General features: G+C 59.5%; 35 protein-coding genes and 1 tRNA gene (2 of these 36 running past the window's edge). 14 read left to right on the top strand and 22 right to left on the bottom strand.

The window, feature by feature from the left end; genetic code table 11:
• Window positions 1-399: the beginning of a substrate-binding domain-containing protein gene (locus SH292x_RS15390; protein WP_442481898.1), read on the bottom strand. Its footprint begins 849 nt before the window's first position; 399 of the gene's 1,248 nt are visible here — the first part of the coding sequence; it begins with the start codon at window positions 397-399; its stop codon lies beyond the left edge, outside the window.
• A 171-nt stretch (window positions 400-570) separates the two neighbouring features.
• Here SH292x_RS15390 and SH292x_RS15385 point away from each other — a divergent pair, with 171 nt between their 5' ends.
• Window positions 571-1,650, top strand: a complete 1,080-nt coding sequence (locus SH292x_RS15385; RefSeq protein WP_442481897.1) for an anhydro-N-acetylmuramic acid kinase — start codon at window positions 571-573, stop codon at window positions 1,648-1,650.
• A gap of 18 nt (window positions 1,651-1,668) precedes the next feature.
• Here SH292x_RS15385 and SH292x_RS15380 read toward each other — a convergent pair whose 3' ends face one another.
• Entirely contained in the window at window positions 1,669-2,643 is a 975-nt protein-coding gene (locus tag SH292x_RS15380; RefSeq protein ID WP_442481896.1) for an N-acetylglucosamine kinase, read from the bottom strand.
• Window positions 2,644-2,674: 31 nt separating this feature from the next.
• The gene (gene murQ, locus SH292x_RS15375) at window positions 2,675-3,604 is read right to left on the bottom strand and encodes an N-acetylmuramic acid 6-phosphate etherase (protein ID WP_442481895.1); all 930 of its coding nucleotides are present in this window, start codon (window positions 3,602-3,604) and stop codon (window positions 2,675-2,677) included.
• A 283-nt stretch (window positions 3,605-3,887) separates the two neighbouring features.
• Here murQ and SH292x_RS15370 point away from each other — a divergent pair, with 283 nt between their 5' ends.
• The 7 genes from SH292x_RS15370 to SH292x_RS15340 all read left to right on the top strand — a co-directional run bounded on the left by SH292x_RS15370 (window position 3,888) and on the right by SH292x_RS15340 (window position 18,002).
• The gene (locus SH292x_RS15370; RefSeq protein WP_442481894.1) at window positions 3,888-5,366 is read left to right on the top strand and encodes a sodium:solute symporter family transporter; all 1,479 of its coding nucleotides are present in this window, start codon (window positions 3,888-3,890) and stop codon (window positions 5,364-5,366) included.
• Between the two features lie 30 nt (window positions 5,367-5,396).
• A complete protein-coding gene (locus SH292x_RS15365) occupies window positions 5,397-7,691 on the top strand; it encodes an exo-beta-N-acetylmuramidase NamZ domain-containing protein (protein WP_442481893.1) in 2,295 nt (764 codons plus the stop codon).
• A 33-nt stretch (window positions 7,692-7,724) separates the two neighbouring features.
• Window positions 7,725-9,428, top strand: a complete 1,704-nt coding sequence (gene ggt / locus SH292x_RS15360; protein WP_442481892.1) for a gamma-glutamyltransferase — start codon at window positions 7,725-7,727, stop codon at window positions 9,426-9,428.
• A gap of 73 nt (window positions 9,429-9,501) precedes the next feature.
• Window positions 9,502-12,948, top strand: coding sequence for a golvesin C-terminal-like domain-containing protein (locus tag SH292x_RS15355; RefSeq protein ID WP_442481891.1), 3,447 nt, complete (start codon window positions 9,502-9,504; stop codon window positions 12,946-12,948).
• Between the two features lie 187 nt (window positions 12,949-13,135).
• On the top strand, window positions 13,136-16,414 hold the full coding sequence (locus SH292x_RS15350; RefSeq protein ID WP_442481890.1) for a beta strand repeat-containing protein: 3,279 nt from the start codon (window positions 13,136-13,138) through the stop codon (window positions 16,412-16,414).
• A 252-nt stretch (window positions 16,415-16,666) separates the two neighbouring features.
• Entirely contained in the window at window positions 16,667-17,764 is a 1,098-nt protein-coding gene (locus tag SH292x_RS15345; RefSeq protein ID WP_442481889.1) for a DUF1559 family PulG-like putative transporter, read from the top strand.
• A gap of 154 nt (window positions 17,765-17,918) precedes the next feature.
• Window positions 17,919-18,002 (top strand) — tRNA-Leu (locus SH292x_RS15340).
• On the opposite strand, the gene SH292x_RS15335 is transcribed toward SH292x_RS15340, so the two are convergent.
• The 12 genes from SH292x_RS15335 to SH292x_RS15280 all read right to left on the bottom strand — a co-directional run bounded on the left by SH292x_RS15335 (window position 17,984) and on the right by SH292x_RS15280 (window position 28,676).
• On the bottom strand, window positions 17,984-19,177 hold the full coding sequence (locus tag SH292x_RS15335) for a tyrosine-type recombinase/integrase (protein WP_442481888.1): 1,194 nt from the start codon (window positions 19,175-19,177) through the stop codon (window positions 17,984-17,986). The genes SH292x_RS15340 and SH292x_RS15335 overlap by 19 nt on opposite strands.
• Window positions 19,178-19,321: 144 nt before the next feature.
• Window positions 19,322-19,759: a hypothetical protein gene (locus SH292x_RS15330; protein ID WP_442481887.1), complete on the bottom strand. Its 438-nt coding sequence runs from the start codon at window positions 19,757-19,759 to the stop codon at window positions 19,322-19,324.
• Window positions 19,760-19,842: 83 nt separating this feature from the next.
• On the bottom strand, window positions 19,843-20,796 hold the full coding sequence (locus tag SH292x_RS15325; protein WP_442481886.1) for a phage major capsid family protein: 954 nt from the start codon (window positions 20,794-20,796) through the stop codon (window positions 19,843-19,845).
• Between the two features lie 115 nt (window positions 20,797-20,911).
• Window positions 20,912-21,148 carry a hypothetical protein gene (locus tag SH292x_RS15320; protein WP_442481885.1) on the bottom strand — a complete coding sequence of 79 codons (237 nt, stop codon included), beginning with the start codon at window positions 21,146-21,148 and terminating at the stop codon, window positions 20,912-20,914.
• A 37-nt stretch (window positions 21,149-21,185) separates the two neighbouring features.
• On the bottom strand, window positions 21,186-21,473 hold the full coding sequence (locus tag SH292x_RS15315) for a hypothetical protein (protein WP_442481884.1): 288 nt from the start codon (window positions 21,471-21,473) through the stop codon (window positions 21,186-21,188).
• Window positions 21,474-21,690: 217 nt separating this feature from the next.
• Window positions 21,691-21,885 carry a hypothetical protein gene (locus SH292x_RS15310; RefSeq protein WP_442481883.1) on the bottom strand — a complete coding sequence of 65 codons (195 nt, stop codon included), beginning with the start codon at window positions 21,883-21,885 and terminating at the stop codon, window positions 21,691-21,693.
• Window positions 21,886-22,000: 115 nt separating this feature from the next.
• Window positions 22,001-23,227 carry an AAA family ATPase gene (locus tag SH292x_RS15305; RefSeq protein ID WP_442481882.1) on the bottom strand — a complete coding sequence of 409 codons (1,227 nt, stop codon included), beginning with the start codon at window positions 23,225-23,227 and terminating at the stop codon, window positions 22,001-22,003.
• Window positions 23,215-23,568 carry a hypothetical protein gene (locus SH292x_RS15300; RefSeq protein WP_442481881.1) on the bottom strand — a complete coding sequence of 118 codons (354 nt, stop codon included), beginning with the start codon at window positions 23,566-23,568 and terminating at the stop codon, window positions 23,215-23,217. The genes SH292x_RS15305 and SH292x_RS15300 overlap by 13 nt, the downstream gene beginning before the upstream one ends.
• 79 nt (window positions 23,569-23,647) lie before the next feature.
• A complete protein-coding gene (locus SH292x_RS15295; protein WP_442481880.1) occupies window positions 23,648-23,881 on the bottom strand; it encodes a hypothetical protein in 234 nt (77 codons plus the stop codon).
• A gap of 185 nt (window positions 23,882-24,066) precedes the next feature.
• Window positions 24,067-24,561, bottom strand: coding sequence for a hypothetical protein (locus tag SH292x_RS15290; RefSeq protein WP_442481879.1), 495 nt, complete (start codon window positions 24,559-24,561; stop codon window positions 24,067-24,069).
• 796 nt (window positions 24,562-25,357) lie between these two features.
• On the bottom strand, window positions 25,358-28,099 hold the full coding sequence (locus SH292x_RS15285; RefSeq protein WP_442481878.1) for a hypothetical protein: 2,742 nt from the start codon (window positions 28,097-28,099) through the stop codon (window positions 25,358-25,360).
• A 31-nt stretch (window positions 28,100-28,130) separates the two neighbouring features.
• On the bottom strand, window positions 28,131-28,676 hold the full coding sequence (locus SH292x_RS15280) for a sigma-70 family RNA polymerase sigma factor (protein ID WP_442481877.1): 546 nt from the start codon (window positions 28,674-28,676) through the stop codon (window positions 28,131-28,133).
• Window positions 28,677-29,399: 723 nt separating this feature from the next.
• Here SH292x_RS15280 and SH292x_RS15275 point away from each other — a divergent pair.
• The 5 genes from SH292x_RS15275 to SH292x_RS15255 all read left to right on the top strand — a co-directional run bounded on the left by SH292x_RS15275 (window position 29,400) and on the right by SH292x_RS15255 (window position 39,586).
• Entirely contained in the window at window positions 29,400-32,105 is a 2,706-nt protein-coding gene (locus SH292x_RS15275; protein WP_442481876.1) for a PEP-CTERM sorting domain-containing protein, read from the top strand.
• Window positions 32,106-32,264: 159 nt separating this feature from the next.
• Complete coding sequence (locus tag SH292x_RS15270; RefSeq protein WP_442481875.1) at window positions 32,265-33,287, top strand: DUF1559 family PulG-like putative transporter; 1,023 nt, start codon at window positions 32,265-32,267, stop codon at window positions 33,285-33,287.
• A 79-nt stretch (window positions 33,288-33,366) separates the two neighbouring features.
• Window positions 33,367-36,939: a PQQ-dependent sugar dehydrogenase gene (locus SH292x_RS15265; RefSeq protein WP_442481874.1), complete on the top strand. Its 3,573-nt coding sequence runs from the start codon at window positions 33,367-33,369 to the stop codon at window positions 36,937-36,939.
• A 71-nt stretch (window positions 36,940-37,010) separates the two neighbouring features.
• Complete coding sequence (locus tag SH292x_RS15260) at window positions 37,011-38,630, top strand: dockerin type I repeat-containing protein (RefSeq protein ID WP_442481873.1); 1,620 nt, start codon at window positions 37,011-37,013, stop codon at window positions 38,628-38,630.
• Window positions 38,631-38,869: 239 nt separating this feature from the next.
• Window positions 38,870-39,586 carry a PEP-CTERM sorting domain-containing protein gene (locus SH292x_RS15255; protein ID WP_442481872.1) on the top strand — a complete coding sequence of 239 codons (717 nt, stop codon included), beginning with the start codon at window positions 38,870-38,872 and terminating at the stop codon, window positions 39,584-39,586.
• A 122-nt stretch (window positions 39,587-39,708) separates the two neighbouring features.
• Here SH292x_RS15255 and SH292x_RS15250 read toward each other — a convergent pair whose 3' ends face one another.
• Genes SH292x_RS15250 through SH292x_RS15240 form a run of 3 tightly spaced genes read right to left on the bottom strand, consistent with a single transcriptional unit; the run spans window position 39,709 to window position 42,101 of the window.
• Entirely contained in the window at window positions 39,709-40,362 is a 654-nt protein-coding gene (locus SH292x_RS15250) for a DUF4956 domain-containing protein (protein WP_442481871.1), read from the bottom strand.
• Window positions 40,363-41,145: a polyphosphate polymerase domain-containing protein gene (locus tag SH292x_RS15245; protein WP_442481870.1), complete on the bottom strand. Its 783-nt coding sequence runs from the start codon at window positions 41,143-41,145 to the stop codon at window positions 40,363-40,365. It lies immediately after the preceding gene.
• Window positions 41,145-42,101: a DUF1559 family PulG-like putative transporter gene (locus SH292x_RS15240; protein ID WP_442481869.1), complete on the bottom strand. Its 957-nt coding sequence runs from the start codon at window positions 42,099-42,101 to the stop codon at window positions 41,145-41,147. The genes SH292x_RS15245 and SH292x_RS15240 overlap by 1 nt, the downstream gene beginning before the upstream one ends.
• Window positions 42,102-42,795: 694 nt before the next feature.
• Between SH292x_RS15240 and SH292x_RS15235 the strand changes: the two genes are divergently transcribed.
• Window positions 42,796-44,517 carry an ABC transporter ATP-binding protein gene (locus tag SH292x_RS15235; RefSeq protein ID WP_442481868.1) on the top strand — a complete coding sequence of 574 codons (1,722 nt, stop codon included), beginning with the start codon at window positions 42,796-42,798 and terminating at the stop codon, window positions 44,515-44,517.
• On the opposite strand, the gene SH292x_RS15230 is transcribed toward SH292x_RS15235, so the two are convergent.
• From SH292x_RS15230 to SH292x_RS15215, 4 genes are all read right to left on the bottom strand, one after another.
• Window positions 44,465-47,728: a beta strand repeat-containing protein gene (locus SH292x_RS15230; protein WP_442481867.1), complete on the bottom strand. Its 3,264-nt coding sequence runs from the start codon at window positions 47,726-47,728 to the stop codon at window positions 44,465-44,467. The two genes, SH292x_RS15235 and SH292x_RS15230, sit on opposite strands and share 53 nt — an antisense overlap.
• Window positions 47,729-47,901: 173 nt before the next feature.
• Window positions 47,902-52,140, bottom strand: a complete 4,239-nt coding sequence (locus SH292x_RS15225; protein WP_442481866.1) for a beta strand repeat-containing protein — start codon at window positions 52,138-52,140, stop codon at window positions 47,902-47,904.
• Window positions 52,141-52,242: 102 nt separating this feature from the next.
• Window positions 52,243-56,565, bottom strand: coding sequence for a beta strand repeat-containing protein (locus tag SH292x_RS15220; protein ID WP_442481865.1), 4,323 nt, complete (start codon window positions 56,563-56,565; stop codon window positions 52,243-52,245).
• Window positions 56,566-56,944: 379 nt separating this feature from the next.
• Window positions 56,945-57,671, bottom strand: the 3' portion of a protein-coding gene (locus SH292x_RS15215; RefSeq protein ID WP_442481864.1) for a peroxiredoxin-like family protein. It continues 8 nt past the right edge of the window; the window shows 727 of its 735 coding nt (coding positions 9-735); its start codon lies beyond the right edge, outside the window; its stop codon occupies window positions 56,945-56,947.

Here is a 57,671-nt window from a genome sequence, read left to right as displayed (position 1 = left end):
TGCACGGGCGTGTTCGTCGGTGTTGACCTTCGCGACGTTCGGAAGGTCGTCGAGCACGTCGTCGACATCGACCACCGGCAACTTCGTGGCGGCCAGTTGGTCGTACTGCAGGCGACTGGTGATGCGGGCAATCACGCCATCGCCACGCCAGCCATCAGGTAGTGCCGAGCGATGTTCGTGGTCACGCGGGTCGATGAGTAAATGCCAAGCGGCGCGTTTTTCTGCGAAGCTCGCAATACCGCGGATCACTCGCCGTCCCCATGTCGATTCGGTCTCGATGAGGATGGCGATCCGATGAACCTTGATCGCTTTCTCTTTGACTTCCAATGCTGCACCCGATGAAGTAGCGATTTCTGTTGCGGCTTTTGCAGTCCGCAGAATCACTCGAGCAATACCCAAGAGGGAGATTGCTACCTACAAAGCCTGTGCATTTCATGGTACCCTGAACTGCCCGAGTCGGCTGCGCGAAAGCGATAAGATTTCTACTTTACTCGCGGCTTGCGGCGAGCCGAATAGTTACTACGGGGACCCAGGCCAACCTGTCAGGCGTACGCGAGGATTGGAGCTGCTGTGGCACAAAAGAAGCTTTACAAGTCGATTGGCCTGATGAGCGGCACCTCGGCAGATGGCGTGGATGCCGCGCTAGTGGTCACCGATGGCGAAGTAAATATCGAGTTCCACGGCGGGCTGACGCTGCCTTACGACGAGTCTCTGCGCGGGCTGCTGCTGGAAGCTTCGCAGCACAACCTGCCCACGACCGAGTTGCTGCGGCTTGAGAAACAGATGACGCTGCATCACGGCGAGGCAGTCAACGCCCTGGTCGAGCACCTGGGCAAGCCGGCCGAAGGAGCCGACGTAATTGGCTTTCACGGCCACACCGTGCGGCACCTGCCGAACGAAGACATCACGCTGCAAATCGGTAACCCTTGGCTGCTGAACGAGGCAACCGGCATTCCGGTGGTGTTCGACTTCCGGCGACGCGATATGGCGCTGGGTGGGCAGGGGGCACCACTGGTGTCGATGTTCCATCAAGCCGTGTTTGCAAAAGAGGGTCGTCCGACGCTGGTACTGAACCTTGGTGGTGTGGCGAACATTACCTGGCTGGGTGATAAGGACGAGATCATCGCCGGCGACACCGGCCCAGGTTGTGGTTTGCTGGACGAATGGGTCCAGGAAATGGCCAACATGAATCACGATGTCGATGGCCAACTGGCGAGTAAAGGACAGGTTCATCAGGACTTGGTCGACGAAGCCCTCGATCGCGAGTTCTTCCGTCGCTCGCTGCCCAAGTCGGCGGATCGCTTCGACTTCGATCACGTCGACGTGTCGGGGCTGAGCGTAGAAGACGGCGCGGCGACGCTGTGCGCGGTGACCGTGCAGGCCGTAGTGCGGGCCGTGGCCATGATGCCGAAATCGCCCGTTACGGTTTGGGTTACCGGTGGCGGCGTGCATCACCCGGTGATCATGTCGCAACTGGCTGCCCACTTCCCGTCGGTGAAGTCCGTGGACGAACTCGGTTTCAATCCCGATACGCTCGAGGCCGAGTGCTTCGCCTGGCTGGCGGTTCGGCACCTCCGCAAGTTGCCGCTGTCGATGCCCCAGACCACTGGCTGTCGCGAAGCCGCGACGGGGGGTGCGTACTTCGGTTAGATTTACGAGCTGATTTTGCTAAGAGACGAATTGAATCGGTGCGTGAAACACTTGGTCGGCGAGTAACAGCCTCGCGGCGACAAGTGGACTATCGACGAACTGAACTCCCGTAAAACTGCCGGTGCCGAGTAGTTTCTCGCGAACGCGGTCACGCAACGGACTGCTGGGACGGAACATGCCTCCCGCGATGGCGAGCGGTATCCGCGTCTCGGCTAGATCTAGCCGCTCAATGGCTCGAAGTAGCGTTGCGTGGAGTTCATCCACTGCATTGCCCACGAGCATCGACGCGGCAGCGTCGTGATTGGCAGCAAGCTCCAGGACTGCGGGTGTCAGCTCGGCAATTGCGGTTTTCGGTTGAGGGTGGCGATAGATCGCCTGTTTCAGTTCGACACTCGAATTGGCTTCGAAGTGCTGCAAGACACGCGTAGCGAACGGCGTCCGTTGTGTTCCACGCTCCAGCTCGTCGAGCGCTGCTCGCAGGGCTTCGCGACCGATGCCATAGCCACTGCCTTCGTCCCCCAACAGGTAGCCCCACCCACCAGAAACGCCGTAATCCCCGTTGGCATCTCGGACGATGGCAGCAGAGCCGGTCCCCGCGATGATCGCGCCCGCCGGTCCCGAAAGGGAGGCGGCGAGTACGGGGGGCAGAACGTCTGGAAACACCCGGCACTCGGTGGCGATACAGTGAATTTGGAGAGACTGTTCGAGCTTCGATCGCCAGGTGGTGTCGACGGTGCCCGCGATGGCTAGCGCGGCGCGCGTGATAGCGGTACCTTCGTCGACTTTCGCGTCGCCGCGAGCAAGGTCGACTGCCGCGAGGATCGCTGCGGTCGCCGCCTCGACGCCGATCGCCCCAGGGTTGCTGGCGGTGGAATGTCCTTCGCCGCGGACGACAAAGTTGCCGCCCTTGCATTCCAGCAACTGGCAATCGGTTTTCGTGCCGCCCCCATCGACTACGAGATAGAGTTCGGAGTCGCTAGAGAAAGACTGCATGAGGTACGCCGTGGAGTGCGATGATTATCGCCTAGCCACCGACGTTGTTAGACGCACCATTGGGCTGGGCGGACGATTTGAGCGCGCGCTGCAGGTGCCCGTTGTGGTGCATCAAGAGTTGCCTCGCTCCGTCGGGCGACACGCCCGCGTGGTACGTTAAGATAGCCGTTTTCACCTCGCCATTGCAATTCTGCAACAGCTCGCTGGCCTCTTTCTCGGAAAGGGCCGTGGCGATGCCAACGATTCGTGTGGCGCGGGCGGCCAGCTTGCTATTGGTGGCCCGCAGGTCGACCATCAGATTGCCGAACGTCTTGCCCAGGCGGATCATGACGCCAGTGCTGATCATGTTAAGCACCATCTTAGTGGCGGTGCCAGCCTTCATCCGTGTCGAACCGCTGAGCACCTCAGGGCCAACGACAGGGATAATGTTGACGTTGCATCGTGTGGTGAGTTCGGCGTCGCGGTTGCACGCGAGTCCCACGCGAAACGCGCCGACCTCGCAGGCGTACTCGAGTCCACCCAAGACGTAAGGGGTACGGCCGCTGGTCGCGATACCAACCACCGCATCGTTGGCGGACAGGTTTACCGACCGAAGATCGGCTTCGCCCATTTTCGGATTGTCTTCCGCCCCCTCGACGGCGGTCGTGAGCGCGGTCAATCCGCCGGCAATGAGTCCGATCACCTGCTTGGGATCGGCGTTGAACGTCGGTGGGCATTCGGCGGCGTCGAGCACCCCGAGGCGTCCCGAAGTCCCGGCGCCGAAGTAAATCAGGCGGCCGCCATCGGCGAGGCGAGCGGAGATCACATCAATCGCTTCGGCAATCGCGACGGCTTGCTCGCCCACCGCCGCCGCTACTCGCGCGTCTTCGGAGTTGATGAGTTCAACCAGTTCGAGCGCGCCAAGTGCATCCAGCATTTCGGAAGCTGGAAGACGTGCTTCGGTAGTAAGCGACTCTAGCATGCGAGGTAGGTGTCCGCCGGTGGAAGAAAAGCTCTTCTGATCCCAGTGATGCACGCATTCTAGACAACGATTTCATCCGTTACAGCGTCATTGCGCAAAACGAATACACCTTTGCGCTCGCCAGACTATAGAACGCCGTACCACCCACTTATTCTTAACACTGGCGAGTACGCGCAGACTGCACGGAAAGGCTTTGACGCCAACACTTTGCTGCGGTGGTAGTGGATTTCCTGGATCTCCACCACCTTCCGTTGCCAAACTTCAAGAACCCCTTCCAGCTGCCATGCATGCAATCGATCTCTGGATCATCGGCGGCTATCTCGCGGCGACTGCCCTGTTTGGCATCCTTGTTGGCCGCGGTCAGCACAACCAAGCCGATTACTTTCTGGGTGGCCGCGAATTGCCCTGGTTCGCGCTGCTGCTCTCGATCGTGGCGACGGAAACCAGCACCGTAACGTTCCTTAGTGTCCCCGGCTTTACGTTCGTCGAAGGGGGGAACTTTTACTTTCTGCAGCTGGCAATTGGCTACATCGTGGGCCGACTGCTTGTGGTTGCCTTGCTACTTCCCATGCACTTTGCCGGAAGGCCAGTCACGGCGTACGCGGTACTCGAACAGCGCTTCGGCATTCCTACCCGGCAAGCCGCTTCCATCGCGTTTCTAATTACCCGTACGGTAGGCGATGGACTGCGACTGTTCCTTACGGCGCTTGCGCTGCAGTACGCCGTTGGGTGGTCGATCGAGGCGTGCGTGCTGGTGATTGCGGGCGTTACCGGCCTGTATTCGTACTATGGCGGTGTGAAGTCCGTGGTCTGGAACGACTGTCTGCAGTTCGCGATCTACATTCTTGGCGCGATAGTCATCGCCGTGCTGATCATTCAGCGACTGCCTGGCGGCGTCGGTCAGGTCGTCGAGTTCGCACAAGAAACGGGCCGCGATAGGTTTTTGGATTTCACTCTTCCTTGGCTTGAGACATCGGGCCATACCACGTTTTGGGCCGGACTGTTCGGCGGCGCGTTCTTGAGCCTTGCGACACACGGCGCCGACCAACTCATTGTCCAGCGTTACTTGTGCGCGAAAGACCAGCGGTCCGCCGCACTTGCCCTCGCCCTTAGCGGGCCCGTGGTGTTCCTGCAGTTCGCACTGTTTTTAGCGATTGGTCTGGGTGTAGCGTGCTACTTCACCGAGTTCGACTCGGCAAAGTTGGCCCTGCCGGGTGACGAGGCGCTCGCCAGTTTCGTAGTAAACGAAGTCCCTCCCGGGCTAACAGGTTTGATCCTCGCCGCGGTCTTTGCCGCGGCAATGTCGACACTTTCGAGCTCCGTGAACTCGTCGGCGAGCTCGCTTCTGGACGACTTGCTCGCACCTTGGGTCGGACATTGGTCGGACAAGAAGAGCCTGTTCATCGCCCGCCTGCTGACAGCCGCATTCACGGTCGCGCAGGCGGTTGTCGCCATCGCCTTCTATCGGCTAGCCGCACAGGAACATGTGGTGCGGCAAGTACTAGCGATCGCAGGATTTGCCGCCGGTTTGTTGCTAGGTCTGTATTTTCTGGGCATGCTGGTAGGACGGGGCAAAAACTGGCAGGCGATCACAGCCCTTCTTGTAGGTGCCGCTGTTACTACCTTTGCTCTGTATCGCCAGGTCGATGGCCTGTGGTTTCCTGTGATCGGCTGCGGCACCACGTTTCTAGTGGGTGCCACGCTAACGTACCTCACGCCAGGTCCAGGCACTGCAACGTCGACGGTCAAATCCCCCGGCTAGTGTGTTCATATGATGTGCCTTCGAACGCTTTTGTCTATCGCCCTTCTGCTTTCCGCCAGCATCGCGTGGGCTACCGAGCCCAGCCAACCGGTAGTCACGCCGGCTGAAGCCGGAATGAGCGAAATCGCCGCGGACATCGACCAAGCCGTGGCGGAGAAGCTCAAGCAGATGCGGCTGCCAGGTTGCGTGGTAGTTGTGGGCCGGGAAGGGAAGATCGTTCATCGCAAAGCGTATGGTCTTCGTCGCCTTGAACCGGGCCCCGAGTTGATGACGGTCGACACGGTGTTCGACATGGCATCGCTCACCAAGCCAATCGCCACGAGCACCAGCATCATGCAGTTAGTCGAGCAGGGTAAGCTGCGACTCGACGACAAAGTGTCTGATTTTTTCCCCGAGTTCGCCGCGAATGGCAAGAGCGATATCACGGTCGAGCACTTGCTGCTTCATTCCGCCGGTCTCATTCCCGACACCTCAATTAGTGATTACCAGGAGGGTTGGTCGCCGGCGCTTGCGAAGATCTGCGAGCTCAAGCCGCTTTCAGCGCCTGGTGCAGAGTTCAAGTACTCGGACGTTGGTTTTCAATTGCTTGGCGCGATCGTCGAAAAGGTTTCCGGCCAAACGCTGGACGAGTACACCCGCGAGCATGTGTTTGGGCCGCTGGGGATGAACGAGACGATGTTCAATCCCGGCGAAGAACTTCGCGAACGAGCTGCCACCACGGAGAAAGAAGGAGACGACTGGCTTCGCGGAATCGTCCACGATCCGCGGGCGCGCAAAGTAGGCGGAATCGCAGGGCACGCGGGGCTTTTCAGCACGGCGGATGACCTGGCACGCTACGCAAACGCACTGCTCGGTGGGGGCGCCCCCCTAATGAACAGTTCGACCTTCGAGAACTGGACCACTTCGCGCGACATTGACGGGAATCTCCGCGGCCTAGGATGGGATATGCGGAGCGGCTATTCCAAGAATCGTGGCAAGCACATGAGTCCACGGGCCATCGGGCATGGTGGGTTTACCGGGACGGCGATGTGGATCGATCCGGGCCTCGATCTGTTTGTCATCTTCCTGTCGAACCGCGTGCATCCTGATGGCAAGGGCGAAGCCAACGAGCTCGCCGGACGCATCGGGACGATCGCTAGTGCGGCCTGTACGGTCAGCGCTCCAGCCCCTGAGCCCGCCGCCTCCACGTCGACAGCGCCAACCGTTCTTGGTATCGATGCGCTCGTGGCCGATGGCTTCGCGCCACTGCGTGGTAAGCGCGTTGGGCTGATCGCCAATCACACGAGTATCAACGCGGAGGGTAAGTCGACGATCGACCTCTTGGCCTCGGCACCCGACGTCAAGCTGGTCGCGCTCTTTAGCCCCGAGCATGGACTTCGTGGCACGGAAGACCACGCCAACATCACGGACAGCATCGACGAGAAGACGAAGCTGCCGGTTTACAGCCTCTATGGAAAAACCAACAAACCCACGCCCGAGCAACTCGCGGACATCGACGTGCTGGTATTCGACATTCAGGACATTGGATGTCGCTTCTATACCTATCTATCGACGATGGGCTTGGCGATGGAAGCCGCCGCGGAAGCGGGCAAGGCCTTTGTCGTTCTCGATCGACCCAATCCAATCGGTGGCCACGTCGTGGAAGGGCCGGTGCTCGATGCGGGAGACGAGGCGTTCGTTGGGTATCACACGATCCCCGTTCGTCACGGCATGACGATGGGCGAGCTGGCCGGCATGATCATGGCCGAGAAGCAGTTAGACTTGGACCTGACAGTAGTCCAAGTGCAAAACTGGGATCGAAACAGTTATCTCTATGAAACGGGCCTGCCGTGGGTGAATACGTCGCCCAACATGCGTTCGCTGACCGAGGCCCTGCTCTACCCTGGCGTGGGGTTGTTCGAAACGACCAACGTCTCGGTCGGTCGTGGCACTGGAACTCCCTTCGAGCTGTTCGGTGCTCCCTGGATCGATGGCCGAGCCTTGGCGGACAAGATCAACGCGTACCGACTACCCGGCGTCGAAGCCATGGCGGTTCGTTTCACACCCGATGCCAGCAAATTCGAAGGCGAACCGTGCGGCGGTGTGAACTTCATCGTCACCGATTGGGAAACCTTTCGCCCCGTGAACCTGACATGGTGCGTCGGCGCGAGCCTTGTCGAGTTGTATCCCGATCAATGGGAAGCCAGGAGTTTCAATCGCCTGCTGATCAACAAAGAGGTCCACGAGTTGGTGTCCAAAGGCGTGAGCCCCGCGGAAATCGAGGCCAGCTACGCCGACGATCTCGAGAAGTTTCTGAAGCGACGCCAACAGTTCCTGCTCTATTAGTTATCAACCTACCAAGACTTTCACTGCCAAAGCATGCGCACTGCCTCGCTCTACCGCTTCTTAACTGTACTCCTCGCCGGCGTTTCGCTGGTTGTCGCAGGGAGAGCTTGCGCCGACACGTTCGTGGGGCAAAAGTTTGCCGTGGCTACGGTGAATCCCATCGCGACCGAGGCGGGGGTTGAAGTACTTCGCGAAGGTGGCAATGCCGTCGACGCAGCCATCAGCGCGGCGCTCACGTTAGCCGTGGTCGATGGTCACAATTCGGGAATCGGCGGTGGGTGTTTGATTCTCATTCGGACGGCCGATGGCCGGTTGACTGCCATCGATGGTCGTGAGCGTGCGCCTGCTAAGGCGACGCCTGATATGTTCGTCATCGATGGCAAACTCGACCCGATGGCAAGTCAGACAGGCCCACTCGCCAGTGGAGTTCCTGGTGCGCTGGCCGCGTACGATAAGGCCGCCAAACTGTGTGGCTCCAAGCCGCTAAGCCGATTGATCGAACCGGCGCGTCATGCGGCCGCTGGCGGATTCGTGATTGATTCTCGGCTTGGTGCCGTGATTGCGGGCACGAAGGAGAAGCTTCGGAAGTTTCCCGGCACCCGCGCGGTGTATTTCAAACCCGATGGCACCGTGTATCGCGAGGGCGATCGACTCGTGCAAAAGGACCTGGCCGGCACCTTGGCCAACGTTCAAGAGCATGGCATCGACGGCTTTTACCGTGGCAAAACCGCCGAACAGATTGGCGAGTGGATGCAGGCCAACGGCGGCATCATGACCGCCGACGACTTCGCCAACTACGAAGCCGTGGAGCGGACGCCGCTGCGTACAACATATCGCGGGTACACAATCATCGGCTTTCCGCCACCCAGCAGTGGTGGGGTGCACGTGGCCGAGGCGCTCAACATGCTCGAAGGCTACGATCTAGCGGCGATCAACAAGCGAAGCAGCGTGGACGCCACGCATCTTATCGCCGAGGTGATGACACGGGTGTTTGCCGATCGCGCGTATTGGCTGGGGGATGCTGACTACGTCGACGTTCCGCGCGGGCTCATCGAAAAGGCCTACGCCAAACAGCTCGCAACCACGATCGATCTCGACCGTGCCACCCCGGTGCCTACGCACGGCACTCCCCCCGAGTGGCGTCAGGACTTGTTCGGTCGACACACCACTCACATCGCAGCCGCGGACGCGGCGGGCAACTGGGTGGCGATCACCGCCACCATCAACACTTCGTTTGGTTCGGGCGTGATTGTGCCCGGTACCGGTGTTGTGATGAACAACGAGATGGACGACTTCTCGATTCAGCCTGGCGTTCCAAATGCGTTTGGATTGGTCGGCGCGGAGAACAATGCCATCGCTCCCGGCAAGCGTCCGCTCTCGAGCATGAGCCCAACCATCGTGCTCGACGAACAAGATCAGCCGTTGATGACCATCGGCGCCGCAGGTGGTCCCAAGATCATCACGCAGGTTCTGCTCGGCGTTATCCGCTACTTGGACTTCGGGCAGTCGCTCGCCGATGCGCTAGCGACTCCTCGGTTTCATCACCAGTGGCGGCCCAATGAGTTGGGGCTCGAAAGCACGGCTTCCGACGAGTGGCGCGAGGAGCTTGCGTCCCGCGGGCATCGCGTGACCACGCTTCCCTCCGCTGGAGTTAGCCAAGCCATCGCCAAGACGAAGGATGGCCGATTGATGGCGGTCTCTGATCCGCGAGTTCCCGGTAAAGCGGACGGCGAGTAGCGACGACAGATAGACGCTCCCGCCCTTTGCATCGACACCACTGTTCCGTTCCGTTTGCTTCGACGCTGCCCCTATGTTGTTTCAACGCGCATTCCAGAACGTGACTGCAAATCTGTGGGATCGCCACAAGCTTCGTAAACCACTAGCGGCTAGATCGAAGCCAGGGCGTTCGCTCGCACTCGAACCGCTCGAATCACGCTTCGCGCTCTCATCGATGGGGCTGGTTGAAACACCCTACGCGCCGACGGGTGGGCTCGATGGCAAGATTGTCTACGTCCATGGTGGCCACGGGTATTATGCCGACAATCTCGGCGATGGAGACTGGTTCTTCCAACGCCCCGAGACCTTCGAAATGATCGAAGACCTCGGCAATCAGGACCAGATGTCGTATTTAGTCGACTACCTGTTCCGGGCCGGTGCGACGGTCGTGCCGCTCCGCCCCGTAGGTCACCAACCGAACGAAGTAGTGCTCGACAACGACGACCTTGGCGTGTCGTTCCGCGGGGCCTGGAGCAATAGCAACGCATCGGTTTACTACGGCTCGGTCGGCGACGTGTCCTATCGTTTTGCCACGTCGAGCCTCACCGAAACGGCGGTCGCGCGCTACCAGCCCAACATCCCCGAAGCGGGCTATTACCCCATCTACACGTTCGTCACGGCGAGTGCCAATCGGGCCGCCGACCAACTCTACCGCGTGCACCACGCAGGTGGCGAGACAGAAGTAACCGTCAACCATCGTCGCGTCGGCAACGGACTAGTGTATCTCGGCACCTATTATTTCGAGGCCGGCACGGAAGGCTACGTCGAGATAAGCAATAAATCGAGCCAGGCCGGTAGCGCAGTGATCGCCGATATGATTCGGTTCGGCAATGGCATGGGCGATATGGACCGCGGCGGTGGAGTCTCGGGCCGGACGCGTGAAGACGAGATGGCCCTGTACTGGACCCAGTGGCACGCCACGCGGTCGCAAGGCATTCCGTCGAATTCCTATCGCATCTCGACCGATGACTTTGAGTCGCGTGTGTCTGCCGCGCCGCTGTACGCCGCGTACATGAACCGTGAGGCGGACGGCGATTTGTCCGACCGACTCTTCGTCAGCTTCCACTCCAATGCGAGTGGCGGATCGGGCACCGCCCGCGGAGTAGAGGGGTTATGGAACGATGGCTCAGGTTCCAACACCGCGACTCCCAACCAATTCTTGCTAGCCGATCTTCTTGCACGAGAGATCAATACCGATTTGATCGCCCTCAATGGCACCTTCGAGCACAATTGGGCCAGTCGCGCGAATCCAACCTACGGTGCTTCGTTCGGCGAAATCAACAACAATCGAATCGGTGGCGAGTTCGACGCCACGATCATCGAAACGGGCTATCACGACAATCAGCAAGACGCCGAGATGCTCCGCGACCCACGTGTTCGCGACGCACTGGCTCGCTCGACTTACCAAGGCATTGTGAAGTACTTCCGCGCGGTCGATGGCAATACGACTCCGCTGAGCTTTGCGCCCTCGCAAGTAGCCGGCGTGTGGGCCGCGAGCAGCACGGCGGGTAGTGTCACGCTCCACTGGCAGCCACCAGTTGCCTCGGGGGCGCTGGGCGACTCGGCGACCGGCTATCGACTGTTTGTGTCGACGAATGGCTACGCCTTCGATGGCGGAACCTACGTCGCCGGCGCCAGTGCTACGTCGCATACGTTCTCCGGTCTCGATCCCTTGCAAACGTACTACTTTCAAGTCGTCGCCGAGAACGCAGGAGGAGCTTCCCCCGGGTCCCAGGTGGTAGCCGCCAAGCCTAACGACAGCGAGTATCGCGTGCTGATCGTCAATGCGTTCGACCGCCTTGGTCGATCGCAGAATCCACGCGAGGCTTTTGGAGCGGCCGGTAACACAATCGATCGTGTTCGCACGCAGCAGAGCAACTCGGGCGACTACGCCGTGGTGGTTGCACAGGCCATTCAGCGGCAGGCGAAGAATCTCGGCATTGCCACGGCCAGCAACGAACGCGTGGCCGATGGTTCGGTGAACCTTGCCGACTACGATGCCGTAATCTGGATGGCAGGCGAAGAGTCGACGGCGGATCAAACATTCTCACCAGCCGAACAAACTCTGGTGGCGCAGTACATCGCTGCGGGTGGCAATGTGTTCGCATCGGGATCAGAGATTGGGTGGGACCTCGACGCGCAGAACAATGGCCGCTCGTTCTTCGAGAACGTTCTGCGGGCCAACTACGTGGCCGATAACGCGAATTCCTATACAGCTACCGGGACAAACTTCCTTGCCGGACTCGATCTGTCATTCGACAACGGACAAAAGTTCTACGACGTGAACTTTCCCGATGTGCTTGGCTCCTCGGCGGGCTCTGCGATCATTGCGACTTATCCCGATGGCCGCGGTGCCGCCACCTACGCTGCAGGCACCGGCGGGGCAGGGGATGTTGTCGTCATGGGTGTGCCGGTCGAAAGCATTCTCTCAACCGCGGCGCAGGACGAAGCAATCCGCCGAATCCTAGTGGCATTCGGACTCCCAACGGTGGTCGATGTGCCAACGGAGTTGACTATCGACAACGGCACCGGAAGTCCGGCCTTTACCACAACGGGCAGTTGGACCTCGGTCACGTCATCGCAAGCCCAGGGAGGATCCTACCTGCGAGCCAGTGCCGGAACTTCTGCGACTGCAACTTGGCAGTTCGAATTGGATCAATATGGAGAGGTCGAGCTATTCGTTCGCTGGCTTTCAACCAGCTCGACGGCATCAGCAGCGAGATTTACGATCGACACCGGGTTTGGCCTTGAAGAAGTCTACGCGAATCAAGCCACTCAGGGTGGCGAATGGGTGTCCCTAGGACGTTTCGCCATCGCGGCGGGTACTCGCGCGGTGACGCTTTACGCGACTGGTGCCACGGGGGGAGCGCACGTGATCGCGGACGCGGTGCGACTAACGGTGAGCGACTCTCAATCGGTGTTTGCCGACTCCAATCAGGACAACCAAGTCAATCTAGCGGACTACTCCGTGTGGCGCGACCAACTAGGCGCGTCGACAGTCCGAGGTAGCAAAGCCGATGCGGATGGCGATGGCCTGGTCACAGCAGCCGATTACCGTTGGTGGAAGCTTCAGTACGGTACGACTCGGCCCGTGCAGTTCGCGAATGAGACTTCGAGGTCTGCATTCAGTGCCGCTGCCGGCGATCTGAGCACGACTATTCAAGCCGCCCAAGAAAATGCGTCGGCGGCGAACGAAGTACTGGCAGAGCCCACGTTCGCCTCTACGCCATCCGCTATCAAGCTCCCTTCGGATTCTGCCGAGAAGCCGCACCCCCGCACCTCCACGGGACCGCAGGCAACGCGACAGGTCGACGACGCACTGCTTCTACTCTTTCGCGCACCCAACTCTCTCACACGCGCAGATGCTGTGCGGGAAGATGCATTGAATGCGGTTGGGCGCAGCGGGGAGTTCGTGAGTTCTCATGAGCTGTCGATCGTCGACGAAGTGTTCGAATCGCTAGTGCGCAATAGCGAGAATTAAACCCGCATAAAGAGCACGACTTCTCGACAGAAATGACTATCCTGAGAACGTGCAGATCCTCGTGACCCTCACAACACCACCTCGCCAGTTAGGCGGGTTGAACCCAACGACGCTCTGAGAGCTGAACCGCTCCCCAACAGCTCGCTGCCACTCGCGAACTCGTAGGAATAGCCAAAGGAAGCCCAACATGACGATCTCTCGCCGCCCCCTTCGATTGACGCTCGCCGCACTCGTTAGCTTGACCTTGAGTATCGCGCCAACCCGCGCAGCGGATCTTTACTGGGACGCCGACCTAACGGCGGCCGGCAACGACACGTTCGGCAGCGGTCTGGGTGGCGCGGGAACTTGGGACACCAGCTCGACCGCGTTCTGGAATCCGAGCAGCCCCGGCTCCAATGTTGCTTGGACGAATGGGAATCAAGCTCTGTTCGCGGGCACGCCTGGGGAGGTGCTGATTCCGTCGGTCGCCACTGGACAGACTCGTATCGAACGCACTGTCTCAGGTTTAACTTTCAATGCCGATGGCTTCGTAGTGACCGGTGGAACCACCGGCGTTATCGGCGGCATTAACTTGGGCGCATCGGCTGGCAATCTCGTCTCGACTTCCGGAACCGGCACCATCGCGGCCCGTTTAGCCGGCACTGGAGGATTCAATGTGTCGGGTGGCGGCGTCATTCGCCTCGCACCGGCGACGAACGTTAATATCACGTCGGGCCCCGTTTCCATCACCGGTGGATCGACGCTCGACCTATCGCGGTCTGGCGATATTGGTAGCACGGGTGTCGGTTCAGGTGCAATCACCCTCGACAATGGCACTCTGAAGAACTCGTCTGCTGGAACCACGGATACCACTTTTGTCTCGGGCAATCGCGGTCTTGTTCTGGGTGCGGGTGGTGCACGCCTCGATCCTCAACAGGTCGGCCTCTACAGCGGTATTGTCAGTGGCAACGTGCTGACAAAGATCGGTGCGGGCGAGCTCCGTTTTAGTGGTGGTGCGAATCAGGTCAGCACTTATACCCAAACGGTCATCGAAGGGGGCATGATCAGCATCGGTCAAGCGACCACGTTAGGCAACGACCGTAACCTTGGTGCTGTCCCTGCCTCGTTCATGCAAGACAATATTGTGATGAACAGCGGTACCATCCTCCGTTTCCTGGGTAGCGATGGTCTGAATAACACGACGGTTAACCTCCACCAAAATCGTGGCATCACGCTCAATGCCGATGCTACTTTCAATGCCGATACGGCGAATGGCGTCATTGCGGGGAAAATCACTGGCGCTGGACCAATCACAAAGCTCGGGGGATCGATCCTCAACTTGGCAGCCGCCAATGACTACGTTGGCGGTACTATCATCGGGGGCGGTACGCTTCGGGCCACTAACACCACGGGGTCTGCGACCGGTGACAATCTGGTCCTCTTGAACAGCGGTTCGATTGATGGCACAGGCTTCATCACTGGTCTGATCGAAGCGGCCGGAGGGACACGCATCGCCGCTGGTATCGGAAACGCGAACTCGACGCTTACGCTCTCCACCGTCACAACCCTCGCCTCGAACTCGATCATTGATGCCCTTGTGGGCGAGAACGGCAACGACGTTCTCAACATCGCCACTCCCGGAGGCCTCAATGTCTCCTCGGGTGTGATTCTGAACCTCAGCGGTTCGAACACCACGGTCGCGCCGGCCGGCAAGACTTACACGCTCATCGACTACAATTCCTCTTACGTCGGGGACTTCAGCTCGTTCAACATCAATAACGCCACCGGGTACGATGTCGTCGTAACGGACGATGTTGCCAATTCGCGAATTGTGGCCACCTTCGGATCCACCATTCGAGACAAGCAGTGGGTGACCAATGGCGATGGTAACTGGTCGAACGTCGCAGCGGACGATGTCAATTGGACCGATGGTGCTAGCCCCGCAACCAATCCCGGTGCTCCGAATGGCATTGGGACGACTGCTCGCTTCCTCGGCGCGATTACCGCTCCCGTCACTGTGACAATCAGTGATGTAAGCAAAGGAGTGGGGCATCTGATTTTCGACAACGCTAACAAGTACACCATCGCGGGTGCAACAACGGCCCAACGGCTGGCCTTCAACACCTACGAAGGCAATGCCTCGATCGACGTCCTGCAAGGCTCGCACGATATCACTGCCCGTGTGACCTTCACTCAAGAAACCGACCTCAATATCGCCGCCGGCTCATCGCTTTTGCTGGCGGGAGCGGGGTCTAGCACCGGGGTGCTCAATAACGGTGGCGTAAACATCCTTGGTGGCGGTACTTTGTTGATCCGCCAGGATTGGGGTGGCTTCGGCGATACGAATATCGTCAATGGCACGTTGAAGTTCGATATTTCCGCGGCCGGACTCGCCACCAATACCAATGTGAATATTGGTGCCAATGGTGTGTTTGACATGAATCTCATCAACGACACCTTTGGCTACCTCAATGGATCGGGGCCCATCATCAATGGTGGCAATGTGACCCTAAATGGCAACAACACGACACCCGCCGTGTGGAATGGTAACTATAGCGGCACCAATGCTAGTCGCACGCTCACGAAGAACGGCGCCGGGGTCCAAGTGCTGGGAGGCAATAATGACTTCATTACCTCGACCGTGTCAGCTGGTACGCTCCTGGCGAACAACGACACGGGTTTTGCCCTGGGTACCACTGGCGTCACTACCGTCGCGTCGGGTGCCACCCTTGGTGGCGATGGCACGTTGGGTAACCGTGTGTCGGTCAGTGCTGGAGGCATTATGTCCCCAGGGGCTGCGGGAGTTAACTCCGTCGGCACCTTGACGCTCGATAGTGCGGTACCCACCGCAGCCGCCCTCACGCTTGCGACTTCCACTTCGCGGTTGAACTTCGATCTGGGGGCTGGACTTACTAGCGACACGATCGCACTAGTGAATGGTGCCGCGGGCGACATCGTATTCGCCACCGGCAATAACACCATCAACTTCACCGATACTACTTCGGGCAGCCTGACCTCTGGCAACTACACACTGTTCTCTTCCGATGTCGCCAGTGCCTACGCGGGCTCTTTCGCCGTGGATGGCAGCAACAACATTACCGGTGGGCTCGTCGTTGGAACGGGACTGACCGCGTACGAAAGTGCTGTGCTCAAGCTCGTCGGCAACGACATCGTGCTTAGCCTCACCGCCGCTTCGAGTGCTCTCCTGGGCGACTTCAATGGCGATGGCTTTGTGAACCTGGCCGACTACACCGTGTGGCGTGACAACCTGGGTGCTACCGAAGGCACCTTGCTTAGTGGCAACGGCACCGGTGGCGTGATTGACGCCGACGACTACAACGCCTGGAAGACGAACTTCGGAGCCTCGAGCCCCGGCAGCTTGATCGCCGGCACGGCCTCTGTGCCCGAGCCATCGACCGTCATCACCCTGCTTGCGGGACTTGCTGCGACCGCGCTGTGCGTCCGCAAGCAACGTTCGACTTGCTAAAGAGTTTTCGGCCACACGGGCTACCGCGCCCATGCTACGGAGTGCCGTGTGTTGGAACAGATGTTGGAAGCGTCCTGACGATTGGATGGTGCGCATAGCCGAACGATTGCGCATGTCCGAGAGAAAATGACGCAAAAAACGCATGGCGTTAATCGTCCTCTTTTTTAGGATGAATTGAGAAGAGGCGTTTGGCGGCCAATCTCTTCTATTTCGGAACAGATCAAACTAGTTCAGGCGAGGCAGGAGTACCCAATGCCCAAACTTGCATCCCCACGCGGCCGCCAGGCCTTCACGCTCGTCGAGCTACTAGTAGTCATCGCCATCATTGGCATCTTGGTGGCCCTATTGCTCCCGGCAGTCCAGGCCGCACGCGAAGCCGCTCGACGCACCCAGTGCAAGAACCAATTGAAGCAGATCGGGCTTGCTTCGCTACTGCATGAGGACACGCACGGTTTTTTGCCAAGCGGTGGCTGGGGGACGTCTTTCATTGCCGACGCCAGACGAGGTTTTGGGGAACAGCAACCTGGGGGTTGGTGCTATAGCGTTTTGGCCTACCTGGAGCAGACCAATCTTGCTGCTCTCGGCGGGGGATTGACTGGCACGCAATTTCAACAGGCCTCAACGGCAATGAATACTACGCCCGTCGACACATTTATATGTCCGTCTCGTCGGGCCTCGCGCGCTTATGCCGTGGACTGGGGTACGATTCCCATTAGAGAGCAACCTTGGATTACTGGGCTTCAGGCCTCGACGAAATCTGATTATGCGGCTAACACCGGGGATGCGCAGCATTCAGCATCTTCAAGCTCTGGGACCAATTTCTGGCAACCTTCCAGCTACAGCACACTCCAGCTCATGTCCGCCTGGACCCCTACGAACCAGCGGACGGGCGTGAATGCCAAGTTTTTTCAATCTGGCGTAATCTACTACCGCAGTGAAACCAAACTCTCGCAAGTTGCAGATGGCACCAGTAATACCTACCTCATAGGTGAAAAGCTTATGAGTACGCGAGTCTACGATGACGTTAAAGCGGTCAGCCCGCTTGCATGGGAAGGTTATGGCGACAATCAAAATGCCTTCGTCGGCTTCGAATGGGATAACCACCGCGTTGCGTGGGCTCCTTTTCAGCAGTACACCGGTGAGCCGAACGCTTATCAACCGCAACAAGATCGTGCGGGAACTGGCGAAGCAGTCAATGACCGGGCCTTCTCCTTCGCTTTTGGTAGCGCCCACAGCGGTGGCTTTAATATGGCGATGTGCGACGGTTCGGTCGACCTTGTCGAGTACGACATCGACCAAGCCACCCACCGCCAGCGGGCCGTCCGTTACGACGATGGTAATCGGCAATAATCGCCCAGCCTTGTTTCCGGCCCGAAACTCGGTTTCCAAACGGCCTCTAGCCAGCTCCGCTAGGTCGCCGATAGAATAGGCGAACCGCGTCCGGGGACCTAGGGTCTTTCGGATATCGCCCCGAAGGCCACCGGCCCGGCGGGCAAATCACTTGGCCGGAGTGGCGGAATTGGCAGACGCGCTGGATTCAAAATCCAGTGCCCGCAAGGGCGTGTGGGTTCAAGTCCCACCTCCGGTACTGGTTTTCTCGGCATTTTCTGCCGGCTCAGATTCTTCGCTTTCGGTGCGGTCACCTAAGCGTACACCTTGGACAGTTTCGGCCGCCCATAGCTCCGCGGCGGTCTGTTGGGCGTCGACACCTACGTAGAATTGCATCGTGGTATTGATGCTGGCGTGTCGCATCAGTTCCATCAGCACCGCGGGCATTACCTTCCGAGACCATCGGCGGCCAAACGATCGCCGCAGGTCGTGGGCGCTCGCGTAATTCCCGCTCTTGGTATGAACCACCACACCGGCAGCCTTGCCAATGGCTGCCACTACCCGCCCCACGATGAACCGGGAACCGCCGACAGCAAACACCGGGCCGCTACGGGCTTCTGGTGGCACCGTATCGAGCAGTCGGGCGAACTCGGGGACCACGGGTATCGTCTGATCGGCTCCGCTCTTTTGGGCCTCCCCGGGGATTCTCAACACGGGGAACTTGCCGGAGTAGTCGACCAGGATCGCACCGGGGCCATCGGTCCAACTCAGGGCCAGCGATTCCCGCAGCCGCAGCCCGGAACACCACAAGCCTTTGAGGTAGAAACGCCAGTCGTCTGCCGTCCCCTCGATACGGTCGTCGGCTTCGAGCACCTGGGGCACCTTTAGAAGTAGCTCGTTGAACTCCAGCACCGTCAACGCTCGCCCCTTCGCCTTGCTCGCTCCCTTGGGCGTGGTCGGCATATCGAATTCGGGCAGCCGACCTAGCAGCCCTTGCTTGACCGCCCAACGCGCCAACACCTTGAGGGTCCGCAGGTGCCGCGCGATGGTGGCCTCGGATAGCTTCGCCTTGCGACAGTCGGCAACGAACCGGGTGATCCGCTCCGTGGTGAAGTCCGACAGCCGCTCAGGCTTGGCGTGCTTCTGGAACACGTTCACCGTTGACAGGTAGGTGGTCGCGGTCCCCTCGCCCTTGGTGTTGAGCTTGCTGGCCTTGTAGTGCTCGATGAATTCTTCCCAGCCACAACGGGCGGTCGGGACATACACCCCGCGGCGTAGTTCGCTTTCCCAAACACCAGCGGCTTTCTCGGCTTCCTTCTTCTTCTCGCAGCCGCTCGACTTGGTAACGTGCTTGCGAGTGTACGGGTCGAAGTAGCGCATCAGCCAGACGTTGCGCCCGGCTCGCTTCAAAATGTGGACGTTGATTTCAGACACGGGTTTTCTCCAGGGCTCAGGGGTCGGGTCTACTCGTTTGCGCTCGTTAGGGGCCATCCTGTGGCTGCCGTTTTGGCAAAATCGCCGGTAAGTTTACCGGGGATTAAAAACACCCCGCCGCATCCATTCGGCGGGGCTTGTGAACTACTCGCCGACGCGCTCGAGTGTCCGTTGCTCTAGGTACTCCTGTAGCTCCCAGTCAATCGCCGGCTGGTGATCTTCCCAGCGGTACTTGATCGGCTTGGGCTCCCGGTTCAATCGTGCGGCGTTGCGTTTCGCGACAGCCATATAGGCATTGGCGATGGCGAACAGTTCGTCGACCACCGTCTGTGCCAAGTCGGAGTTATTCGCACGCCCATCGATCAGGACGCTAAAACCGAAGCCGGGAAACTCGCAATCGCTCGCGCCCTTCAGTTCGAAGGCGTGGCCCTTTGTGCTCGGGTCACCTTTCAGGTTGCTGGCGCTGAAGGCGAGCACCCCTGTCGGATCGTACTCCAGCAGAAACTCGCCCATGCGTTCGCTTAGTCGCCGGGCTTGGTGACGCTTCAGTTCTTCGTTCTCAGTGAGAGTAGCAGTAGCCATAATAGAATTCCTTAAGTGAGTTGTGAGATTGAAACCACCACCCCGCGCCGCCTCCCTGCAGCGCGGTCGCTGGTGGTGTTGCACTAGACAGTCAGAACGGTGGCCGGTGTTTCGGCAAAGTCCCGCGGGTAAATCTTGAACCGCTCCCGCTCCACTTCCAGCTTGGCGGCAGCCTGCATCGCGTCGGCTAGCGACAGGTAGTAGGCTTGGTCGCCGCGCAGCGGAACTAGGTCGGCTCCGAGAACAAAGAACCGCAGGTCGCCGTCGTGCTCCTTTTCCATCACGACTTCTTCGGCAACGTACAGACCGCAGTACAGCGAAGCGACGATCAGACCACCATAGACCGTGCGGCTATCGAGGTCGTCGATATAGTCGCCGGCCATCGGTGGCGTGAACGTCTTGGCGCGATGAACCGGAACGCCCATATCGAGCGCATCCCGCCAACTCTCGATCTGCTGGCCAGGGTCGATCGTGTAGACCATACCGGCTTGACGATCCAACACGGTGTAGCTTCGCCCGTGATGTAGGTCGTCTTGCAATCCAGCCGACCACTGCCGACAACGGCCGTAGTCGTTCATCCACTCAGCGCACGTTAGGTAGCCGAGGAACATCGCACGCGGTTGGCCATCGACCACCACCGTGGTACCAGCACCATTCACGGCCGCGGTCAGTCGGTCCATCACTTGCCACTTGAACGCCGCCGAGCACAGCCACGCGAGCTGGCCATCGACGCGGAACTTGTCGGGGATCAGGCTCATGGTCCCGTAGAAGTCCGACAGCGTTAGCTCGGCCCAAGCATCGTGGTCGTCGGTCGTGTTGGTGAACACACCAGCCGAGCCGATTGCGTTGTTGAGTCCGACTTCGCGGCCGTAGGTCGAAGTGCCGTCGCCGAGGATGAACTCGCGGTCTTCCTGCAGCGCGAAGGCGTGGCCCATCTCAGCCGCCAGCATGTCGGTCACGGGAACCACAGCATCGGCCTGCAACTCGTTCGAGATGTAGGCGAAGATGCCACGCTTGGCCACAGTGGCGAACTGCAAAACCTCACCGGCTCAGGCACCAGACCGTTGCCAGTCTCGATGGCGTCTTCTACCGTCGAGCCACGAACGTCGAGCATGTAAGCCAGATCGGCAACGCCGCAAAATCCGTCAATCATCATTGGTTTATTCCTCGCATGTTTGAATTATCCCCATCGGGATCATCTTGTGGGAAACCATTAGTTGTACTTACAACCAAAAGTCGAAGTAATTTCGCGGGTTCGAAGTAAGCCACGTCGCGATATGCACAAGCATTGCACTCGCGACGCTTTTGCATAAGCCGTTCGGTGATCGCTCGGCTCGTTCGTATGCGGAGCTTGCCGCCGCACTCGGGACATTGCTTGTCGTCGTTCATGGTGTTACTTCCTGTTTCCGTGGCGGCCGTCAATCCGTTAATCGAAACCGAAACCCATTGATTGCCACAGCTTGAAGAACATCGCCCGGCTTTCCTTCTCGATCTTCGTGGCCGGGTGAACGTGCGTTACACCGGAGCGTCCGGTCTTAGTCGTTAGCCCTTCCTTGGTGATCAGGGCCGCCGCTTCGTCGGCCCGGTCGAGACACTCGAGCGCGGTCTGCACTACAGCCAGGCGGCCCGCTGAAGTGCCGCGGTGAGGGACCATCTCAGACCACAGCGTTTTGCTGCGATCGCTCAGGTGGTCGGGGGGTGGATAGTCAGCCATGTTTCGCTCCTTGCAACTTTTAAGAAAAAACACCAAAGGGTCATTTGCTGCCAAAAAATCTGCGCGGCCTCTCACTCGGTCGAGGGGCGGTCCGTTTTTGAAAAAACACCCCCCCCCGGGGGGGCCGTCATTTTCTGAGGCGCGGGCACCTCTCGACCGGAGTAGGGGTGCCGCGAATGTTTTGGAATAATTCGAGGGGGTGTAAAGCTAGGTAAGGTCACCACGGATTCACCTCCTCGATGGTGCCGAGCTTCACGTCGCGAGCCATCGAGCACCCAGCCTCCTCGGCGTGGAGTTGGGTTTGGTTGGCGTCGTCCACCTGGGGAGCTCGGTACTTGCCACCGAGCGCCCGAAGTCTCTGGCGGTAGGAAGCCTTGAATGGGTTCACGTTGTCGGTTGTCGGTACAGTCAACGTCCCCTCGATTTCCCTAGACGGTTGACGTTGTACGTGCCCTACGTAGTAGGCACGTACAGACAACGTCCCGACACGTTGTCGGTGGGGTTGTCGGTCATCGCCGACAACGTCCCTATTCGGCGGTTGTTGATAGCCAGAATTCATCTGTCACGTTTCCTTTCACGTCCACTTCCTTGGTTTTCAGGGAACCATCTTCCAGCATCTTCGCCACGAGCTTGTTGGTGCGGTCCGGGCCCATTCCGGTCTTGGTTCGCAGTTGTGAGCGGGTGGCACGTATGCCGCCTGATAGGGCGTTGGCAATTAACTTGATGCCCTCGGCGTCGCGGCGTTCCTCCTGCTCTTTCTGGTGGCCCTGAATGCCCTTCAGCTTGCCGGGGTCGGCCGTATCGTCAGGGAGCCAAAGCGGGAAACGCCACTCCAGCACCATCGAAGCAACGGGCGGGAAGCTACGCACCGCAGCGTCCAGCACCACCCGGTTCTGGGATTCGTGCTCTCGTAGAACCAAATGGCAGTCAGCCGCGCGAGACTGCGCACCAGCACCGCTGCCAACGTCCGTGGTGCGCTTGCCAGATTGGTCGCCCTTGCTGGCGTGGTGAATCAAGATGATGGCCGAGCCAGTTTGCTCCGCGATCTCGTCGACTTGGTTGTAGAAACGAGTCTCGGCAGCGTTGTCGTTCTCGCTCTGGCCATCCGCCGCAAACCTGTACTTGGCATCGAAACCGATTACCTTGTACTCGCCGACAGGGTAGTTCTGTAGCTCGTGCTGCAACTCCGTGAGACTTCGCAGGCAGCCCCGAAGCGGGATCACGTCGAAGTAGTCGGTATAGCACTCTGGCGGGATGTCCATCGCCTGGGCGACGGTCGCGATACGCTGGGGAATGGTCTCGCGATGCAGCTCGTTATCAATCAGCAGCACCTTGCCAGGCGTCGTGTCGAATCGGTCGAGCCATCGCCAGCCCATCACGATGCACAGCAGCAAGCCATAGAGCCCCCAAGTTTTGCCCACCTTGCTGTTGGCAATCAAGTTGATGGTTTCGCTCTCGCGGAATAACCCATCGACTACTGGGGGGCGTTGTCGCGGGTACGCTTGCTGCAACTCGCCCACCGAGAACTTCTGTACCACGGGCGGGTTGAAGTCGCTGGGGAGTCCACCGTTGCGAATCACGTCCAGGGCTTGCAGCACCGCGGGCTTGTATCCGTTGAACGCACCATGCCACTTTTCCAAGCTAGCGGGGGTCTCTATTAGCAGTTCGCCACTCTCGCTCGGCGTAAACTTCACGCCATCCCGCTGGGCTTTGCGAACCATGTTGCAAACGTCGTTCTGCGTTAGAGTACGCACAGGCGTGTCTCCTCCGCAGGTTTGGCGACAGTGTCGAGCCCTCGGAGTAGTTGCCGATGGGCTCGGCGGTCGACAGTCGCACTTACCGAATTGATGCCCACCACGTCGTGCGCTCTCGGCGAACTCTCCATTAGGTCGGCGTAGCACCGCGGAAGTTGATGGGCGACGACTTCCTCGGCGAGCAGTTCACCACGCTTGGTGCCGACGTAGGGCAGCGTGGCAATCTTCACGTCGATGGTGTCGCCGCAGTAGATTTCGACATACGGCCGGTTGGCCACGTCCTGCCGAATCAAGCACAGAACCTTTTGCCGGATTGCCGGCGCTCGTGTATCCTTACGCATTGCAGATCTCCTTTGCCCCGTACCGACAGCCATCGGGCGGGGCATTTTCATGCGCCGCGATGTGGGGCAGGTACGGGGGTTAGGAAGTTGCTTCAGATTGGCGTCGGGCTCGTTCTCGCAAGAATGCGATTCCCGCCTTACCTTCGACGTAGACCTTTTGGCTCGCCTTGATGCGATCCAGCTTGACGCCCTCGGCGTGTTCGATGCGCCAAAGCGTCGTCTGGCTTAGTCCCGCGATTCGCAAGAAAGTGCGGAGGGGGTACACCGCTTCCGGCAACAGATAGTCGGCCGGGGGTGCGTGTTGAATTGCCATGGTTCGTTGCTCCTGAATTGGTTGAACGCCAGTTGCGTGGAACCAATGGGAACAGCGATTTTCTGGGCTAATAATTCATCCAGAAAAATGGCAGCAAGAATTTTCGCCGCTGCGAGTTAGCGACGGTAAACACCGTGAGAAGTTTTTTTCGGAACTCGCAGAATCTCGATTTCAGGGAAAATGGATTAATTGATTTTTCCTGATTTCTTCAATTCCTTAATGTCGTCGGATACCACGGCAGCCGTGATGTCGGCTCCCATCAGGTCGGCGATAGCCTGGGGCTTAGTTGTGCCGCTTTGGTAGATTCGCAGCACCTCTCCTCTCCGTTTGGCAACCCTAGCGGATGGCTTCCTCCCTCCCCGTGGTTTGCCATTCCCCCTAAGTCTGTTCGCGAATTCGTCGATAGGCATGGCGTCTATCTCGTCAGGGCACATACCATCGAGCACCATCTGCCCCCGCTTCTTACGCAACCAGACCACAGACCAGGGATCGCCCTCAGCCTCGGCTATCGCCCGCAGCACTTTGACCGAATCGAGCTTGGCCAATCGGCCGTGCAGCATCCAGGCCACGCCAGCCACGTCGGAAGCAGCATCGCGGTAGTGGTCGAAGTAACCTTGGGCCGTGATGATGTGGTCCACGGTCGCCAGCTTGAATCCGTCAGCAACGGTTACGGGGTTCATAGAATTCCTTCCAGTTCTCAGCCCGCATCCCGTGGCCGCCGACTGGAAGGTGCGACGGCCACAGGTGCGACGCGGGGAGCTACCCCGCTAGCTGGCTCAATTGTTAGCGTACACCTTAGCGGTCACCTAATCGCCGCTTAGGTCGAAAATCTCCGCTTCAACACACCCTCATTTTACCGCTCTCGAAAGTACCTGAACACTCGTTGAAATACCCTAGGCAGATTCAAAATCCAGTGCCCGCAAGGGCGTGTGGGTTCAAGTCCCACCTCCGGTACTTAGATTACTCTCGAGAAGCCAGGGGCCTGTCGCCCGTCTCGGCTTCCAGTCGTTGCCTCCTCGGCATCGCGCCAATCTGCAGAGGGGCAGCAGAATTGTATTCTATGGCCCGACACTTGTGCCGCGGTACGCTAGGCAACTTCTGCGACGTAGAACTCAATGGTGGTCGCCACAGCGCCGTCGTGCATGGGATCCCGCGGCACGGCGTTGTGGAGCTAGCAACAGCCCATGCGTCTCCGGTAGCAACTCAATGGTGCCGGCCGTGCCCTCGCTAGCGGGGCCTTGAACAATCACACCGAGGTCAAGTTGCACAAAAGCAATTCGGCATCCAGCGATGCCGCTCGCACCAAGGAGCGACGTCGGTCGCAATGACTCGCGATCAGGGAGCTCGCACGCCTATTGTTCCGGAATTCCTAGGCGTGATGCATCGCGGGGCTATCAAGCCGATACGCAAGGGCTTAGCCGGCCGGCACAAACTCAATGTGTTGTGCGAGAAGCGAGGGTAGCGCGTCGAGCTTTTTCAATTCTCGTCAGAATCCGGCACCTGCTGACGATGGGCCATCGCCTCGATGAGGGCTTCGAGCGAGCTCGTCATGTACACCTCGTCGAACGAGCAAGTCCCTTGATCGCCTTCGAGCGAGACCTCTAGTCGCAGTCGATCAAACTCGGGTTCTTCGACCTCGCCTTCGGCGCTCGGGGCGGTTGACTTCAGCTCCGTGGGGTCGACATCGCACCACATGGACACCGCTCCAAAGCCCGGATCGTGGAATTCGACGCGAACCACCCACAAGTGGGTCTCATTGTCGTTCGGTAATGGCTGCACTCCTGGAAGGCTCGGCTCGTTATCAAGGTCCCGGATAGCGGCGTCCGGCCCTTTCACCACATCAAGGCCTAGGTTCGGCGTATCGACTGGGTGACCAACGAAGATCGATTCGTTGACTCGACGTTCGTCGCCGTCCATTAGTGACAAGCCCGACCACTTGAATCGTCCACCGTCCGGCAGCGACGACTTGGATCGCCAACAAACCCAGATCTCCCTGCCAGGTGGTGCCACCCGGCCCGCGGCGTTTAGCATGCCCGCTTTGGCCATCGGCGAATGCTCGGAGGCGTCAATGTCGAGGAACACTAAGCTCGAATTCGACAGTACCAGCGCGCCGGATGTCGGCTGCGTATTGGTGGAGGTGCTCGTGAGATCCTCGGAAAAATGCGTGGGTCCCATGATGCGTGGCGTCTGGAAGCCGACCGTTAAGTCTCGTGCTTCGGAACCACTGTGAAAACCCTGATACGCGAGAAGCCCGTCGACACGAAGCATCTCGTAGAAAGCTACCTTCGCGGCCGCGTCGATAGACCCCTGAGCACGCTCTTCTCGTAGCTCCACTTCATCAGGGCGGATAAACGCCCGGTCGTGGGCAAGACGTGTCGGGATCGAGGGCAAGCCCGTGGATTCATCGACTACCGCTTCGTAGTCCGCTTCTACGGTAATAGGCGAAACGCTACTGGGGAGCGTGCCGTCCCCTGCGGCGCTCAACTCGATGGATCCGTCGTACACCGCAACCGAAGTTCCCTCGAGCTCATTCACTTCCACACCAAACTCGGTGCCAAGGTCGAGTACTCGAGCGGTAGGGGTTTGCACGACGAGCGGAACTCCTTGTCCGCTGTTGAGTCCGACGATCTTGCCTTGAACCAGCGAAACTTCTTCGCCCGATACCATGACGACCTGGACGGGGCCTTCGAGTACCCATTCACTTCCGGACGCGGTGGTGAGCTGGACGATACCTTCCCTCAGGTCAAGTTGCTCTCCCTCGTAGAGGGGCGAGCCCGCTTCGAGCTTGCGATTAATGGCCAGTTTTGCGTCCAGAATCTTGGTGACGGTTGCCACCAGGACCGGCTGAGGGATTTCAAGAGGCGGTGCAATCTCGGGTGCCGGTTCTACGGCGGGAACGCGTGCAGGTGCCGGATCGCGTTCGGCCACGATCGGATCCTCCGGCAACTGCGCAGGCTGCTGGCCGGAGCGCCAAATGCCAACGCTCGCAGCGATGAACACGGCGGCAGCAATCGTGGCTAACCATGCGGTGGTGGTTCGCGAGCGACGCGATGAACGTGGTCGAAGCACCATTGGACGAACGCTTGCCGCGGCGTTTTCGAGATGCGATACCATCTCTGCCACGATGCGATGAAAGCCTTCGTCGCGGCGAGTCTTGGACTCGGCCAAAAGCTGGTAGAGCGACAGACGACGGTAGAGAGATTCATGCAAAATGGCGAGGATCATCAAGCCACGGAGGTTCTCATCACTGCTTGCCGCCCATGCACCCAGCTCTTGAACACGACGCTCAGGTCCGACTCGTCGGCTGCCTGTGAGGGCTGCCGAGCCAAAAGCTCCCGAATGTTCCAGTGCCGAGTTTGCGGCAGAAAATCCCTTCAATTCTACCGGAACCGCGCACACGCTCGTCCGACTGACACAGGATCTCCAGATTTGCAGTCGCGCTTCCGCCAGATGGGAAGTAACTACTGCCTCTGGCTGGTGCGTGGCCGCTGCGATCTGCGCGGGCGGCATTTCGAGGAGATACCTCAGGCACAGTATGCGGAGCATTCCTGGCGGAAGTTCGTGAGGAATGGCAGCCTCGAACGACTCGTAGAGCGCAACGACTTCAACGCTGTCGCTCAATCTCACACAGCGATCAATGAGCGTCCGAAGATTGCGAGTGGCACTCCCCGGTTTAGTGCCAATCACCTGGCACACCGCTTGGTAGGTCACGTCGCTAACCAACTGGCGAAATCGATCGACAGGAAGTTTCGTGAGGGGTTGACCCGCCAGTTGGGCGCCAATCCTGGTGACGATCCCTTCCGCATCACTTTGAGTCGGTTGGAGGAGAAACAGGCACGCCCGCAAAACTGGATAAGCCTGCAACCAGCACTGGGCGTGCGGCTCGCTCCGCTTCAGCAAGTCAAACACCGACGCAAAACCTGGATCCTCGCGAAACCCTAGGCCACTTAGAGCAATGCTGGCGATGGGTCGAGCCGTGCCTTGGGAAGCGTGGGACGCTAGGGCCGCATCGATTTCGGACTGCGACGCGTACCGCCAGCGGAGTTCGGCATCGACTTGAGACATCTCTAAGAAATACTGCCGGGCCTCGCGACTCGATTGCAGCAGTTCATTCAGCTTTAATTGCGTAGCCTCATTCCAGGCATCGCCACCTGCTTGCCAGGCGTCGACCAAGCCCGGTAATTCGGGCATCGACTGGAGGTACTCGTCGGATGGCATCGGGATCAGCTTTCTATGAAAACGCCTACTACTATTGTACGTGCCACTCGCGAAGCTTTGCAGAGATGCATCGATGCAGCATCCTCCGAACGCGGGCCATGGTCCGCTGGATGCTTCGTGCAGAGCTACCCAATTGCTGCGTTAAATCGGTAAGTGATGAGCCATCTTTAAACCGCAATTCGACCACTTGGCGGTCGTTGCTCGGTAGCTTCTCAATGCACTGATCGAGTGCCTCGCGGCGGAATTCGAACAGCTCGGTATCCTCCAGCATCTGATTGGTCAGCAGGGCAAGCACTTCGTCATTGAACCACAGCTTGTCCGTCGCTGATTTTCGGCGGTGCCTTAGCACCTGAATATGACCAATGCCACATGCCCACGCGAAGAAGTCGCGCGTGGTATCGTACTGCGCTCGTTTCTCCCACAAGGCAAGACTGGTGTCCTGGAGGATATCGTCCGCATCAGCATACGTTGGCACCAACGACTTGATGAACGAATGAAGATGCCGCTGATGCTTGGCCATGAGCTGGACAAACGCCCCGTCAGGCGAGTGGTCGTGCAATTCGCTGGAAATAGCCATCCGCTTGAAATCCTCGCCTCGCGATTGCTCTCACTATGGATCGCGTGCGTCCGGAACAGCGCAACGCGGGTGCCATGCACCTGTAGATAAGAGTCCCTGCCCTAGACCCTATCATAGTGCTGCGGGCTAGCACGTCCAGACAGAAGCTCGCCATTCGAGGTTCCTCGGTGTGAGCAGTCGAAAGGCGTGTTAGGTGCGGCCTCGACTGACATGCCCGCCGACCATTCTGACGGTTGGTCGGCTAGCAGCCAGAACCTCTTGGGGTGAATACACCACGGGAGTTTTTTTGTTTTTCTTTTTTGTTTTTGGCGTCGCCTCACCGGGCCCAGGTGTGGAGAGCTACAGGCGGACTTTTCGTACCGCGCTGGTATTAGCTTGTGGCGTATTTCTGGAGTTTTTGATGTCGCCATTCGGGTGGTTGTTGCGGATATGTGCTGCAACGGCCCGCCGGAGGCGGCGGAACGGCTGTTTCGAGCTTCTCCACTCATTTCATACACATGAATTAGCCCTTTAAACGGCAAGTGTATCCAAGGCGACCTTTTGACTGAGTTCTTATCGACCCGCGACCGCGTGGCTCCTGGCCACCGGTTCGCTTCGTAAGTCGAGAGCCTGCGTTGCAGGTGTTCGGCGCGGGTTCGGTCCGCGAACATTGCCAAGGTGGTACTTGTGGCACTCGCGCTTGTCCGTCCGAACGTCGCGATATTCACAACGAGGAGTTATCTAATGATCAGGATTTGGAGTTGGCTGGTAGTCGGAGCGATTGCTTGTGTCCTAGGCAATCCAGCGAGCGCGGTAATCGTCGCTTCAGACGACTTCGAAGCCGAAGGGGGCGGAGTCGGATTCTTGGCCTCCGATCAATGGGGGAATCTCGCGAATGGGGCCAGTTCGACTCAGGTTGCTAGCCCGGCGTTTCGGGCGTTTGATCCCACTCTGGATCCCGTGTCTCTTTCTTCAGGCTCCGTCTTCATCTCGTTCGATTTCTCCGCCAGCCAAACGGTCAATTGGGGCGGTTTGGCTTTCTTCGAGGGCGTTGACGGAGGGGACGAAACGCTTTTCGTTGGCATGCCGAATGCCGCTGACTACTACGGCATTGATCTGAAGGGTGACCAGGGAACTCTGGAGTCTGGCGTTCCGATCGACGGCCAAGTTGCCCGGATTGTGGTGCAGGTTGAATTTGGTGCCAGCAACGACACCTACCGCCTTTGGGTCAACAACCTTAACCAGTCGATGCCCAATGCCGAGATCGAGTTAGATGGGTTTGTGATCGACGGGGCATGGCAATCGGCACGCGTAGCATCGGATGTCGGTGCCCAGACCTTTGTGACCGTCGACAATCTGGTGATTGCCGATTCGGCAGCCGATGTCGGGCTGGTTGCTCCCCCGACCGCTTCGGTGAACATTAACCGCACCACCGGCGAGATCACTTTGAGCGCGTCGCCAACCGTGGGCAACGTCGTTGGTTACACGCTGCGGTCGCTTTCTGGCAGCTTTGATCAGGCGGAGTGGAACACCATTGACGGCCGCGATGCCACCGATGCCACGCCCCCCGGGGATGGTACCGTCGACAACGACGATTGGACCGTGCTCACCGCCGCCGAAAGCACCACGGACCTCAGCGAATTTTCATTCGATGCGACCCCTGGCAATGGGCTCTCCCTGACCGGAACCCCACTTAGCCTCGGCGATGCGTGGGTTCGTAGCCCTTATCAGGACATCTTTGCAACCATCACGGTCGACGATAACGGCACCGAGGTTCCTTTGGCGGTGACGGTAAATTACACCGGGGATGCCGTTCTAGCTGGCGATCTGAACGGCGATGGCGAGATCGATCTCACCGACTGGGCTGCGTTCAAATCGGGACAGGGAGTGGTGAACGGCGGCATGACGCTGGTCGAAGCCTATCAATTGGGCGATATGGACGGCAACCGCAACCATGACCTGATTGACTTTGATCTCTTCGTGGATGCCTTCGAAACCCTTAATGGTGCCGGCTCATTCGAGGCCGCACTTACCGCCATTCCCGAACCTTCGTCCATCGCCATGCTGCTCGGCGCTGCCGTTTCGGTATTGGCCGTGCGCCGACGCGCTGCGTTTGCTGCTGCTTTCGTGGCCTTAGCGGTGGTCTTTGTCGGGGCGGGCTCGACTGCTCTGGCCGTGATCCATGCCTCGGACGATTTCAGTGCTCTGGATTCGGGCACCGGTTGGGCGGCAGGCGACGCATGGGAAGGTCTCGATGCGACGGGCGTGGTCGCCACCCATCCAAATGGCGGTCCTCAGGTCAACAGTTTCCGTAATTTCGCCGCACCCCTGGATGTGACCAACGCTCTCACCTACGTCCGGTTCGACTACCGTCAGGCAGCGGGAACGGGTAACGACTGGGGCGGGTTCGCTTTCTTCGAGGGACTTGCAGGAGGAGGGGCCGAGACATTCTTCGCAGGGCCCAATCCCGGCGGCACGAACAACTATGCCTTCGACCTAAAAGGGCCTGGTAATCTCGACTCGACCGTTCCGTTCAACAATCAATTGCGGACCATCATCGGATCGATCGACACCCGGGGTGCCGACACGATCTATAAGATCTGGGTCGACAACTTCAACATCGCCACACCCAACGCGACGTTGACCGCCGTTGGGCAGGGACCAATCGACGCACCATGGCAGTCGCTGCGGTTTCAGAGCGCCGGCAACCAAGAGTTCGCCGACAACTTGTGGATCACCGACGGTGCTGAGGAGTCGATCATTTTCCAGGCCCCACCGCAAGAGACTTTGAATCTACTGGTTAATAAAACGACCGGCGAGATTCAAATCCAGAACAACACGGGCACCGCCGTCAATCTCAGTGCCTACTCGATTGGTAGCGGTTCGGGTGCGCTCAATGCGGGGGGAGCTCCTGGCGACTTCAATATCGATGGCACCGTGAACCTAGCCGACTACACCGTATGGCGTGACAACTTGGGTGGTGACTCGGCCGCGCTAAATGGCAATGGTGCCGGCGACGCCACGGTAACGATCGCCGACTACGACTTGTGGAAGGAAAGCTTTGGCAGTACCGGCGGAGGCGCAGGTGGCTGGGATAGCCTAGCCGAACGTGACACCCCGCTCGCAGGTTTCCCTCAGGGAAATGGCGACGGTATGGGCTGGGAGTCGGGCGGCAATCCGAGCCAGTTTGAAATCGAAGAATACCGCCTCATCGGACAGTCGGCGATTAACGGTGCGTCGTCCATCTCGCTCGGTGCCGCCTATGGTGGTGGACTCGAAGGAGCCCAGGATCTGACCTTCACCTATCGTGCAAATGGCGAACTTGTGTTCGGCACGGTTGGCTACGTCACCGCCGGCGGCCTGAATGCAGTGAACGTTCCCGAGCCCAGCTCGATTGCGTTGGTACTACTAGCCGGAACGGCACTGCTGCTCGCTAAGCGGGCGGCGTAATTCCGGCAGTTTGGGGTCCGGTGGCTACGCGTAGGGCAGTAGCGTAGTCACCGGAACTTCCCTGAGTCTTATCTATTCGCCCAACTAAAAGGACTTGGAACTATGAGAAGCCTGAACTGCCACCCCTCGCACTCCGGCGATTCCCAACCAACGAAAACCATGGAAGTACGTCGTGCTTTCACGCTCGTTGAACTATTGGTCGTGATTGCCATCATCGGCATCCTTGTTGCTTTGTTGCTTCCCGCCGTGCAGGCCGCACGCGAAGCAGCCCGGCGTTCGGAGTGCAAGAACAAACTCAAGCAGTTCGGCCTGGCCGCGATCAACCACCACGACGTGCACAAGCATTTCCCAACCGGAGGCTGGGGCTGGCGATGGGCCGGGGATCCGGACGGGGGCTACGGCTACAAGCAGCCCGGTGGCTGGTACTTCAACATTCTCGAGTTCAGTGAAAACGGTGCCATCCGCGACATGGGCAAAGACGGGGACTACAACGTCGTCTCCGCACAGCAGAAGCTGGGTGCCAAGCAGCGCATCGAAACCACCGTTGATTTGTTTATCTGCCCCACCCGTCGCGGTGCAGGTGCGTACGCCTACGTCAACTCAAGCGGCTACGCCAACGCTGATCGCCCCGCAGTCCTGGGGCGGAACGACTACGCCGCGAACGGCGGGAGCCTATTTCCTGGTGGCCTGTGGGAAGGCCCGGCTCAACGTGGGACCATGATGCCGGCTCCTCCGGCTGCGAGCTCCTTCGTAACCTACGCCACGACCCGGGGCCCCAAGATTCTTCGCGGCACGGGCGTCATTCTCGCGATGAGCGAGGTGAAGATTGCTCAGATCACCGATGGCACTTCGCAAGTGCTACTGATTGGCGAGAAGCACATTCCGTCGGGCGAGTACGATACCGCCACTGCCGCGGGCAACGATCAAGGATGGGACCTAGCATTCGATTTCGATGTCAATCGATGGACCAAGCATGCCCCGATGGGTGACGCGGATGCCGTTCCCGCCCAGTTCACGGGTGAAGACCGTTGGTCAGTGTTCGGAAGCGCTCACCCTGCCGGTTGCCAATTCGTACTGGCCGATGGATCGGTCCACACGATGGGCTACGATGTCGATCCCACCATTTTCACCCGCCTGGGCGCGATCGCCGATGGCGAAGTCGTGTCCATGGACCAATTCTAGGGTCCCACGCAAAACTTGACTTCAGAGAAAAGGCCGCGCGCCGCTTGGCGAATCGGCTCCGGAACAGAGAGATTGCGCCATGAGTCTATCGGAATCTTTGCGACGCAAGCGCCAGCTTGGTCGCAGCGGGCAGCGTCGTCGACGGTTGGCTCTCGAGCCACTCGAAGCTCGTCAAATGATGGCGGGCGACGTCTTCCTGATTAACTTTCAGCCCGAGGCGTCGTTCGCTCCGAATCGCTTCGCGACCGACTCTGGGGCCGTGTTCGGCGTCCAGGACGATGGGCTGTCTTACGGTTGGAACGTAAGTCAATCCGCCGGTGCCTTCGAACGCAATCTTCACCGCGACCAGCGGCTCGACACGCTGCTGGCAGTGCAGACCGGCGGTGTGTGGGAGATGGCGCTCGCGAACGGCACCTATCAGGTGACCGTCTCGGTGGGCGATCCGACGCAAGCTACCACCAGTTTCGTGAACGTCGAAGGCCAGCCGCTTCACTCGGGCGTGACGACGGCTCCAAGCGAGTTCGCCACGGCGACAACCACCGTGACGATTAGCGATGGCCGCCTGACCTTAAATGCTGCGGGGGCCGCGAACCTCGCTACCCGCCTCAATTACATCTACATCGTTGGCGTCCCTTCGGCGCCGAACCAACAGCCAGGCTTACCGGTAATTCTGGAGCCGACCTTCGTGGGGCAGATCGTCAATCCGAGCGATGCCCACATGGAGGCGGTGGGTTATCAGGATGCCGACGGCAACACCCACGTCAACACGGACTGGGAGATTTGGACCGCCGACAGCGCGGGCGTTCCTCTGGAGCTAGTGTGGACCACCATCGGCATTCCAGGTGTCGAGCGTTATCACACGCACTTGGGCGATGGCATCTTCGTCGGCTCGCACGCTGGCCGTGTCGATCTGGAGTACAGCACCGGTTACACCATGCGCGTTCGCTTTCGCGACAGCGCGGGCTCGGTGAGCAACTGGTCCGAACGACCCTTTATCACTGGTGCGGCCACCGAGGCATTTCCGCTTGCCATCGAGGACGTGGCGGCGACGCCCGTTCCGACCTGGAAGAATGGCCTGGGCCAGAATGTGATCATTCCAGCCGCCACGGTTTCGCCCGAAGTTCGCCTAGAATCTCCCGCCGGAGAGTTGCTCCTCTCCATTAAGGGAGCAGGCGGCGCCGCGAATTCTATCTTGAACCCACCCACGCTGGGTGAGCACGCGAATGTGCGTGTTTCAGTGTTTGGCGGATCGTCAGGGCTGAATCTGCCGGAGTCGGACCTTGTAGTGAGCGATGCGCAGGGCAACCAGCACAGTCTCTACCTGCCGGAGATCGACATCGCGGCTGGCGAGTTTGTTTACTTCTGGGTAGCGTCCGACGGGGCGACGTATTACGTCGAGCCTAACCAGACCGTACCCGACTTCTCGAACCTGGCGCGAAGCTCCATCCTTGGCTTCGTGACGCTCGAGCCTGGCTTCCGCATTGAGGTTGCCGCCGAAGGTCTGCAACTGCCAGTGAACATCGCGTTCGTTCCCAATCCGGGCTCCGATCCTGACGATCCGCAGTTCTACGTCACCGAGCTCTACGGCACCGTGAAGGTCGTACTCAACAATGGCGAAGTCCGCGACTACGCCACCAACTTGCTCAATTACAATCCGACAGGCAACTTCCCTGGCTCGGGCGAACAAGGTGTCGCGGGCATTGTGGTCGACCCGGTAACGGGCGACATCTACATCACCCGCGCCACGGATGCCGACGGTATTGAGGGCGGTCCTCACCACGGACAGGTCGTACGTCTGCATAGCATCGACGAGGGTCGGTCGTCTTCCGGCGAGACCATCATCCTCGACATGGTCGGCGAAACGCAGGGGCAGTCGCACCAGATCTCGGATATCTCCATCGGGCCCGATGGAAAGCTTTACGTACACAACGGTGACGGCTTCGATCCCGCAACCGCGCTCAACCTCAACTCCTTCCGCGGCAAGATTCTGCGGATGAACTTCGATGGCACGCCGGTTGTTGACAATCCGTTCTACAACGCCGGCAACGGCATCACGGCAACGGATTACGTCTTCGCCTACGGCTTCCGCAATCCATTCGGTGGCGATTGGCGAGGCGCCGATGGCACTCTGTACGAAGTGGAGAATGGCCCCGGCCATAACGACCGCTTCGCCCGAGTCGACGCAGGTGGCAACTACGGATGGAACGGCTCGGAAGCCTCAATGACCACCAACGCCACCTACGTGTGGTACCAGCCGACCGCTCCGGTGGACCTCGCTTTCGTGCAACCGCAGACGTTCTCTGGAAGCCAGTACCCAGCGGCGTTTCAGGATTGGGCGTTTGTTACCGAGTCGGGTCCGACCTGGGCTGCAGGCGATGTGGCAAATGGCAAGCGGATCGTTCGCTTTAAGGTCGATGCCAACGGCGATTTGGTGGAGGGGCCAATTCCCTTCATCGAGTACAAAGGCCTCGGTCGCGCCACGACCGCCGGCATCGCGGCGGGCCCCGATGGACTCTACTTCTCAGAGCTGTACCCCGACACCAACATGCAGAATCCCACGGCCGCCGGGGCACGGATCCTGCGTGTTCGGTACGTCGGTGTTTCCGGCGGGTCGGCGAACTTCACGACCGATACGCGCGCGGGGCTGAACAACCTCGCCGTGCAATTTACCGACACCTCCAACGTTGGCGGTGCTCATACGTGGGAATGGGACTTCGGCGATGGCACGCAAAGCAACGCGCAGAACCCTCAGCACACCTACACCACTCCAGGTGTGTACGACGTCAGATTGACGGTCACTGGCGACGACGGGGCTCGCACCATTGTTCGAGCCGATCACATTGTCGCAGGATACTCGCCCACCGACACGAATCAAGATAACTCGGCTGACGACACGGACATCGAAAACCTCATCTCCGGATGGTTGTCGAACACGAGCGGCATGACTACGCTCGCGGCACTTGCGGCTGGGGACAATAACCTGGATGGCATCGTGAACGCAAGCGATGCCTTCCGATTGCGACGCGCTATCATCGATCAACATTCGCAGCCTGTGGTGGCACCTAGCCCACTCGCGGGCGACTACAACAACGATCTCGTAGTCGATTCCGCCGATTACTCGGTTTGGAAGAGCGACTTCGGCCAAGTCGGGGAAGGCGACGCCGTGCTCCGTGCGGATGGCAACGGAGACGGTGTCGTCAACTTGGCCGACTATTCGATTTGGCGTGACAACCTTGGCGCCGCGCTAAGTGCCCAACAAGCAGCTGCTGTCCTGGCGGTTCCAGCAGTCGCGACGGCGACAAGCGACGCCACGAGTGGTGTTGCCAGTGATGCTCCCAGTGAAGTTGAGGCCATGGTGAGCACCGACGCGTCCTCCAAGACCACTGACCAAGCACCGGCCCACCTGCTTGGAATCGGGAGAGAAACAGCGGATTCTCGTCCTTCCCAACAGCGCTCCCGCGAGATCGCGTCACGCGCCCCTCGACGTGAGTTGGAGATAGACGATCGCGTTCGGCGTGCGGAGGATCGCGTGCGGCCGACGGAGCGTAGTCGGCGAGAGGAGCAGCGTAGCATCGAGTCGCGGGTAGTTGCCTCGCTCGACCTCGCATTCGAAGAGATTGAGTCGAACTATCTCCGGCGTCGTCGCGGGTAAAAGCTGCGGTTACGCCGCGCTCACGATCAAGTGGAGCCTTTTGTCGCACAGAAACAGAGTCTTTCAGGCTAATGACTTCTATTGTTCGTGTTCAAATCCTTGCCTGCCTGACTGTTGCTTTCGTTGCCAGCGAAAGCTCTCTAGGTGCTGTGTTTCCGCCGCGGAGTACCACCAACTCTACTGGCCGGCAGACCGGACTTTATCTCTACCTTCGCCCCGATACGGCCGTACCCCTCTCGCCACAACGCATCGCCGAGGTTCGCGCGAGCGAGGAGTTGACTCGAAGATTCTATGCGGAGGCTTCGGGTGGCAAACTAGACCTGCGCTACACCGAGATAGTCGATGTTCCAATTACGCTCGTCACTGGGAGCGATGGCAACTTGCACCGTCCTAACGACTGGTTTGGCATTGCGGAGAACTATGTCCGCAACCAGTACGGCATCGAGCCTGAGTCGTACCGCGTGAATCTCTTTGACGTCAGCGCCACTCCGGGCGACGTAGGGCAGGGGTGGGCGGGTATTGCGACGTTCCCTGGCAACAACTTGGCAATGCAGACCAACATCACGGAGGGGTTCGGTCAAATCGTCGTGGATCACGAGTTGGGCCATCGCTTCGGCGCGCCCCACTCCAGCGCCTGGCGAGTCACCCGCGACGATCGGTTCACGCCCTGCGGTTGGAGTTCGAAGTCAGGGGCGTTTGAGGCTTACAGTCCTGCCAAGCATGGAGCGGTTGCTACTCCTTTCGGCGTCGAACTCGATGATTATGGGGATCCCTTCAGCGTGATGGGCAATATCCACCGCGAGCAGTTCAGTGTTCACCAGAAGTTGACCAATATGAACTGGCTCACCGGGGCACAAGTTCCCGACCTCGACGAAGCAGGCGAAGGGACCTTCCGTATCTACGCTCACGATCAGTTGCAGGCAACATACAGCGCCGCGCAGGAAGTGTGGGGGGTAGTCGACGGCTACGACACCAATAGTGTGTACGGTCTTACCTTCGACAAGAACGCCGAGCTTTGGAACAAGAACACTCGCCGGTTCGAGAGCCGGCAGCAAACGGTGACCGTTGAATTTCGGCAAGACGAGGGAGTCCTGTTCTATCTTAACGATGGGGTGCTGGACCTCGATCCCACAGGCGCCAATGATCGCAATCATCGCGAGCGCGGCCTCGGCGTGGGCGAGCGAATCGAAGACATCGCCTTTGGGACCTCGTACTTCATTGGCACCGGCACCGCAGGCGAATTCCTGGCCAGCAATCCAACGGCACCGTCGCCTTACTGGGAAGTCCGGCCAGAGTGGTACGAGTTCCGGGTGCTGTCCGAGGGGCTCGACGCCATTGGCAGCTTTGTCGACATCGCCGTTGACCTCGTTCAATACGTTCCGCTTGGCGATCTGAATGACGATGGATTGTTCAACGACCTTGATGTGAACCTGTTGGTCGCGAATTGGCTGACGGACACCAATGGCCTGAATTCCATCGCCCAGCAGCAGCGGGGCGACCTCAACAACAGTGGGTTCGTCGACCAGTCCGACGCCTTCCTGCTCCGGCGCATTCTTTTTGAGAACGCACGCTTCGCGGACGCGGCTGCGGTGCTAACCCTCGTGCCCGAGCCCGGGGCGGTGGTGCCTGGCTCCCTAGCCCTCGTCATCGGGCTCTGCGTTGCGTTGACTCGCAAGAGAGGAGGCCGGTAGGTTGCCTAGCCAAGAAAAGGTCGAAAATTCCAGGAATAAGTGTCGTCAACGGAAGTCCGCAAGCGGAAAGAACGTGGCGGGAACTTATCCAAATCAGCTTGTGTGCCGAAGCTTTGTGCTCCTTCGGCTTAATGGCTGCGGCCCTGTTCTACAGCCGAAAGTGGGGAGTCGTCTTACTGTTTCCTAGGCTCATTACAGCCTAGGACTCTCTTTGTCTTAACTTCTTGAGGTAATGTCTTATGAGAGCCCTGAGTTACACCTTTTCCCTCGGCCTACTGTTGGGCTGCGCCAGCCTGATGGGATCCGCCGACGCCGAGCTTGTGGCGTACGATGATTTCTCTTACGCCGACGGCACTTTGCTGAATGGACAGGACCCTGCCATTGGTGGCACCTGGGATGTCCAAGCTGGCGGTGGCAATCTCGATATTCAGGGAGGCATCCTCGACACCCAGGGCGATGGTCGCATTGCTTACCTCGGTTTCGATAGTCCACTGGGCCCAGGTCAGATTTTGACCTTGACCATCGATGCCGCACCGACGGGTGGCACCATGTTTGGTCCGAACACGGGTTGGGCGGGTGTGAGTCTGTTCGACAATGGCGACGAGCGAGCCTTCATCGGCTCCCCCTTCAATCGAGATTTCTGGGGCGTAGATAATGCCATCCCCGCTGCCACAATCCTGAGCGACAACGCCGACGAGGACAACACCGCCACCTTCACCTACGACTACGACAGCGGCGATTGGACCTTCTCGCTTGCAGCCGGGGCGCCACTTGGTGGCACGGGCCCTGCAGGTATCCCCCTGAACCGACTTCGCATCGGAAACGGCAGCAACGGCGACCTCGCCCTGGATGCGCTCAGCGTCGACATCAGCGCCGTGGTGCCCGAGCCCGGATCGATCACTATCGTGGGTTTGGCCCTCGCCGGGCTGGCCTTGGTTGTTCGCAGCCGACGCTAACAACTAGGCTCCTTGTAAAGAAAATAGTGTAAAGAAATAGTAAAAGCCTCGCCCGATGGAAGTCCATCGGGCGAGGCTTTATTCGTTGACTTCTGGGCGGTGCTGACTAGACACACCAAGCACTAGATTCGGCTCGTGCGACTAATCCCAATGCCCGAGGCGGTGGTGGAGTCTTGCTCGTGAGGATAGAAGTAAACCGTGATGAAGACGCAGTCGCTCACCAGGTCAATTCGCCCGAGTTCAATCCGCGAGATTTTTACGCCCGTTCGCTGCTCAAGGTCAGCGATCAGCTCGTCGTATCGGCTAGGATGCACCAGATCGACGCGTTCGTAGAGAATCTCCTCGCGAGACTCCTGCGCCAGCAGCGGCATCGACTCAAGGAAGGCTGGGAGCATGGTCATGGCCGTATTCGCCGCAATCAATTCCAGCCAGCTTACTTTAACATTGGCGAGCGAATTGATTACCGAAATGCCGATGACCGTGAAAAGGTACGACATCTCCCGAATGGGCATCGTATCGGTGCGATAACGGAGCACGCCAAAAATGGCGAACAGGCCCATCGCCATGCCCATTTGGATTTCTAGCTTCTTGAGCGTGAAGCAGATGAAAAAGACCGTCGCGCTCAGCATGTAGAACGTGAACAGGTAGTCTTTACTTCGCGATCGGCGGTAGTAAGCAATGCGGACGAGCATCGTGACAACGAACATGTTGATCGCGAAGCGGCCAACCATTTTAAGGAAATCGTCGTCATACAGCGGGACTTCAAGCAGCTCCATTTAGATTGCGACCTCTCCGACCTTCGATTCCAGGGCTCTAAGTTTGCGCTTGAAACGGTTTCGCTTCAGCGTGGGATCCAACATGGCACTGCCTACACAGTACTTACTCACCCGCATTGGCGAAACGTGCGACTTCCGCAGCCACTGACGGATCGGAGATTGTCGCGTGGCACGCGCTTGCTTAACCTCTACAATCATCGCCCCCGGCACCTGCCGCAGTTGGTCACCCGCCTCAAAACGCAGATCGAGGTCGATGGTGACCCGCTCGATGCCCGCGAGGCCGACCAGCGTTATTCGGCTGAAATGCGTCCACATCTGCGGCAGCAGCTTTGGTGCCCGGCGATCAAGGGCCAGGACGAGCGACTCGGCCTCATCGGTCAATTGTTGGGTGATCGCCTCGATGGGAACCCGCTTTTTGATGGTCCGGCCGCGGTTGGTCTTCTGCTTCACCTCGAAAAACGAGATGTTCGAAGTGGCGTAATATCGCTGACGGAATTTAAAGCGATTGCTACGCCCGTTGTGGTGGGCCAAGTAGCAGTCGCGACCGGCGGTGTCGAAATACAGCGTGGTGTAGGCGGCTCTCCGAAACCCACCGACTTCAAGTACTCGGTACTGATCCGCTAGTTCGGTCAGCAGCAGCGGCAGATGGCGGGCGTCGGACAAGTACTTCGTATCGACCCGATCCATCAGCTTGACGGCGTCCATTTCATCGAGCGAAATGGGAGTCATTTTGGCCAATTGAAGGTCGATCATTTGCGACAAGTTGAGAGGTTCCTCGCTCATTAATTATCAAACCCCACACCCGTCTCGCCACCATCGCGGGAGCACAGAGAACGAAGGTCCTTGGCGTCCATGTCCTCGGACATGAAGTGCACCGACCCATCGCATGCCAGGCCGTGAGCACCACCAGGGTGATCCGAGAAAACACGTTCCTCCTCCCACACCTTGGGGGGAAGCTCGTCGTTGATACCCTTCTTGATGTGCGTGATATTGCCACCCAGGGCCCAGGCACCGGTCAAGCCTTTGACTTCGCCATCGCTGTTGACATCGGCGCCACGCCCGGTGCACTCGACCACCATCAGGGTGTTCGCTAGGCCGTCGGTGATGCGGTTCGTCGTCATGGCTGGCGGTTCGGTAATGGTGTCTTCGTTTTCCAGGCCCTTCGTACCGAGCAATACGCCTCGCTGGGGGCCATAGAGCTGCTTATCCTCGGGGTTGTCCTTGTAGCGATCGGGACCCGAGACGCCGAGGTAATCGATGCAGGCCAGCCCTTCCCCTTCTTGGCCACCCAGGTTTTGGATGCGTCCTTCAGGGCTGCGATGGGCTTCCAAGCTGGAAACGCTGGGGCAAAGGTAGATCGGAATGATCTGGCTCACTGCCGGCATGTTCTGGGGCGAAATCAGCTTGAATTTGAAGTCAATTTGATCGTAGAGGGCCTGTTGCTCGAGGTGGCCCAAGATGATGCACGCCCAGGAGTAGTCGAACGTATTGGGATTGCTTCGAGGGCCCGAGTATCGCTTTCCGGGCGGAAACTTCTTGTGCGCACTCTCGTGATTCAAGATGCCCAGGCCTACTTGGCGGAGATTGTTAGCGCAAGCCGAGCGACGGGATGACTCGCGAGCCATCTGAACTGCCGGCAGAAGTAAGGCAACGAGAATGCCAATGATGGCAATGACCACCAGCAACTCCACCAAGGTAAAGCCGCGAAACGAGCGATTCTTCGGGGTTTTCTTAAGCATCGGCCTGTAGGTGGGAAGGGTGGGAGGGGGGACTGGCGGGAGACTCGGTTATCCGTCTACCGAGAATTTTGTCTAATTCTTCACTGCATCTTAACAATTCGCAATGCAAGTTTCGCCTGTTTTTTGGAACTTATTTTGGAGAATCTCCCCTTGTGAGCTAACCCGGCGTGAGCGCCGCGCGATTGGGGTGATTGGAAGCTTCCCTATCGTGGCTTGTCCGCCACAGGGTCATTAGTGTCATGCATCCTGCTGGTGCCGGTCGATGGCGGCCAATCTCAGCAAGGTTAGAGGATTCACCCCACCCCCGGGGATTCGTATCGCCCAGGAGGGACCCAAACCCACGCGCGGCGTGAACCAAGGCGCAGGGCGAATCTCCCTCACGGCGAGAAGCTGCCGAAAAGCCCTGGAAATTCTGGAGTTTACCGCTTATCAGGCGACCTGCCATGCGTATTATTGCTGCGTCCTTACCGTTATTCTCTGTTCTTCACCTGCCGGCCGGTGCCACCGGGCGTGATCTCCTGTGTATAAATACCGTTCTTCCCGCAAAAGGTTTCGCGATTTCTACCAAGCTTACCGAGAAGGTAAATTAAAAACCCTCTCGGACGCCCGCCGCGAAAAGAAGTCGAGGCCCGCCGGCGACGAGCGCCGGCGATATCTGTGGGACTACATTGCCTGGCTAGCCCCCTACCGAGGGATGGCGCTCGGCCTGATGCTGCTTGCCCTGGTGGTGGCGGCGCTCGACATGCTCCAGCCGCTGTTCATGCGGTATATCATCGACGACGTGCTCCTGGCCGAAGGGATCGACCAAGGGGCAAAGCTTCGACTGCTCAACATCGCGGGGGCGTCGTTCCTTGGCATTATCCTTCTGGCCCGGCTGCTCGACTCGACGAAGAACGTCTACCAGCGGATCCTCAACGTCCGCGTGCTGATGTCGCTCCGCAAGGCGCTCTTCGAGCGAATGCTGGGCCTGCCGCTAAACGACCTCACCGACATGAAAACCGGCGGCATCATCAGCCGGCTTAGTGGCGACATCGACCTGACGACCGGGCTGATGCAGCTCGCTATCATCTCGCCGGGCGTCTCGCTCGTGCGGCTTTTGATCGCCGTGGGCATTCTGTTCGCCATCAACTGGAAGCTCGCCCTCTTGGCGATGGCCATCTTGCCGCCGGCGATTGGCCTCAGTCTGTACGTCGCTAGGCGAGTTCGACCGATCTATCGCGCGATGCGCGAAGAGAACTCCGCGAGCGACGCCCGGGTGAGTGAAACCTTCGGCGGCATTCGCGTCGTGCGTTCGTTCCAGCGTGAGAAGAACGAAGAAGCGGAGTACGTCAGCAATCGTCACCTGATCGTTCGCGAACAGCTTTTTGCACAATGGCGTGAGATTTTGCTCTGGAGCTTTTGGGGCTTCCTGCTCGCGTCGGCCAACGTCGTGATTGTCTGGATGGGTGGGGCGATGCAGATCGGCGGCAAGACCACGGTGGGCGATATCATGGCCTTCCAGTGGTACACGCTGATGCTGCTCGACCCCGTGTGGCAGATCGTCAATACGTTCTCGGAGACGCAGCGGTCGCTGGCCGGCATGGAGCGGGTATTCGAGGTCATCGACTCGCCGATCGACAAGCCGGACCGCGCTGGCGCCAAGGAAGCACCTCAGCGAGTCGACGAAATCGTCTTCGAGAACGTTGACTTCGAGTACAACGAGGGCCTGCCAGTGATTCGCGACTTCAGTGTCGTGGTCCCCGGTGGCAGCACCGTGGCGCTGGTGGGTCGCAGCGGGGCGGGCAAAACGACCATCACCGACCTGATCGCGAGGTTCCTCGATCCCACCGAGGGTCGCATTCTGCTCAATGGAACCGATCTTCGAGACTATCGTCTCAACTCCTTCCGCCAACTCTTAGGCGTGGTGCAGCAAGAGGTGTTCCTGTTCGATGGCACCGTGCACGAGAACATTGCGTATGGCAACCCCAAGGCTACGGAAGAGGAAGTAATTGACGCCGCTCGACGTGCGAACGCGCATCAGTTTATTGTCGACCTCTCCGATGGTTACGAAACGATGATCGGCGAGCGGGGCGTGCGACTGTCGGGTGGGCAGGCCCAACGGCTGTCGATTGCCCGGGCGATTCTGGCCGATCCGCAGATTTTGATTCTCGACGAAGCGACCAGCAGCCTCGACACCGAGAGCGAGCAACTCATCCAGCAGTCGCTCGACGAATTGATGCACTCCCGCACGACGTTCGTCATCGCCCACCGGCTGTCGACAGTCGCCGCCGCAGACCTCATTCTCGTGATGGAACGCGGCCAAATCGTCGAACGCGGCACGCACCACGAGCTGTTGAGCTTGCAGGGGGCGTACTACGACATGGTCACGCGGCAGCGCAACGCGATGGAAAGCGACGTGCTGCTATCAGGCAACTGAGCAGGACCAGTAGCGTGAAGACGGAACCTGGTTCCGGCACTTGGTTCCCGCCGATCGAATCCAAGGCCCCTGGGCCACCCGCGCTGCCGAAGTTAGTTTTCCACACCGTGTAATCATCGCCAGTTACGGTGCCGGGTGTGGAGTCGTTGGGCAGCGTGATGCTCGCCCCCAGGTTGTCACGCCATACGGTATAGTCGGCCAGGTTGACGGTGCCGTCGTTGTTGTAGTCGCCGGGGAGGCCGCCGATGACGTTCAAGGTCAGTGCCTGGGGACTGAAATCAAGCTGCCACTCGAGCCCTCCGCTGAGCGCGGGGAGGTTCGTGCTGCCGAAGATTGCGCTGATTTCACCCGACGAAGTGAGGAACTCAAACGAGTCGCCCGCCTGTGGGATAAATCCTTCGTCGAGAAACACGAGAAGGTCGCCACGAAGAATCGCAGGGCCTAACACATGCAGATTGTCGAAATCGCTTGTACCCCGCAAGATGACTTGTAGGTCGGCACCCGCTTGTTGCGTCAGCGGTCCGACCGTCGCGTTGTCGGCGAGCATGACGGAATTGGCCAGCAGCGTCACATCCCCCGTCACCGATGCGTCGTGGACACTCAACTCGCTAGCCCCGCCCACGGTCACGATGGGAGTCGTGACGTTGCCGCCGTCGCTGACAGTGAGCCTGCCGGTGCCTCCGACGCCAATATGGATTTGGGTGCCGGCTTCGAGAGTCGAGTTGGCGCCGGTGACGTTGATCGCCCCGGCGCTCGAAATCTCACCGATCCGAGTGGTCCCGCCCGATTCTGCTCGGCCACCCGCCCGGATGTCTAGGAAAGCGCCACCGGCGCGACCTACGACAATATCGCCGGCCACATCGAGCAAGCTCGCTGCGCCTGTGACGCTCGTCGTCGAGTTCGATCCCGGATCAAAGCTCTGCACGTAGATATCGGATCGGACCGCGCCGCCATTTAGCACATCGAGCGTTGCCGAGCCAAAGCGGCCGATGACTGCAAGTCCAGTCGAGATGAGCTCGGAGTTTGTGCCGTCGACGCGGACTTGGCCAAACTCATTGGCTTGACTGGCGACGAGGATGTTGCCCGCGTGCGTGAGCGCGCTGCCATTCGAGACGCGAAGGAAGCCCCCCTGGTCGCTCGCCGGATTGTTCAGGTCGCTGACGAACATGTCGTTGGCCGCAAAGACCCCGGACTGATTCGCGGCGTCGCCGACGTGCAGGCGACCGCCGTTGGTGGTGGTGACCGTTCCGACTTGTCCGGCCGTCGATCCGCCGAGCGTGAGATTGGTGCTCGTACGGAAGACCGAGTTGGCCCCGTCGACCGTAATGGTCCCCGTGCCGAATTCGCCAACACTGAAGCTCCCGACGCTGGCGTACGTACCGGCCGAGTTGATCGCGAGCGTCGCGCCCGGGCTGATGCCGGACGAGGCGGGGTTAGAGCGGTTGATCAATCCGCCGCTGACGGTGAGGAACTTGCCGCTGGGGGTCAGGAACGTGCCGCCCGAGATGTTGGCTACCGCGCCGGCGAAGAACGTGACGTTCCCCTTGGGGTCGAACGTGCCAGACTGCAGATTGAGCACAGCCTTGTCGTTGAAGGTGGTGATGCTGTTGGGGTCGGTGACCGAGAGCGTGCCGCCGCTCACGGTGAGGTTGACGGTGCGGTTGTTCGATCCTCCGCCGACGGTCAGCCCGGCGGGCCGGAGTTGAGCACCGCTGGTGACGGTCACGCTGGCCGTGCCGTTGTCTGTGCCGATGCGGAGACTATCGAGCGTGGCGATGGCGTTTGAGTTGATGCCGACGACTGCCTCACCGGATGCACCGCGGCCCCAGTCGCTCAGGCCGCCGGCGCTGTAGGTCGAGCCGTTGCCCGTGACGGTCAGCCCGGCGAGGTTGCCGCTACCGATGTCGAAGAAGCCGGCGAACGACGCCGTGCCGCCCCCTTGGACGATCAGTGCCGAGTTGCTGCTGAGCGCGCCAGTCGTGGTGCTTGTGAGAGTGCCGCCGTTGACGGTGAGCGTTTGGTTGGTGGTGTCGAGCGTTCCGCCGGTGATGTCGAGTCGAGCCAGCGCGTTGATCGTTGCGCCGGCGCGGTAGCGGAGCGTGCCGCTGATGAGGTCGGTGTCGGCGAAGTCGTTGTAGGTGGCCGCGCCGGTGACGTCGACGGTGCCGCCGTTGATGCTCATACCGATGAACCGACCGCTCGCGCCGCCCCCCATCAACAGCGTCTGTCCGATGTTGAGCTGCGAACTGGAGTTGACGTTGATCGAGGCGTTGCCCGATCCGTTGGCGATGTTGAGTTTTTGGACGTTGGCGATCGCTGAGTTGCTGAGATTGACGGTCGCCGATCCGCTCGCGCCGAGGCCCCAGTCGCTGACGGTCGAGCCAGCGGCCGTGAACGTGGTCCCCGCGCCGTTGAGATTAACGGTGTTCGCGCCACCGTTGCCGATATCGATAAAGCTCGTGCCGACGATGTCGGCCCCGGGCGTGAAGCCTCCGTTGGAGGTGTTGATGGTCGTGCCGGGGCTGAAGGCGAAGCCTTTGTTGAGCTGAAGCCGCGACGTCGCACCGTGGAGGTTCATCGTCGTGCCGGAGTTCATGTTCAGCGTGCCGCCCGAGTCGATCTGCAGGACCGCGCCGTCAAAGAGATTGACCCCGCCGGCGGCGTTGAGCGTGCCGCTGTTGAGGGTGAGTTTTGAGGTGTTGTAGAGTTCGACGACGCCGCTGGAAGTGAAGTCCGCGCCGCCGGTCAGGACGCCAGTGGCCGCACCTAAGAGTGTCAGGTTATTGGTGTTTAGCTGAAAGCCATTGAAGGTGGTCGTGGAGAAGGGCGAACCGCTATTACTACCCAGTCGGGTCAAGCCGTTGACGGTCAGGACGGCGTTGTTGGTTCGGGTGAAGGTGTAAGGCCCCACGGATTGGAGGTCGCCGTCAACGGCCATCGACGCAACGGTCGTATTTGCCGAGAGGTCGACCGCCGACCGGAGGATCGTGGGGAAGCCGTTTAACCTTGGGAACTCAGCCGCGTCCGAGGGACCGGGCTGGGAAAACCCGAGCCAGTTTCCGCCGAAGTTCCAGTCACCGGAAATCGTGCCCAGCCAGTACGCTGGTGCCTGCTGCGGGACCGACGCCGCGAGAGCGGCGAGAAGTACGGCAAGGACGCGGGCCCATGTGACGCGGAGAGACGAGTTGTATTTGTCGATGGTGATTAGCACAGGGAAACCTATGGGTTGGCTGATACTTAATACAAGTAGGGGAGCGGTTGCTCGAGAGTTTGCATCCGGAGGAATAGGGCTCGACCCAAGACGTTACCTCTGAGTTCCGCTCTCTATGAAGATTCCGCGCCCCTAAAGCTGCAGGACGAAGTAATTCCCATAGCAGCAACTATTCACACTCGCTGCGCTTCCGCCGAATGCGCACTCATCCGCCCGAGAAAACCTAACAGCACCAGCGCGATTACCAGGCTTCCCGGTTCAGGCACTTGGTTCCCGCCGATTGCTTCCAAGTCTCCTGGGCCCGCCGAGCTGCCGAAATTGGTTTTCCACACACCATAGTCGTTGCCAGTGACGGAGCCGGGCGTGGAGTCGTTCGGCAGCGTGACGCTCGCCCCCAGGTTGTCGCGCCATACGGTGTAGTCGGCAAGATTCACGAGGCCATCGCTGTTGTAGTCACCGGGGGTGCCGGGGCCGGTGATGCTGAGAACGCCAGTTGTGTAGAGCTGCGTGGTGTTCCACGCCAAGCTGCCGGCGAGGGTGGGTAGCGTTAGGTTGGCGAAGGTTCCAGTGATGGAACCCCAATCAAAGACGTCGAACGACTGCCCGGCAGTGGGCACCAAGCCAATCCCCAGCGACACGGTCAAATCGCCCGCGAAACTGGCAGCCCCCGTGACATTCAAGTTGTCGAAGTCGCTAGTGCTTCGCAGGTTCACGAGGAGGTCGGCGCCGGCCTGTTGCGTGAGCGAGCCAATTGTTGCGTTGTCGAAAGACATGGTCGAGTCGTCCCGCAGCGTTACACCTCCTGTGACTGACGAGTCAAACACGCTCAACAGCCCGCGGTTGTCGATACTGGACTGCACGACGCTCGACCCCGATACGTTCATGGTGCTTGCGCCGTTGACCGTGACGTTGGCGGCGGTTGCTACGCCTCCCGAGTTGACATTCAGTGAGCCGGTGCCCAGATTGCCTACCGTCAGGGTGTTGGTGACTTCCAATCGAGAGTTGGTCCCGCGGACCACGATCACACCGGCACCGCCGGCGAATTGGCCGATGTTGGTGACGTTGGCAACAGTCTTGCCGCCGTTCTCGATCTCCAATTCGCCCTCACTGAACAATCCGACGGTCAAGAAATCGGTGGTCACTACCGAGCCGTCACCGGTGATGGCCGCCGTGCCGTGCCCCCCTGCTTCGGATCCTACCTGAAACTGGCCGGTGGCGTTGATCTTGCCGCCGGCCTCGATGATGGCGACGCCGCGGCCCCGCTCGGCAACAAAGACCGTGTCCGCGGTAAGCATCGAACCAGCCCCGGTTACGACCAAGCGGCCCGTTTGCGAGTTGTCGCGCGACAGAAAAACTAGCCCCGGCGTGGTGACGGTGCTGCCGCTGGCGATGGTGAGCAGTCCACCTGCGTCGGCAGAGATGGGGTCGTTGTCAGCTACGGTGATGCCGTTGGGGAGCGGACCGGAGCCATCCCCCACGGCGAGACTGCCGCCGCTGGTGAGGGTGAGGGAACTGGCACGGTCCAGCCCGAGGTTGCTCGTAGCCCGCAGCACGCTGTTGGCACCGTCGATGTTGATGGCGCCCGAGCCGGTTTCGCCGAGGCCCGCATTGGTGTTGAGAGAGGTGACCGCACCGCCGTTCTGGATGTTGATCGCGCCGAAGCCTTCGTTGCCGACTTTGATCGCGTCGCCGACGGCGAGCAGCGAGCTTGGTCCGCTCACGGTGATCTTGCTTTGACTGGCCGGGGTGGATCCGGAGATGTCGACTAGCGGTGCTCCGACGCGTCCGCCGGCCAGCACCTGGAGATCGCCGCTGCCGCCGGTGAAACCTAAGAAAAGAATACCGCCGACGTCGAAGCGAGAATTCTCGCCGGTGACGACGACCGTGCCGGAGGTATTGGCGTTGGGAGCAATGGGGGCTACCGAATGGTGGTTGAGCCTGCTGCCGCTGGAGACGATGAGGTGGCCCGCGGCATTGGCAGTGCTGTCGCCGACAATCAATCGATCGGTGGCGAACGGCCCGGAGGTGCTGTTGCCCACCTGGACCGCTCCACCAGCGGTGGTAGTGATCGAGCTACCGTTCCCTTCGATCCGGAGACCGCGGTTGGCCTTCATCCGGCTGCCGGCTCCGTCGATCGTGACGACCGCCGCGCCGCCTGCGGTACCAAGCTCCGCACCGTCGGAGACGTACTTTCCACCGCTATCGATGTTGAGGGTTCCTGTGCCTGCGTAGCCGAGGTAGGTCGTCGTGTCATTGACGGTCGAGCCGGTGCCAAAGACCACGATGCGGCCGCTCTTCCCAGCGTTTTCGCCGACGCTGAAACCCGAATTGCTGTTGGTGAGCGTGGCGCCGTTGCGGACGAAGATGGTTCCGCCGTTAGTGGCGTTGCTGCTCGAGTCTTCAACGTAGCTGTAGCTGTTGTCGACAATAGTGGAGGCCAAGTCGCCGACGTTGAGACGCGTACCGGGATTGATGGTGAGGCTGCCCGCTCCGCCGCCGACGACGCCGAGGGTGAGGTTGTCGGTGACGTTCATCTTCGAGGCGCCGAGGAGCGACACGGTGCCGCCATTCAGCGTGGCCGACTGCCCGACGCCGAAGAACGTGTTACCACCGGTTTGGATTTGCGTGCCAGTGCCGGTGTTGAGATTCCCCAGAATGTTGAGTCCCGGATCGACACCCACGGTGGCCAGCTGGGCGTTGCCGGTGAGATTCAGGTCGCCGACGATCGCTACGTTGCCGGTTTGCGCCGAAAAGTCGCCAACGGGATCGCTGATCGTGAATACCGTTCCTTGCCCAAGATTCGCGTCGCCCGAGATGTTCGCCTGACCGCCGTCGAAGAACAGGTTGGCGGAAGCTCCTGGCTGGCCGCCGGTAACGAGATTGCGGGGGTTAAGTTGCCCTCCCGAGGCGATGTTGACGGTCGCCGATCCCGCGGAAGCAATGCGGAGGTCGCCGATGTTGACCCGCCCCCCCGTTCGAATGTCGGCGGTCATCACGTCCAACGGTGCGGAGCCCCAGTCGGTGATAGTGGCCTCGCTGGGCGAGTTGACCTGGCCGTTCAACTCGACCAGCAGCGAGCCTGCGCCGATATCGAAGTTGTCGGCCACGTTGAACCGGGCTAAGGTGCCGCGGACTTCGATGCCGGCGCCAGCAGCGAGTTCCTGCCCGCCGGTGTTCGAGTCCTGATACACGCCTTCGTTAATAATCAGCTTCTTGCCGCTGGCGATGTTGAGCGTGCTGCCGAAGGCTCGTTCGAATCGGCTCCCCTCGTTGAAGGTGGCGTTCTGATTGAAGCTAATCGTTGAATTGAGGTCGGAGTCCAGAACGGCCTTGTTGTTGAACGTACTCGTGCCATTGAAGGTGACGAAGTTCTCGTTGCCAAAAAGAGCCGGATTACCGGCGTTTAGAAGGACGATTCGATCGGCTGCGGTGCCCCCCGCGGTGAAGGCGCCGTCCACGGTTAGATAGGCTCCTTGGGTGACGGTGACGGACGAGGTTCCACCGCCTTCGCCCATGCGAAGATTAAAAAGCGTCGCCTGCCCGCCGTTCTCCAGCTTAACCGTTGCATTACCCGTTGGGGTTCGGCCCCAGTCACTCGTGCCGCCCGCTGTCCACGTGCTACCGGCGCCTTTGATGCTAACGGTGCTGGAGCCCGTGTTGCCGATGTCAATATACCCATTACCGAAGACATCGGCCCCGTTGGCGATGAGCACCTCGGAAGCGTTGTTGAAGTTGAACCCGTTATTGATGGACACCAAGCTGGTCGGCGCTAAAGCCCGAATAAGCGTTCTTTGTCCGAGCGTCGTATTCTGGCCGATGCTTAATTTCCCGGATATTTCAGCTCGCGATTCAAACCCCATCTCCAGCGTTCCGGTGGTGACGCTCAGCTCCGCCGCTGGGTCGATGGAGAGAATGTTCGTGAACACCACTCGCGCGTTGTTCTGCACGTTGAGTCGCGTGAATCCTTGGACGCTGAGGTTGCTCGTGTTCAGGTGAAAGCCGTTCAACGTCACGGAGTTGGGGATTCCCGAAGCGAGGTTGTCGAATTCGGAACTACCCGTGACCGTCAGCACCGAATTATTAGTGCGCTGAAAGACATACTCCATGTCTGGCGGGTGATAGCTAGTGTTCAACCCCAAGATGGTGGCGTCGGCATCAAGGTTGACCGTGGCCCGCAGAATGTGGCTATGGCTGCCAAAGAAGACCGTATCCGTCGGTTCGGGTATCCCGATCCCCAACCAGTTACCGGCGGTCCACCAATCGCTACTGAAGGTGCCGTACCAGAGCTCTTGCTCCGCTCGGGCGGAGGTGCCGATCGTCGCCAAGACCACGAGCGTCAACGCAAACGAGAAAGTTAGAGTACGACGCATCCCGTGAAACTTTTCGATACGGGCGAGAGTTCGCTGATTCATTTTGCAATCCGCAAGGAGGTGATTTGGTTAGAACGAACGCTTCGCCTGTCGTGCGGAGGAAGATGAACGTGTCGCGTGCTCCCTATCACGCTGAGTAGGGACTCACGCTGCGGACGGTCTTCCTGGGCCTGAATTGAATCGAACTCGCGGGCACCTTCGTACGACTCCGCACAAGCCAACAATCGCCGCGATACCCAGTAGTGCCGCGCCAGGTTCCGGCACTTGCGAGGCCCCAACCAAGGAGCCGGGACCAACCATGGGCCCTGACCCCAGTTGATCGCGCCACACCGTGTAGTCCGCGATGTTGGTGATGTTGTCGCCATTGGCGTCCCCAAGTTGGTTGAGGCCGAAGGCACCTTTCCAAATGACGTAGTCAGTGGCGTCGACGTCGCCATCCTCGTCGAAGTCGGCTTCGAAGAGCGGTTTGGCAACGGCGGTCAGCCGGACCGCGTTTGGCAAGTAACTGACCGCAAACGCCACACCAGCCGGCATGCCCGACGAGTCGATGGTGTCGAACGATCCCGAAACGCCAAACACCGTGGAGATAATATCAAAGGTGTTGCCAATGACGGGGACGAAGCCCCCATCGATGTCGATGTTGAGATAGCCATCGACCTGCGCGACGCCGGACGTCTGGATACGATCGAACTGATTGGGGAGCGTGCCTGCAACTTCGACAAAGAGCTCGCCGGTGCTCGCTTGGCTGTAGTCTTTAACCGTTGCGGTACCAATGCCCTCGGAGTTTCCCGGGCGAATGGCCCCCTCGTTAACGAGCAGGACGTTCACGGTCGAGCCGTTATCAAGCACCGCGTGGCTGGGCTCGTCGATTACCAAAGCGCCAGCGCCGCTGAACGTGGCACCGGCCTCGATGTTGATATTGTTGTTTTGGAGCTGAAGGTTTCCATCGAGCGTAGTTGCGCTACCAGTTTCGAAGGTGAGGAAGAAGTTGTTTTGGACCTTGATGGTCGATGCCACTCCTGAACCGATGGTAACGGTCCCGCCGATATCCGTGCTGCTGGTCGCCTCGTAGGTCGCACCGGTCAAGTCGAGCGTAGATCCCGGGTTGAAGTCCAAGGCAAAACCATTGGCAAAAACCCGACTGCCTGTTGATGCTTCGACGGTGCCCGTAAAGCCAAAGGCCGCACCTACGTCGCGCAATTCGAGCGTTCCGACATTAATCGCTGCGAGCACGCCGGCCCCGGCAGCACCATCCCAGTCGTTGTCGTTGCCAGCCGTCTGTGCAACGAGTACGCCACCTGAGGCCCGAAGACGTGTGTTATTGATGACGCGCGAGGCAACCAAGCCTTCCCCCGAGACCCCATTGCCATTGTCGATCGTCATTGTCCCGCCCTGGATCGTCCCCCCTTCGAGGGTGACGAAACTCGCGACAACAGTATTCCAGGCGTTGACGACGTTAAGCACGCCATCAACGTCATTCGTTCCGATGCGGGCGACATCGACGATAGCGCCGGCGATGGTCAATGTGCCATTGTCGGCGAACAGATTCGATGCGGCATCAAAGTCAATGCTCGTGTTAATCGTGCCGAACCCGACGAGGGCTTTGCCATCGTCGGCGCCCAAGATGCCCGCGCCGCTGATGGTGCCACCAACAATCGTGTTGAAATCGCTCATGTTGTCGCCGCCACTAAGTCGTAGCGGTTGACCGGCGGTGTTGATGTTGACGTTCCCTGCGATGTCGAGTCGGGCCGTCGTGCGAACATCGCCAGTCACGTTAAGCGTGCCGTTGATGTTCACATCGCTGCCAGCGAGCAGGGTGGCGTCGGTGTTGTCGTTCACCAGGTTCATCTGGCCGGGGCCGTTGAGTGTCCACTTCGCGGATGGGTCATCGAGGTTCACCGTGAGCACACCCGTACCGACGCTGTTGTTGATGTCAAGCGTGTTGACACCACCACCGCCGTTAAGGCGACCGAAGTCTGCAAGCGTCTTGGCGTTGATGGTCAGCGGCGCGTCGACGTTGACCAAGTCGCCAACCGAGTCCAACCCATCGAGATCAACCTGGCCGCCAACCATGTCAAACGTGACGGCCTCGTTGACGTTGACGACACCGCTAAAATTGATTCGTCCGGCACCTGTGAACTGGGCGTTGTTCAAGCCGTTGACCGTGTTAAAGTCGGCGCTCGCAAGCAGACTTAACGTGGCTCCAGCGGCTATGTCGACATCCGCGTCGGAATTGAAGTCGACGGGCGCCCCGATCTGCGATTGCTGGGTTCCTGTGACGTTTAGGTCCGCATCCACGGCTCCCACGTCGTTGCCAATATCCAAAGGCTCGCCGGTCCAGAGGGTGATTTCCCCCGGTTCCGACGAGTTCATATTCAACACACCGTTCATAATGAACTCGGCGTCGCCCGTCGTCACACTGATGTCGCCATTGTTGAGCGTGATCGTGTTGGTGAAGGAATTGACGCCCACGGTGTCGTAATCGGTGACGTTCACGGTGAGCATTGCCCCTGGCTCGATGGTCCAAGTTCCACCGTCGAAGGCGAACGAGGCGACACTGATGGTCGAATTTGCGGTCACTGAGTTGGTGGACCCGGGCGAGTAGGTCCCGGCCCCCGTGATGGTGCCGCCCGCGTAGATTGGCGTGGGGGCCCCAACGGAATCCAAGGTAAAACCAGCGTCAATGCTCGTCGTCGAGGCGGGGCCGTAGGTGATGGCGCCACCGACGTTCGTATCGCCATTAACATTGAAAACTGCCCCCGCACCACTGAGTATCATCCGCGAGGCGCCGCCAATCAATGCTGTGCCGACGCCGGCGTTGTTCGAGTTGATCGCCGCGGTCATGGTCCACTCGCTGAGCGCATTGACCAGCAGTGCCGAGTCGGCACCAGCCAGCGTGATGGGGTCGTCCATGTCGCCATCACTGTCCATGGTCAAAGTCGAGACAGCAAAGGTAACCCCGCTGTTGATCGTATGCGTCGTCCCAGTACCCAGACCGTCCCAGTCGAACGTGTCGACCGAGATCACCGTGTCGGCTGTTACCGTGGAAGTCCCCTCCATTCGCAAGAGCCCCATGCCGTCGATATCTCCCCCGGCGAATTCCGATGCGCTTCCTAGCGTGAGCGTGCCGACAACATCTATGGCCGCACTCGCGGAGGTCGTCACGGCGGGCATGTCGAGCGTGCCTTCGTTAACGTTCACGGCTCCTGCGATCACGATTCGGTCGCCGCTGACGACGGAGACGCCGGCGTCGTTCTTGTGGAGCGCCCCTGCCAATGTCCAGGTAGTGCCTGTGACATTGACGGTGAGATCGCTCGCGTCGTTCAGAGTGATATCGCCACCGAAGGTGTTATCGCCGGTGTCGATCTGCATGGCGGTAATCGACAAAAGGCTGCCATTGTTTACCGTGGTATCGGCGGCACCGTTGCCGTCCCAGTTGAAGTTGGTCGTGCCGTCGTTGATGGTGAAGTTGGCGTTGACAATTGTCTGGGCGTTGAGACTAGCGGGACTGTAGCCAGATGCTGTGGTGATGCTGGTAACGCCGTTGAAGATGGCGGTGCCGCTGTTGGTAAACGTGCCACCGCTCATCGTAAACGCAGCATCGATCTGCAGCGTACCATCGGTATCCGCTACGTTGATGGTTCCACCACTCTGAGACAGTTGGGCGCTATCGATATAGGAGATGTCGGCCAGCGTGTCGTCGAACAATCCACCATCGACGAATCCATTGTTCACAGCTATGGAACCCCCCGTTCCGAGCGTGAACGTAGAGTCGAATTGAAAGGTTGAGTTGTGGAATAAGTTCAATGTTCCGTTGAAGGTGTCGAACAACGGAATCTCCGTAATTAGACTTTGATTCCGATTAACATTGACAATGCCGGCTTCGCCGGTGCCGTCGAGATCAATGCGACCATTGACGCCGACGTCCGAAATCGTGAGCGTTCCCACAGGGGGTGGTGAGAAGATGATCGCGGGGCGCGAGAGGGCCGTCAGCGTGCCATCGTTCACCAGCAACAGTGACGCCACGCCGGGATTGTCGGCGAAAGTGATGATGCCGGTGCCTTGTAGTGTTCCCCCTACGTTCAGGTCGATCAGAGCCGAGCCGACCTCCTCGTCCATCACCAATTCACCGCCCGCAAGCTCTAGAAAGCTCCCCGAGTTAATCAAGACATCGTCGGCAGTAACGCTGCCCGCTGCTTCGTTAACTGTCAGAAAAGTGCTAGCCCCCGACAGTTGCACCAGGCCATCGACTGCGAGGTCAAACTCGTTCGTGAACAGGTCGATGCCGCCGGACAACGTAAGGCCGTTCACCGCGTTGTTCGAACCTAGGCTTACCGAGTTGCTGGTGTTGAAGATCGCGGTGTCGTCCGAGTCGGGTTCGTCGGCGGGGGTCCAGTTGGCAGACGAGCCCGCATCCACCCAGTCGACGTTTCCACCGATCCATGTACGATCAAGGGCAATTGCCATTGGATGGACTGTGAGCAGCGCTACCAACGCGCATACCATCCCCACGAACCGAGCGCAATACGGCCGCATCGAAACACCCCACCCAAGAGGAGTAGTCTGGAACTCGCCCGGCACATCCCGGCCGGCGAATCACAAGAAGGCACCACGGCACGCGAGACACAATCCCTTGCGGCCGAGCAACCCCCCCGGAAGGCGAACAAGTCGCCGCCGGGCCCCGGCTGCAACCGGTTACCATAGTTTCGGAAAGCCGAAAACGCAATGGATAAGGGGGGCGAATCAACCTCCGAATGCCGGGAAGTAGGGGTAATTTTCCACCACTCATGCGGGGAAAGGCAGGGCGTGGAGCTCGGTGACCACTTTGCACTTCGAATCGAGTCCCCTACGGCTGCGGCTTGGATAACCGCTCAACCATGTCGATGATCTGCTGCGGCTCCGCCCGCTTGGTGTAGTCGGCGTCGAGGAAGGCGTGGCGGATTACCCCGTCGCGGTCGATTACGTAGGTCGCCGACAGTGGGAGCTCAAGCTTCTCGTACCCATTGACCTTCGGAAGCTGCAATCGATCGCGGTACATGGGGGCGATTGCATCGGGCAGCTCGAACACAATGCCGTACTCCTTGCCAATCTTGCTTTCTTTATCCCACAACACGGGGAAACTTAACTTATTCTGTTCCGCCGTCTTCTTGGCGTTTTCCGGCAGCTCGGGGCTAATGGCCACGAGTTGACCACCCGCGCCGCCAAGGGCTTCCAGTTTCTTCTGCATGGCCCGCAGTTGCAGATTGCAATAAGGACACCAGCCACCGCGATACCAGACGAGTACCAGCGGTTTCTCTTTCCAGAGATCGCTGAGCGTCACCTTCTTTCCATCCCACGATTCGAGCGTGGCGTCTGGGGCTTTGTCGTCCACCTGCATCGCCTTGTCTTCGATGCCCGATTCACGAACTTCCTCAATCGCCTGTTGAAAGGTCCGAAGCATTGGCTCGGGAACCCTCTGTTTAGACTGCTCGCTCAGCTCTTCGAGTTGCTCGTTGAGCGTTGGTTCCTCGGGCTCTGCCGCGAACGAGGTGGATGCGACAAGGACACAGGCGAAGAACATCCAGTAGCTTCGA

It is taken from the genome of Aeoliella fuhlenseeensis, assembly GCF_052161615.1.
Classification (GTDB): Bacteria; Planctomycetota; Planctomycetia; order Pirellulales; family Lacipirellulaceae; genus Aeoliella.
This window is presented reverse-complemented; position numbering and strand designations above follow the sequence as displayed.

Bases quoted from the DNA above. Each gene is read 5' to 3' on its own strand.
- SH292x_RS15275 (WP_442481876.1), top strand. From the start codon at position 29,400: ATGATCAGGATTTGGAGTTGGCTGGTAGTCGGAGCGATTGCTTGTGTC.
- SH292x_RS15290 (WP_442481879.1), bottom strand. From the start codon at position 24,561: ATGAACCCCGTAACCGTTGCTGACGGATTCAAGCTGGCGACCGTGGAC.
- SH292x_RS15235 (WP_442481868.1), top strand. From the start codon at position 42,796: ATGGCGCTCGGCCTGATGCTGCTTGCCCTGGTGGTGGCGGCGCTCGAC.
- SH292x_RS15220 (WP_442481865.1), bottom strand. From the start codon at position 56,565: ATGGCAATTGCCCTTGATCGTACATGGATCGGTGGAAACGTCGACTGG.
- SH292x_RS15350 (WP_442481890.1), top strand. From the start codon at position 13,136: ATGACGATCTCTCGCCGCCCCCTTCGATTGACGCTCGCCGCACTCGTT.
- SH292x_RS15270 (WP_442481875.1), top strand. From the start codon at position 32,265: ATGGAAGTACGTCGTGCTTTCACGCTCGTTGAACTATTGGTCGTGATT.
- murQ (WP_442481895.1), bottom strand. From the start codon at position 3,604: ATGCTAGAGTCGCTTACTACCGAAGCACGTCTTCCAGCTTCCGAAATG.
- SH292x_RS15225 (WP_442481866.1), bottom strand. From the start codon at position 52,140: ATGAATCAGCGAACTCTCGCCCGTATCGAAAAGTTTCACGGGATGCGT.
- SH292x_RS15295 (WP_442481880.1), bottom strand. From the start codon at position 23,881: ATGGCAATTCAACACGCACCCCCGGCCGACTATCTGTTGCCGGAAGCG.
- SH292x_RS15255 (WP_442481872.1), top strand. From the start codon at position 38,870: ATGAGAGCCCTGAGTTACACCTTTTCCCTCGGCCTACTGTTGGGCTGC.
- SH292x_RS15245 (WP_442481870.1), bottom strand. From the start codon at position 41,145: ATGAGCGAGGAACCTCTCAACTTGTCGCAAATGATCGACCTTCAATTG.
- SH292x_RS15240 (WP_442481869.1), bottom strand. From the start codon at position 42,101: ATGCTTAAGAAAACCCCGAAGAATCGCTCGTTTCGCGGCTTTACCTTG.
- SH292x_RS15315 (WP_442481884.1), bottom strand. From the start codon at position 21,473: ATGGCTGACTATCCACCCCCCGACCACCTGAGCGATCGCAGCAAAACG.
- SH292x_RS15300 (WP_442481881.1), bottom strand. From the start codon at position 23,568: ATGCGTAAGGATACACGAGCGCCGGCAATCCGGCAAAAGGTTCTGTGC.
- SH292x_RS15345 (WP_442481889.1), top strand. From the start codon at position 16,667: ATGCCCAAACTTGCATCCCCACGCGGCCGCCAGGCCTTCACGCTCGTC.
- SH292x_RS15320 (WP_442481885.1), bottom strand. From the start codon at position 21,148: ATGAACGACGACAAGCAATGTCCCGAGTGCGGCGGCAAGCTCCGCATA.
- SH292x_RS15380 (WP_442481896.1), bottom strand. From the start codon at position 2,643: ATGCAGTCTTTCTCTAGCGACTCCGAACTCTATCTCGTAGTCGATGGG.
- SH292x_RS15260 (WP_442481873.1), top strand. From the start codon at position 37,011: ATGACTTCTATTGTTCGTGTTCAAATCCTTGCCTGCCTGACTGTTGCT.
- SH292x_RS15250 (WP_442481871.1), bottom strand. From the start codon at position 40,362: ATGGAGCTGCTTGAAGTCCCGCTGTATGACGACGATTTCCTTAAAATG.
- SH292x_RS15285 (WP_442481878.1), bottom strand. From the start codon at position 28,099: ATGCCATCCGACGAGTACCTCCAGTCGATGCCCGAATTACCGGGCTTG.
- SH292x_RS15370 (WP_442481894.1), top strand. From the start codon at position 3,888: ATGCATGCAATCGATCTCTGGATCATCGGCGGCTATCTCGCGGCGACT.
- ggt (WP_442481892.1), top strand. From the start codon at position 7,725: ATGCGCACTGCCTCGCTCTACCGCTTCTTAACTGTACTCCTCGCCGGC.
- SH292x_RS15330 (WP_442481887.1), bottom strand. From the start codon at position 19,759: ATGGCTACTGCTACTCTCACTGAGAACGAAGAACTGAAGCGTCACCAA.
- SH292x_RS15355 (WP_442481891.1), top strand. From the start codon at position 9,502: ATGTTGTTTCAACGCGCATTCCAGAACGTGACTGCAAATCTGTGGGAT.
- SH292x_RS15265 (WP_442481874.1), top strand. From the start codon at position 33,367: ATGAGTCTATCGGAATCTTTGCGACGCAAGCGCCAGCTTGGTCGCAGC.
- SH292x_RS15280 (WP_442481877.1), bottom strand. From the start codon at position 28,676: ATGGCTATTTCCAGCGAATTGCACGACCACTCGCCTGACGGGGCGTTT.